Here is a 52,183-nt window from a genome sequence, read left to right as displayed (position 1 = left end):
TTTTGCTTGCTTGTTCAGTTTTCAAAGAGCAATAAATTCGTTTGCCGCCGAGAAGCGACTTTACTAATATATCACGGTGTCGATATTATGTCAACAACCTTTTAAAAAGTATTTTCTAAATGTGACTGTTTAACATGTTTTGTATGCGACACTGTTCATATATAATATCACCCTCGTTCCAGCGCGTCAACACAATTCAGGTGATTTTACAGATGGTATTTAAACCTAAATAAATAGCATTTAAACATAATAGCGCCTGACCGTTTCATAAAAACAGTCAGGCGCTAATTGCTTATATATAATAAGTAGAAACTAGTCTATTTCCGGATGGAAATAATGTTTTCTTCCTTTATATTTACACTTCCTGATTTGTTGATGGCAATTGATTCACCAGCAGAAAGGTTAGTAAAGACAATCGCTGTTATCGTCGCAGTAGCATTGTTTTTAATATAGTCGAGATCTACCTTCAAGAGTGGTTGCCCGATCTTAACACGGTCATTCTCAGCAACCAGTGCTTCAAAGCCTTGGCCTTTCAAATTAACCGTATCAATTCCGACATGAATTAATATCTCTCTGCCAGCATCGGAAAGGATTCCAATTGCATGTTTCGTCGGGAATAAGTTTACGATCTTCCCATCTACAGGTGAAACAATCGTTCCGTCTGCGGGAATGATCGCGAAACCATCGCCCATCATTTTTCCGGAAAAGACAGCATCCGGAACTTCGGTAATCGGCTTGATTTCCCCTTTAAGCGGAGAGACAAATACATCTTCTCCACCCTTTTCAGTTTGGAGCGCTTCTGGATTTACTTCTTCGATTTGTTGCTCAATACCTTTTTCAGGAGCTTTTTCGATAACCCGCGGCTTTTTACCGTTCATAATATCTTTCATTTGTCCTTTAATCGTTTCAGAACGAGGTCCAAAGATTGCTTGTATGTTATCGCCAACTTCAAGAACTCCAGCAGCACCCAGCTTTTTCAGGCGATCTTTATCAACATTCTTAATGTCATTGACAGAAACGCGCAGACGCGTAATACATGCATCAAGGTGGGCAATGTTTTCTTTACCACCCATTGCGTCCAGAATGTTAGAGGCCAAATCTCCCGCATGGGCAGTTGTCATTTCTTCTTCCTCAACCTCTTCGCGGCCAGGTGTCATTAAATTAAATTTGCGAATTGCAAAGCGGAATCCGAAATAGTAAATAACTGAAAACACAAGTCCGACAGGAATGACAAGCCACGCGTTCGTTTGCGGGTTGATTAGGCCGAAGAGGATATAGTCAATCAATCCGCCGGAGAATGTCATTCCGATTTTCACATCTAATAAATGCATCGTCATAAATGACAGACCTGCAAAAATCGTATGAATTGCAAATAATAACGGCGCAACAAAAAGGAATGAGAATTCAATCGGCTCGGTAATACCCGTTAAGAAAGCTGTTAACGCGGCAGAAGCCATTAATCCGCCAACTACCGTTTTTCTTTCAGGTCGTGCTTCCTTGTAGATCGCTAATGCTGCAGCAGGTAATCCAAACATCATGAACGGGTATTTACCTGTCATAAATGTACCAGCAGTAAGATCTTGTACTCTATCCTGGATCTGCTCCATGAAAATCCGCTGGTCACCGCGAACGATTTCGCCAGCAGCATTCGTATATTGGCCAAACTCATACCAGAAAGGCGAATAGAATATATGATGCAGTCCGAACGGAATTAACGCCCGTTCAATCACACCAAAAACAAAAGCTGATAAAGGTAAATATGCGTGTACCATGTTTTGCGAAAACGTATTAAGGCCATTCTGAATTGGAGGCCAAATTAGCATCATCAATAATCCCAATAAAACTGCGCTTGCTGCAGTCACAATTGGAACAAAGCGTTTACCGGCAAAGAAGCCAAGATAAGACGGCAGTTCAATTTCATAAAACCTGTTATACATATAAGCAGCGAGAATCCCGACGATAATACCTCCGAACACCCCCGATTGCAAGGTAGGAATCCCAAGCACTGCTGCGTATTCAAGGCTGCCTTCCAAGTCGGCGGCTTCAATCCCGAGCACCGTACCCATCGTTACATTCATTATTAAATAACCGATGATCGCTGCCAGTCCGGCAACACCTTCACCGCCAGCCAGGCCAATCGCAACCCCAACAGCAAAGAGTAATGGAAGATTGGCGAAAACAATATTTCCTGCTGCTTCCATAACCGATGCAACCATTTCGACCGCCCCATTTTCAAGAAAAGGAGCAAGTTCAAGTAAAACCGGATTTTGCAATGCATTACCAAAGGCAAGCAATAAACCGGCGGCTGGTAAAAGGGCAACCGGAAGCATAAGCGCTTTACCGACTTTTTGCAACACTCCAAAAGCCTTTTTAAACATAATAAAAACCTCCCGTTAAATTCTTTCAGCTCATAAAGCGTTTTCATCATCGCGCATCAAAAGCAAATAAAAAAGGCATGAGAAAAGAGTACGATTGAATAGGAGTTGCACTTAAGGGTAGAATACCCTGAATACTCCATTCCAATTATCTTCTTTACTCATGCCTGATCGTATCAGTAACACGTTAAGATAATACCTATTTATTTTTCTTCTGAAGCCTCTGCAAATGCATTGTCAAATAGACTGCTTCAGCGTCATATACTTGCTTCTTCATTACTTGCTGCATGACTTTAATGAGCTTCCAGGCTAGATTATAGCATAAAGGATATTCTTCCTTCAATAGTGAAGATATTTTTTCCGGCTCATCCACTTTTTCTCCTGTCATGACGCGCTCAATCGTAAACCGCAAATGACGGACAAGCCTCATATAATCGACTGATTCTTTATCAATTTTAATATCAAGCTGTTCCTCAATCATATCAAGCAGTTTTGTTACGAGCTGTGAATGCTGATTCACGTCTGATAAATTTTTATTGGTTAAAGCACTGTGGATATGCAGAGCAATGAAGCCGACTTCCCCTTCCGGCAAATGAATTCCTGTCTTTTTGCCGATTAGTGTGACCACTTCTTTAGCCAGTTTATATTCAAAAGGGTAAAGCGCTTTTGTTTCAATTAAAAACGGGTTGTTAATCTCCATTCCCTTTGAAAGCCGGCTTACCGCAAAAAGGAGGTGGTCAGTAAGGGCAACATGAATATGTTCATTTAACGGTGCCGATGTGTTTTCCTTTATATGGAGTGTCGCTGTAATAATAGCCTCAAGTAAATGGTCCTCCAGAAAAGGCAAGAGCTTTAAGTAATTTTCCTGTTCTTTCTCATTTTTAAGAACAAACAGCTTTTCAGCTGTATTTTCCTCAATTTGATCATCCTGTTTCCGATTAAAGCCGATCCCTTTACCGATTAAGACTACTTCGCCGTATTCGGGATGGACAGCGATTATAACATTATTGTTTAAAGCCTTACTCACCGATAAATTCGCCATTTGATTCCTCCGCCTTACCAAGCTTTTCTATCCATCTACATGGTAGCGGAGAGCATAAACTAAGTCAACGCATAAAGAAAGAGAACCGCACAGTGTACGATTCTCCATAATGTTCTATCTAAGAACAAAGATGAAATACAGTATAAAAATCATAGCCAAAGCATACATGATTGGATGTATCTCGCGGCCGCGGCCTTTCGTGATCATCGTAATCGGATAAAAAATAAATCCGATTGCAATTCCGGTTGCGATACTATAAGTCAACGGCATCGCGATGATCGTCAAAAACGATGGAACAGCAATTTCAAATCGTGTCCAATCTATTTGCCCTAAAGATGCGACCATTAACACGCCAACTATGATCAATGCAGGCGCCGTTACCGGTGCCGTAATTACTTCAAGCAACGGCGAGAAGAATAAAGCAAGTAGAAAAAATCCCGCTGTTACAATGGAAGCGAAGCCTGTTCTTGCACCCGCAGCGACACCCGCTGATGATTCGATATACGAAGTCGTTGTTGATGTTCCTAACACGGCTCCGATCACTGTTCCGCAAGAATCGGCAAATAGTGCTTTTCCCGCGCGCGGCAGCTTATTATCTTTGATTAATCCCGCCTGGTTTGCCACAGCAACTAAAGTTCCTGCTGTGTCAAAGAAATCTACAAACAAGAGCGTCAAGATGACGACTAACATTTGTACAGTAAACAGCTGGCTGTCGCCGGTAAACGCCTGGAAGGCCGCCCCAAAGGTAGGTTCAATACTAGGCACACCGCCGACTACTGCTGAAGGACTTTTAATCAGGTTAAAAATCATCCCGGCGATGGTGGTGATCACCATTCCGATAAAGATTCCGCCTTTAATCCCTCTTGTCATTAAAATAACGGTGATGAAAATCCCGAATACCGCCAGCAGCGTATTTCCATTCGTTAAATCACCAAGCCCGACCAATACCGCATCATCATTTGTTATAATGCCGGCGTTTTGAAACCCGATAAAGGTAATAAACAAACCGATCCCGGCCGCTACGGCATATTTTAACTCTGCCGGAATTGCATTAATAATTTTTTCACGCAATCCCGATAGTGTTAGCAACATCATAACCAGACCTGAAATAAGCACACCGGAGAGAGCCGTTTGCCATGGTATCCCCATTGTAAGTACGACCGTATAAGCAAAAAATGCATTCAAACCCATCCCTGGAGCAAGAGCAATCGGGTACCTTGCGACCAGTCCCATGACCAGAGACCCTAAAGCAGCTGCAAGCGCAGTTGCGACGAATACAGAACCGTAATCCATTCTCATCGAATCCGGTAAATCAGGCACGGTCTGCAATGACAATGTGATTGGATTAACAATAAGAATATAGGCCATTGATAAGAAAGTTGTTAAACCGCCAAGAAACTCACGGCGATAATTTGTTCCCAGTTCTTCAAACTGAAAATACTTTTTCATTCCCTTTTCCCCCTAGAATATTGTGCAGGCCGATTTATAACACAAAAATGAATTCATCATTTCGACATATACCCGAAAAATAAAAAAAAACGCACCGGTTCAGTTCTACCGGAGCGCTTGACGAAAGGCCTGTGCATCATAAAGGGAGATAAAAAAAATCCTTAAAAACAAAAGGCATTCCCCTAATAAAAACACATACCTCGTAGTCAAGCTATTTACGGCAGCTTGGTAGAAACTTCTGGGCCATATTCCCAACATTATACGACGTATTATGACAATATTCTTTTTGCTTTATACATTTTATCAAGGGGCGTATGTCCCGTCAACAAATAAACGAACATTATTCCTGTTTTTTGAATTTTCGTTCGTGTATTCTATCACTTCAAAGCTATAAAAATGTTTGACTGAAAAGGAAAGGACCGGGATCCGGTCCGAGGTACTTTCCTTATCATTGCTCGCTTCTGAATCCGCTCTTATTCCCACTCAATTGTTGCTGGCGGCTTGCTTGTGATATCGTAGACAACCCTGTTAATATGATCCACTTCATTAACGATCCGCGTTGAAATGATTTCAAGTACATCCCAGGGGATTCGTGCCCAGTCTGATGTCATTCCGTCAATTGAGGTAACAGCACGAATGCCAATTGTGTAATCATAAGTGCGGGCATCACCCATTACTCCGACGCTGCGGATATCAGGAAGGACCGTAAAGTATTGCCAAATATCACGATCCAGACCCGCCTTCTTAATTTCTTCGCGTAAAATGGCATCCGATTCGCGGACAATTTCAAGTTTTTCCTCGGAAATCTCACCAAGGACGCGAATTCCCAAGCCTGGTCCCGGGAACGGCTGGCGCCAGACAATCTCATCGGGAATACCAAGCTCGGTGCCAAGAGCCCGAACTTCATCTTTAAACAGCGTATTAAGAGGCTCGATCAGCTTGAATTGCATGTCTTCCGGCAATCCGCCAACATTGTGGTGCGATTTTATCGTCTGCGCTGTCGCCGTGCCGCTCTCAATAATATCTGTATAAAGGGTTCCTTGTGCTAAAAATTCGATGCCCTCAAGTTTTGTTGCCTCATCGTCAAACACATAAATAAATTCGTTTCCAATAATTTTACGTTTTTGCTCAGGATCGGAAATACCGTTTAATTTAGTTAAGAAACGGTCCTTCGCATCGACTTTAATCACGTTCATATTAAATCCATCGGCAAATGTTTTCATAACACTGTCGGCTTCATTTTTGCGAAGAAGGCCGTGATCGACAAAAATACATGTCAATTGGTCGCCGATCGCTTTATGAATCAGCACAGCTACCACCGATGAATCGACGCCGCCACTCAACGCACAAAGAACTTTTTTATCACCAACAGAATGACGGATTTTTTCCATCTCGATTTCAATAAAGTTTTCCATGGACCAGTCGCCCGTGCACTCGCAGGCATTGAATACAAAATTTCTGATCATATCGTTTCCATATACAGAATGCCTTACCTCAGGGTGAAATTGGACACCATATAAGCGGCGCTCTTCATTGCTGATTGCTGCAATCGGGCATGACGGATTGGTGCCATCTACTGTAAAACCTTCAGGCGCTTCAACGACAAGATCGCCGTGACTCATCCATACGACCTGTTCATCGGGCAGCCCGGCAAACATTCGATTTGACTGCTGCACCTTCATGACTGCTTTTCCATATTCGCGGTTTTTGGCGCGTTCTACTTTTCCGCCAAAATGCATCGTCATTAATTGCATTCCATAGCAAATCCCCAAAATAGGCAGGCCCAATTCAAAAATTTCCTCATCACAGCGAAAAGAGTTTTCTCCGTAAACGCTATTTGGCCCGCCGGAGAATATAATTCCTTTCGGATTCATTTTTTTGATCTCTTCTGCCGTAATGGTATGGGGATGCAACTCACTGTAAACCCCAAATTCACGAATTCTTCTGGTAATCAATTGATTGTATTGGCTGCCGAAATCGAGCACCACGATCATTTCCTGGTGTTGCAATTCTGTTTTCCCTGGCAAAATGGTCACCTCGTTCAAATTTGTTGAAAGCTGTCAGTTTAATTCTATTATTTACTGTTGGGTCAAAAATCTTCAATAAACAAATAAAACCAGAATTCTCCCTGAAAAAAAAACTAAAGGCAGAATTCCGGCTTTTATGCGTGCTGATAAAAGAATGATCTGCCTTCATAGTCAAATCATTTACGGTGATTTGGTAGAAACTTTCGAACCCTATTTTCGAGGATATATGAAGGTAAGTACAATATATAGTTCCAAAACATTGTATCAGGTGATCATTTTTTCGGTCAAGCACTCGTTTTTTTAATTAAATTTTCCCACAATTCCTTCATTTCAGCCCAGCTGCCTTCCTGAAGAGTTCCCCTGTACAAGAAGTGTTCATATTTATTAGTTAAGCTGGACATTTCTTGCGAAGAAAAGAAAGAATCAATATAATTGGCATACTCTCTTAACGTCTGGTCGTCTTTTCGCATTAACCCAAAGCGGTGAAATTGCTTTAACAAAACTAAATAAGCCTGTGCAAAATCTTCATTGTTGTTTTTGTGCCTGAATCGCCAAATAAAGTAATATGGCAGCCACTTTGTCCTTGTTTTATACAAAATAACCGCAATGATAGCTGCTCCGGCAACCGCCAAAAAGATACGGTCCCAATGCGCAGCAAAGAAGTCTTTTATGGCTTCCCATGCATGCTTGAAGGAAAACGTTGAATTACTGTCACCGTTTGTTTCTTTGGATTTGTCCTGCTCAGGTATGTGTGGTCTTTGTGCAGGAGTGGCTGTCTGTGCATTCGGCTGCTGCGCTGTAACAGAGTCGTAATTAAAGCGGGTACTATTTGAAAAGCCTTGCGTCGGTTCAAACTGAACCCAGCCAGCGTTCGGGAAAAATACTTCTACCCAGGAATGGGCATTATTGTTGGTTATCTCGAAGATCCGTTTGTTTGGGCCGATCATCTCGATAAATTCCCCTTCCGTATACCCTTTTACCCAGCGGGTCGGAATACCGAGTGTCCGCAGCATAATGGCCATTGAAGACGAATAATTATCGCAATAGCCCTTCTGGGTCTCAAACAAAAATTGATCGACATAATCATCGGTTGGTCCCGGAACCGCGACATCAGTCTGGTCATAAGTAAAGCCGCTTCTACCAAAATACTGTTCGATCTTCCTCGCTTTATTAAACCATGATGTCTCTCCTGCTGTAATCTCCTCAGCCAATTCCCTGACTCTCGCGGGAAGCTGCTCAGGAACCTGCGTATACTGTTCAATGAATGCACTTCCCAGCCCAACACGATTTGCATCGACCGTTTCGCGCAACGCAGTCACGCTGTATTCAGGCATTTCGTAGTTTACTGTGTACTGGTTAATCGGGGCCAACTCGCCTGACCGCAGCGTATTAATTTTTTCCGTTATCGGATTTGCCTCAAACGTATAGCCGACATCCCCGGAAATTTCCTTGAGTCCAACCGGATATGTGATATGTGAGTAATTCTGAGTGAAAAACAGCGACCCTTCCCGCTCAGACGTTTTTATCCCCTCCGGTGTAGCAGAAATTGGAACGGGTTCATTTTCGGCGAATGGAACCAATGGCTGATTTTCCCCGGAAGTGACCCAGCCTTTCCCCGTATAGACATCCTTTGTCTCCACCTTCCAGTAATGGCGTGACTCAACTTCCGCTCTGAACACGACTTGATTACTGCCGATGAATGGTCCGCCAAGCTGGGAATCATCTGTTCCATAACCAACTCTTCGTATGCCTCCCCCTTCTCCGCTGCCACTTTCCTGATTATAGGATGTGATAAAAGGGACAGGATCGGGCCAAATCGGTTCTGCCTTAGGTGCAACGTAACCGAAGATTGCACTGACCGCGACCATCCCGGCCAGCGGTATAATCCATCTTTTCGAAAAAACCGATCCTTTATTAATCGATTCCTTCTCCACCAAACGGAAAAAAGTGAGCAGTCCCATCAACGTAAATCCGCCAATAACTGTGCGGACGATGGCTCCATCAGCTTGATAAGGCGTGAACGTATCAAGGACAGTAATATAAATTAACGTCATAAAGAAGAAAACAAATATTTTCCGGCGGCTTATCAGCCAATATTGGATCAGGTAGGCCATTAGCCATAAAAGCACAAAGAATAACAGGCTCCGGAACATATCCGTCAGTTGCTGCCATTCTGCAGCCAGGATGAACACTGCATTACTTTGAATATCTGTGATGAATGACGGGATCCACTGCAAACTGAAGAAAGAACCTTCCAGATGAAAATAGTTTAAAGCATAAACAATATAAACAACTTTTACAGCTGCCCCAAAAACTTTGCGAGACCCTAGAATGGATAGTCCGAAAGCAAGGATTAGGAAAATCAAGAATATATGGATATTACCAGTTGCAGTCAGTTGTTCAAGCGGCTGAAGCCATTCCCATAAAAGCAAAAACCCGAAAATATAGAGCAAAAGATTTGGAAAACCTTTGCCGGATGTGCTGGAGGTCATCATCGGTTCACCTCCGAAAATGCCTCTTTAAACAAGCCATTATGAATCATCACTACACGGATTCCCCTTGCCGTTGCAGCTGCTTTTAATGTGAGTTCATTCTGGGAAGGGGATTCTTTTTCATTCTTTATTAAAAATAAAACGACAGAGCTCTTCCGCTGAGCAAAATAGCCGGCTCTTTCAATCAGCTGCTTTGTCAGCTGGGCAGTCACAAGCATGATGGTGACATTTTGCTGTGTCAAAAAGGTCTCCGTTTCCAAGATGCGGTCCAGCATGACCGGACTTGCATCCCTTACCTTAGCAAGATGATAGAAAAGCTGCTGTTGCTGGACCTCACCGCCACGAATCGGAAAAGCTGCCCGTTCATCACTGGAAGATATCAGGCCTACCTGAGCACCTTTCCGAAGAATCGCCCGAATAATCGACGCCGTAAAAGAGACAATGATTTCAAATCTGCCTTCCGGTGCGCAATCCATCATAATAAAAACATCATGCGACTGGCGCTGCTCAAATTGCTTGGTCATAATATCATTCCGCTTTGCCGTTGCTTTCCAATTAATCCACGAAAAGCGATCACCTGGCTGGTATTCGCGAATGCCGATTGCCATCGACGTGTCCCGCTGCACCCTTTCCTTGGATGCCGTCATTCCCTGGTCATAATGATTTTCCAAAGGCCGGTATATCAGCTCTTCAAAGGCCGGGTAAACAATTACTTTATCATCAGCAGCAATTCGCTGCTCTTTTTCAATCAAACCAAGCGGATCACCCGTTTTGACCCGAATTGCTTTTAATGCATGTTCACCTCTTGGCATCTCATCAATCGTATACTGAAACGATAATTCTCTTCGGAAGCCCGGTGTTAAAAAAGTCTTCGCCTGCTTCTGCTGGCGGGAAAAAGCCAGCGACTCCCCAAGACCATCCTCGATGACGATATAAAACAAAGGGAAGGCAATTCGTCTCGACAGGCGCACTTCCGCTTTCAATGTTTCACCAGCATTAAATTCTTTCTTTACAAGCACCCGTTCTACTTCGATATCAGTAAGTGAGTAGAAAGCCAGGGCAAGGCCATAAAAAGCAAAGGGAAGAAAACTATAAAACAGAAACCAGCTGACAAATCCACCTTGAAACATTGCGTAAGAAAAAGTGACGATGACTAAAAACAATAGAACAATCAGCTTCCAAATGCCTTGCAGGTGAGTCCAATGATTTTTCATTGTTATTTCACAAGCCTTTGTACAGGAACAGGCACCCTCGCCAGCACCCGGATAATGATTTCTTCAGGCGATATCCCTTCAAACTTTGCTTCCGATTTTAAAATAAGCCGGTGCGCAAATACGTTCGGAGCCAGGTATTGAATATCATCGGGAATAACATAATCCCTGCCATACATAAAAGCAAAAGCCTGTGCTGCTTTCATTAAGGCAATCGAACCGCGCGGACTTGCACCAAGATAAACACTTCCATGATTTCTAGTCCGGTTCGCGATATCGACAATATATCTTTTAATCGTATCATCTACAAAAACCTCTTTGATTTGCTGCTGTAAATACCCGAGTTCTTCAAGATCGACAACCGGTTCCAATTCTTCAATCGGCGGAACCTTTTGCGCCCGATTAAGCACTTCCACTTCCTCGTCGATGTCCGGATATCCCATCTTCATTTTTAACAGGAACCGGTCGAGTTGCGCCTCAGGAAGCGGATATGTCCCCTCATACTCTATCGGGTTTTGCGTTGCCATAACAAAAAACGGCCGGTCAAGCTTATGGGTCACTCCATCAATGGTGACACTGCCCTCCTCCATCCCCTCGAGCAAAGCAGATTGGGTTTTCGGAGAAGTACGATTGATTTCATCGGCCAGAATAATATTTCCCATTATCGGTCCAGGCCTGAACTGGAATTCAAGCTCCTTCGGATTATAGATAGAAACTCCCGTCACATCGGAAGGTAATAAATCAGGGGTAAATTGGATCCGTTTAAAGCTGGCACTTACCGATTTTGCGATCGCTCTGACCATCATCGTTTTTCCCACTCCGGGAACATCTTCAAGAAGCACATGGCCCCCAGCCAATAATGCGACTAAACTTAATTCGGCGACATTCCGCTTGCCGGTCATGACTCTTTCAATATTGCCGATAATCCTTTCAATCGTCGGGTTCATTTCATCTCTCGCCATTGTTTCCCTCCTGAATCTCTATATAAAATTATCTCCCCCTCATACGAAAAAGGAAGGTCGCTGCTCAAAAAAAACTGTTTATTTTTATATTCTCTAAATTCTGTAAAATTCCTGTAACAAAAAAATAGAAATCGGGAAAATTTCCGTTGATTAGACAAAAAACTCCATGATTATATAGACGTTCATCATAGGAAGAAAGTTTCGAACAATTCATTTTAAAATTCTTCCATTACGCTCAATGAAAATCAGAAATTGGAACAACCAAAATGCCCACCTGATACTAGCAGGTAGGCATTTTTCATTTTTTGGTAAATAGTTACGTTATTGAGTCAATTTCACAATGTAATAAGCTAAACCGAAAAACGAATGAATTTGTCTACATATTAAAGGAGTATGCCGTAGGAAACGAATAATATGCTTAACTTAAATTAACTGTTCGTTTTTCACTTAAAGAATTGCTTTATGAAATTCATTCTATTAAAAACCATTTTTGCTTTGTGCCATTTTCGGAATAAGCAAGCCCAGCATGACAATAACTCCTACCACAAGCAAGCAGATGTATAGAATAATAAGCTTGGAATTATCGTTTGTGATGCTTTCTGTATCTTCAGAAACATCAAATTTGTATTTATTCTCCACATCCGAAAAAAGTTTTAACCGTTCTGCTTTTGCTGTTATTGTATTATTTGCTTTGGCATCTCCGCTAAAAAGCTGATCTATTACACCTTCGAGTGGATTCGATTTCTGCCCTTCAAAGGTTAAACCCTTTTGTTCCTCTGGAATTGCTTTTTTATTGTCATAAAGAGAATCTTCATGCAAGAAATTAGTGTTTTCGTTAAATTCTTTTTTTTCATAAGTATTGGGCGTTAAATCATCAATATTGGGACTTGCCCCCACTGAAATTCCGTTTAAGAAAATTGCGGCGGGGAGCATATAAGCGATAATAAAGCCTTTAAGCTTCATGTGCCTCTTCCCCTGCCTTATGAGCGCGTGCATTCTTCAGTGCATTGAACGCGAACGGTATGATGGAAAGGAAAAGAATGGTCCCTGCTAACACGATAATAGCAGGTATGAACAGTGCACTTGAACCATACTGAATCGACATATAAACCTTTGACATTTGGTCTTCATATTGAAAGTTTGGTGCAGCAAGAGCAAGCAGCGGTGTGATGAAAAACGCAACAAGTGCCACACTTGCAACCCAACCAATTAAATTGCCTATTTTAAAGCTGACCAGCACGAGCGTCGAAGCAGTGGCCAAAAGAAGAATCGTAAATATCGACCATTCAATCGCGCGAGTTTCACCTAGTGGATAGATATTTAACCCGAATAAACTAATAATCAAACCGACGATTAAATTTAGTAACACAAACATCGAACCTTGCACCAGTATTGAAGCACCTTTGAAGTAGTGGCTGAAATAACCGATTAACAGGCTGCTCAACAATACAATCGCCAAAATGACAACTGGAGGAACTTTCTTTTCTTCTTCCTCTTTAGAAGATCCATCCCCACTGATTTGCAGCGGTTGAGATAAATATTCATACACCGGACCATTTTGCTGTCCGTCTACATACGCGTTGCCGAGAACACCAAAGATGTCATCGCGGAACAACTGAGTAGTAGCGACATTTGTGCCCCATTTTTCATTCAGCTTATCTGCATCCGCCTGGACATTTTGGACCTGGGACTGCAGTTCGTCCGTATAAGTGACAATATTCCCCTGGCTCTCACCGAGTGATGTCATTAACTCGTTAATGCTCAGCATTTCCTGGCTGATGCTTTTCTGGCTTGAAACTACAACCGTGCCATCAGAGCCTTTTTCAGGTGTTGGCACGTTTCGAGTTAACAGATGGGTAGGGTTTTGTATTTGCTTTAGGACTGAGCTGGCAGTTTCTTCGATTGATTTTAGGTCATCTTGGACTATTTTTTGTTCTTTATCTAGGTTTGCACCGTATTCTGTGATGAACGCTTGTAACGTACCTTCTAAAGCAGTCATTCCGGCTTCTGTGGAAGGCAGTTCGGTGTTTAGAGTTTCCCATGCCTTTTGCTCATCAGGATTCATTGCAACTATTTCATTAATGTCATTTAAGAATTGTAATTTATTTTCGCTATCATCATAAAGCATGCCTTTTAAGGTAGATTCATACTGTTCCAGAAGTGAATAATATTTTAGATTTTTTACCAGATCATTATTATTAATAGTAATCCCAAATATATTTGATAAATTATTATTCGCAGGTAAATTTTCTAACCCAAAAATCAGTTGCTCCTTATTCTGCACAATTGGTTTTAGAGGATTATTATCTCCTGTATTCTTAGTTTCTAAATTAGTCTTTAGTATATTTATTCGAGAAGCCCAATCGCCTAAATCCTCTATAATCTGGTTTTCTGGTTCAGGCTCTTGTTCAAGGGTTGTTTTTAAAGCAATCACTTCATCATGAATTTTTGTAAGTTCATCTATTTCAGCCTGTAAATCTAAGATTGACGAAGAATTACCATATCCAGAGCCAGTATTCAGTTCACTTTTTATTTGCAAAAGTTCATCTTCAAGTTGCTTTAATTTTATTGAATCTTGTGAATTAATATAGGCTACTAAGTGATTAGGTTGTTCTTTGACCTGTTCAGAACGAGATAAAGACAGATTTTTTATCATCTCATTGTTCTCTTTAATATCTTCATTAATCTCTCCCATATTGACGGAAAGTTGTTGGGTATTCTGCTCAAACAGCTGTTTTGACCTTCCACTCGAATCACTTTGAGCGGTACTAGCATTCTGAATACTAGTTATATTCTGATCCTGCGCCTTCTGCAAAGTCTGCTGCTGCAAATCCTGGTACTCCTGATAATCCTCCACATACTTCACAAAAGCGGCAAGATTTTGTTCGAATTGTTTTACGTTATTCTCCCGCTGCGGCGACGAATCTACTGTGGATCTCATCGTCATCTGAATGGCTTCAAGCATGTTACGCTGCTGCTCGATTTCACCTGCTAAATTCTGTGAGCTTGGTTTATAAAATGCGAGCATTGCATTCTGGAAGTCGATTTCTTTTTGGAGGATTTCATCAAATTTACTTCGGACATTTTCCAGGTCTTGAGAAATATAAGACCAGTATAAAGTAGAAACTTTCCCGTTTACACGGCTTGTTGCCTGCTCAATTTCACGAAGGACTTTTTCACGATTGAACACATTCAGTTGATCCTGGACCGTATATTCGAACTTCGCTTTAACAGGCTGTTGCTCTTCATACGACATAATATTCCTTGAAAAATCTGATGGAATAAAAACGACTGCATCGTACTTTGTATTTTCCAGTCCATTGACAGCAGCACTTCGGCTAAGGACTGTCCAGTCGAAATCCGAATCTTCTGCGAGAATATTGGAAATTTCTTTGCCGAATTCGAATGATCTGTCCTCTTTATCTGCACCGGTATCTTCGTTTACAACTGCGATTGTCCTAGTTGCATTGGCCCTTTCCTGCAATTCGTTGTCACCAACAGAACCAAAGAAAACGGCCGGTGTGGAAAAAATGAGAAAGACAATAAATATCATTTTCACAATGTATTTCGTTTTCCACGTCATGTATAGACCTTCCTTTCAGTGGCACATAGCGGAATTTGGATTTTGATTTCCTTCCCATTGACTACGTAATATCCATAGCCCGGGTGAATTTCTTCTTCTTTACGCTCATAAGGAAGCGTGAAAAGAGTTTGTTCTGATTTCTTCATCAAAATAACGGCCTGGCGAATCTGCTTAATTTCTGATGTTAAAGAATCATAGCCTTTAGACAGGTCATTATTGCTTCCGGCCACCAAAATATTAAACTCTAGATGGCTGAAATTTTTCATGAGGTTGGCGATTTTATCCTGTAATTGGCTGTCCAATGTTTGTGAGAATCGTGCATAACCATCGATCACGAGTAAAACTGGTGTAAAGCCCACAGCCACATTTCCATGTTGGATGGTTTTAACATACTCTCTTTCCCTTTGTGATAAAATCTGCTCAACGCTGCCCAGCCACTCTGCGATATGCTCCTTCGATTCCATATAATCGACGTTGTCCTCATCCATATACATGGATAACCCCCGATCAAATGAATCAAAAATCCCAATCGTTTCAGTTCCCTGAAGCAACGCTGTATTCAAAATCACCTTCAGGACGTTTGTTTTTCCTTTTTGCGCCTGTCCGACAATCAGCCCATGCTTGTTTTTTACAAAGTTGATGTAGACAGGCTTAACGAATTCTTCATCGAGGCCAATTGGGATCATTCCCGGTTGCTTCATGCCATCTGTATATTGGGCGAAGTTAATCATTGTCAATTCAGATGGAAGCATCGGAACCGCTTCAGGAACCTTAGACCCGTCATATTTTGCTTTTATTAACTGAATATCGTCTTTAATTGTGTCCAATAATTGATAGTCATCTGCTCCATCCGCCGGCAAGAATACCTGTGAAAAGAAAATTTCTTCTTGTTTAATAATGGCTCTTCCCGGTATCGGTTCTGGTACAAACGGCACTCTTCCCAAGATCGTGTAGGCTTCGGTATTGTCCATCAAGTAATGAACGATTTTTGTTTTTAAATTGTTCATCAACGACTGACGAATTGAGTTAATCCTTGTCGCAGTAAAAACCATATAAACTCCCAGCGACTGCCCATCTCTCGCAAATTGATTGATTTGCGTTTCGAGGTCCTGCATCTCTTCTTTGATGAGATCAAAATTATCAATCGTAATAAACAGGAGCGGAAGCGTATCGTCGCTGATTGAGTTATACATTTTAATGCTGCTGACTTCCTGCTGCTGAAACAACTGTTTTCTGCGCGCTATTTCATCTCTTAAGATCCTCATGAACTTCTCTATTTTCCGTTCATCGTCAATTAAGAAAAAGTCTGCTGTATGTGGCAGCTGCTTTAAAGGCAAGAGTGCTCCATTTCCAAAATCGAATATATAGTAATGAACATCTTCGGGACTGTAGCGCTCAGCGATACTGAGAAGAAGGGTTATGGCTGTATGCGATTTCCCGTAGCCGGAAGAACCAAAAATCCCAATGTTTCCATCGTCCATGATGTCATATCCATAAGGTGTCTGGCTTTGTTTCTCCGGCTCGTCGATTAAGGCAAAATAAATCTCGCGCTCGTTGTTAGAAGTATACAGTCTCCGGGACAAGCGATTCGCGAGCGGCGGCAGCCAAGGGCTTCTCAGCTTTTTAATGCCCATTTCCTGTTGCAATGCTTCGATTTGATCTACAATGGCTTCTATCTCCGTCTGACCTTCTTTTTTCTTTCTCTCATGTGTGGACACGTCCGAGAGCGGAATCAAGCCCAGATCGGTCACGATCGCAACCTCGTCTTCTGTCTCGGAAGTGTCTTCAAGATACTTGGCACCGCTCCATGCCGACTGGAAAAGCTCATAAATTTCGTTGTTTCCAACTTGGAGATATCCCCGGCCGGTCATAGTAATCGCAGCCGCATCGCCGTTCTTAAGTATTTCCCGGCTGTCCTCGACATTCTGAACCTTCAATGCGACTCGAAAGCGGGCATTGCTCCAAATCTGCTCATCAATGACACCGCCCGGTTTCTGTGTGGCCAAAATCAAATGTACTCCGAGGCTTCGGCCGATACGTGCGGCACTGACCAGCTCCCTGATGAATTCTGGCTCCTCACTTTTTAATTCGGCAAATTCATCCGAAATCAAGAATAGGTGCGGAAGTGGTTCCTCAGTAAGGTTTTGTTTATATAAATCTGTATAGTCATTAATGTGATTGACCTGGTATCTATCAAATAAGCGCTGGCGCCTTCTTAACTCGCTTTTAATCGAGGCGAGCGCTCTTGCGCTGAAGTTTTTACTGCCTTCAATATTGGTAATCGTCCCAAGCAGATGAGGCATGTTTTTAAAAGGCTGTGCCATGCCTCCCCCTTTATAATCAATCAACAGAAATGCGACTTCATGCGGATGAAAGTGAACCGCCAGTGACAGTATGTATGTTTGCAAAAATTCACTTTTCCCCGATCCGGTTGTCCCGGCGAGAAGTCCATGCGGGCCATGGGCTTTTTCATGAAGATTTAGTTCAACGAGGTCTTCTTTCCCTTTTAACCCAATTGGGACTGCCAATGATTTAGCTGATTCCATTGTTAACCAATTTTGTTTGATCGGCAGCTGTTCGACTTCCTTTATATTCAGCATTTCCAAGAACGAAACACTAGCCGGAATCGAATTTGTCATCCCAACTTGATGGTCCAGCGTTCTCAGCATCCGTGCAAAAGCTTCATTTCCTTTGCGTCGGTGGACATCGAGCCTGAACGGAATCGAGACTGCTTTCTTGTGCTGGATTAAAATATCCCCCTCCTTGTCATTGATATATCTGACAAGAGTTTGGATATGCTCGGTCAAGCTCTCTTTCGAATCGGCCGCAAAAATAACCGAAATTCCCAGATGTGCATGCTTTCCTTCCAAATATTCAAGAATGACGTGTTCCGCAATTAACTGCTGATTGGTGATAATAAAGACGATGTGCGGAGAAAATCTTGTCTTCTCCTTGTCTTCATCCATATCCCTGTCCCGAAGAATTTCATAAATTGGCGAAAGTAACTGGTCACGGGTTTGCTCATTGTAAATTAATCCTTTTGCATGGGCATGGAGTAGCTGGAAATGCGGCAGCCACTTAACCCATTCCCATTCGCTATACTCTTTTTCATTAAAAATAAACACAAATCTTAAATCGTGATAGCTGTGGAAAAAGGAAAGCTGGCCGATGATCTGGTGAATTTCATTCATCACTACAGCCTCTTTGCCGACCAGCCCGATCGCTCCCTGTGATAAATCGGCGACAACTGGAACATTTTTAATTTCGCGGTATGCTTTTTCCATCAGCTGCGATTGTTCAAGTAAATCGTCAATTTCCCGGTTTGCCAGATCCCCGGCGCTCACGTTCACCTGGTAGCTGGGTGGTATTGTACCGGTACCAAGCCGGAACTGAAGAAAGTCATGGCTTTCAAGCGAACGTTCCCAAAGTCGGTCGGAAATTTGTCCAGTCAAGTACTTCATTCTTTCGAATGATGGAAAATGAAATTTCAGCACCTGCTTCTGTTTTTCAGCTAACTCCTGCAGTTCACTGCGTTTGTTTTCAAGATACTGGGTATACACCCTGTATCTCCTCTCTTTGCGCTTTTTCTGGGTACTTTTATCCTTAAAGTACTGAACACTCGACGTGACCATCGTTGTCATGAACATAACCATTGAAATAATAATAAATATTCCTCTTGGCTGAATCAGTGCGACAACGCCCATTACAATCAGCATGATTAGAGGAGGCATGATGATGAGCCATAAGCCTCTGTTTGTGTCGTCCGACTCTTGCGCTGGAAAAGACAAAGTCACTTTTTCGTTTGGAAGCTCATAAATCATCCTCGGGGTCCTTCTGTAAATCGGATACTTTTTGCTCATTTCCGATTGGGGGCGACGAGCTAAAGAAAGACTCGTCTCGTAATCTTCCAAACTTTTGATTTCCAACAAGTCGTCTTCGAGCAGGCGGATCGTCATAAATGGAAGAAATAAAAAGTCGCCTGTTTCCACCTTTGTATTATTTGAAATTCTTTGTCCATTTAAGTAGAGAATACTGTTTCCATGCTCAACCATCCAACCCGTCCTCATTTTAACAAGCTGAAAAGAATCATCTTCAGCTTTACCAATAATGGACGTCTGCGTTTTGAAAACGACTGAACTCTTCTCAAGCGGAGAAAAAGTCAATTCTTTATGACTCCCTATAAAATAGGTTTCTGTTTTCTTATCTTCTCCCGTCAGGAAAATCGATAGTGATTCAGTCTGCTGTTTCAGTTGGAACGGTTCCTCGATTGTTGCCTTTCCAATCGACTTTCCATTTTGCTTAACTGTTAAAGCAGTAAATCCATCGGTCTCGATTTCAAGCGGACCATCTTGAAACGGGAATTCCCTTAAGGTTACCGTTTGTTGCACATCGCGACCAACGGTGAATGAATGGTTCTCGCCTTTTTTTACCGGGACCCGCTGGTAATATTGATTATAAAACAACCAAATGTTGCTCAAGCTATCACCTCCTGTAGAATCCCGTCAATTTGTATTGGTTGAAGACTCCTGGTTTGTATCGGCGGGCTTAGTCGTGGCCGGGTCTTGTGCTGGCTGTTCTTCATTAGGCTGATGTTGATTTTGTTGTTGCTGGCTCTGCTGTTGTGCAGCAGGCTCATCTTCCGCTTTCTGCTCAGTCTGTTCTTCTTTCATCCTGCGCTCTTCTTCTTCTTCCAGGGCTTTGCGTTCATCCTCGTACTCATCAAGCTCAGCTTTAATCTCGTCCAGAGTCTTCTGCTTTTCATCGCTGGTAAGATCTTCATCCGCTTTCACTTCGTCCTGATGCTTAAGCAGACCGAATACAATCAAATCCCGATCTTCCAGAGAACGGGCAATTTCCAGTGCTGCCACTGCGTTTCCTCTGCCAATATGAATCCAATATTGATAATATTGGGGATCTGCTTGAAGCGTTACCGTGTTTAGGACATTTTTTCGTTGGTCTTCACTAAGTGACTCACTAACGATGTAAGATCCCGCCAGTTGGTATTGGACGACCCTTGGCATATCTTCCACATCATAGTTGGCCAGAGATCCGACTACTTCGCTGTAATCGTTTTTTAAATAATGCTCCTGGCTGTCTATAAACGCTGCTTGTTTGGGCTGGGCAAAAATAAGCGAATACACACTAAAAATAAGAGCAGGCAATAACGCAATGACCAATCCCAAAGCTGTATACCGAGTAATGTTCCATTTTTTTTGTGTGACGCGGACGAAGTCTTTCTCCATTCGCTCAATGAGTGTGATGTTTTCCCGGATTATATCCAACAGTTTTTCTTCTGACTGGGCAGCCATCACTTTCGCAGCAGTGGGTGAAAGTTCAAGGGTTTCATGGAATCTTAAATATTTCTCGAATGAAAACTTTCCATCAACAGCTGCTGAAACGGTAGCTTTGATTTCCTGCCAGAGCCTCGCTTGATCTTTTTCATATGGCGGAAGGCTTTCCTTCACTCCGTAATGAAGAAAATACGGCGTTAAACTCTCATCGATTACAATGTTTTCCGGACAAACAATGATATGGAGCCGCGAAAGAGAGTGATTCATTATTTTCTTTAAAAGCTGCGAAGCAAAAATCCATTTGCTTTTTGCGTCTTTATTTTTTAATTTGGTAAAGGTTATGTAGTTTGATGGTGGCTGTAATTCGAGGCGGAGTTCATCCTCTTTTAAATGAATATTCTTATCGACCGACGGCTCGATGTCCTTCAGCATGTCCACTTCTACTGCATTGTCCAATTTGATTTTCTCTCTTTGAAAAATCAGCGAAACAGAATGATTTTCTTTTTTCATGACCGCTTCGAGTTGCTCTTCGAGATAAGTTCGATTCTGTTCTGACATGTTTATGTGCTCCTTTATAATATTTCGAGACGGTCTCCAGTAGTGATGCCACAATCTACCAGCTTATCGGTTCCAGACAGGACGATCTGCTTATTAGGAATGCGTACCCAATATCCTTCACGTGGCGGTTTAGAAATGGATTTGGCCTGCCAAACAATGTCAATCACTTTTTTAACAGAGTGATAGTTGGATAGGCGGAGATCAAAAGTATCTTTTTTATAGTTCTTTAAGTCTACTGTTAATTCGATATACATAGTTTCACCTCATTAAAGAAAAGCGGGAAGTGCCTTGTTCATCATCTTTGTATTAACAATTGATATAAAATTTTCACAATAAAGGAGCGCCCTTCATCTGGTTGGAATGGCGCTCCTCTTTACTTCATTGATATCAGATGAAGTTAACCGCGAATTTGGCTCGCAATTTGGCTGTCAGCATCTGCAAGAGCTTTACCAGTGTTTCTAAGCTGCACAGAAATGTCCTCAAGCAGTTGCTGCATTTGAATAATTGAAGGTCTTAATGCCTCATACTGGTCACTGAACGCTCTGCTCGCTTCACCTTCCCAAGCACCCTCCAATTCCTTAATCATGCCATTTAAACGGGTAATTTGTTCTCCTACCTGATTGCTTTCACTGCTATAGCGACCTGCCATGCTTTCAAGTTCTGCTGGGGTAACGCGAATAATTCCTGACATTTGAACAACTCCTTTTTCCTGAATTTACTTCAATTGTAAAAATATAGACCGAAGAGGTCAATGGTAAACTTGATAATAATAGAAAAAGAGTTAAATATACCCGTTTTATTCCCTTATAAAAAGAATCATAAACCTTTATACTAGTAATTTTTTCATATTTTTTTAAATTGCTATATCAACGACTAAGTCCAATAGCCTAAAACAACTTATCATCTTGGAACCTTAGTTTCTTTTTCCTCGTAATAAATCGTAATACTCTGTTTATTCATCTCATTAATATGGTCATGATAACGGTTTGCCAATGTATCCATGAGGGATATTTGATCATTGATAATTGATTTAAAGTCTTTATGGTTATTTTCCAGTAATTTCAGCGATTCTTCTATGATGGTGCCAGAGCTTGCTTTCAGTTCTTTTTCGATAAGGGTCAACATCTCATAACCAAGGCTGCCCATTTCCTCGAGGTGCTGTTTGAAAATAGATGATTTATCCTTTAATTCCTCATACGGCTGAAATCGATGAATTTTTGTGAGTTGCCCCATGATTTCCTCCTTATTAACGCAAATCAAATATAGTCGAAATATTCTTATCCTCCTGAAATAACTTTTCGATGGAAGATCGGATGCTTCTTAACTGTTCAATCCCCTTTGTTTGCTCCGCCTGGAAGTAATGAAAGGCATCCTCAAAGGTATCTGTAAAAATTGCATCCAGAGGGTTAATAGACTCATGGACAGATATCCCTCTCATTTCTACGTCCCCACCCGGCAATAGATACCGGTAAGAATGCGGATTGGCTTCCATATCATTAATGGCGCCGATCAAACGGCTTTTCCGAGTTTGAAAATCGTCCAAATACTGACGATGATAGCTTTCTTTCAGTTTGTTGAGCATGTCGGCTTTATCCTGATATTTATCGATGCCAATTTGATAGATTCTCACAGCCGAAGAGAGATTTACTTCGATTCTCTGGCCTTCCGACGTGACTTTAAAGCGATACATATCATTTCCTACATAACGCTTCCCGTCCTGCGCGGCAAGAGAACTGGCGACATGAGCCACTCCATGCGCTTCTGCAGCCTTCCCAAAACCGTCTATAAACTCTATTGAGCCGTCAAAAATCTTCTTGAATTTGTCTTTGATATTGGCGGTTTCTTGCATGATAGTGGCTGCTACGTCCAAAATACCGATCACATACTTCTCATAATCAGCAATACCCGGGTCAAAAAGATCTTTTATCAGTAAATCCCCTAAGCTGCCAATCGATTTCGTTATGTTATGAATATGACCCTCTATTTCGTTTAAATAAGATGCAATCTCATATCTAATGATTAAAGTAACTCCTGCAGCCATGTTAATGAGTGCCGGTAAATTTTCACTTAACTTTGCCAGCCTTTTGCCGATTTCCTCTACTCTCAGTCCCAATTGTCCAAGTGCATAAACAAGTTCTGTCGGGAATTCGGGAATCGGCAGTGGCACAGTTACATTTACAACGCGAGAAGGAAATCCTCCAGCAGGCACAGCGATATTGACATCAACACTGCTCCAGTCAGGCCCATCCATCAGCTTCCCCCACTCAGCTTCAATCGTATCAAGCAAAGTATAAAACTCCTGATCGACTCCGATTAAGCCTCTCATTAACCCATCCATTCCATTCTCCTGATAATAAGGCGCCATTGTCGCCAGGAACATTTGAAGCACCTGCAGGTCCTTATCAGAAAGGTTGGCAAAGGTTCCGCGAAGCCCAGCGAAGCCAGGATCGGTGTCAACGAATGTTCGGTCTCCCAGGTCCAGAAAGCCTCGTACGCCGGACACTCCGTATAACACGTCCTCTTGGGCTGTTAGATGGTGGATGTTGGCTCCTTTTTCTTTATAGTATTCTTCTGCGAATGATTTAAGTTCTGCGGGTGGGATGGTGTAGAGTTCATCAAAGTTTTCTGGATCCCTGTTAAATTTGTCTGCTAAACTAAACCGAAAGTAACTATCTACAAGTGCGAGTTGATATGCACTTGGAGGTGCATCATTTAATGCATACACATTATCAAACGAATTTGTCGTTAACTGTAGCATTTGGACTAAATTCCCACCGAGTGAGTGCCCAATACCTGACTTTTGCAATCTTAATTCTTGCGTTTCTTTTTCTACTTTTTCTGTGATTTTTTGAGTCACCATCATATCAAAACGCTTAGCATCTGCAAATTGCTCATTAATCTTTCCAGTGAAGATCCCTAATCCGTTGTAAATCCAATCATGGGGGTGACCTTTACCGCCATCCTCTAACGTCTCACTGCCCCTAGTTATTGTGTATGAGCGATTAATATTCTTCGCGGGATTATAAAAATGAATAATTGTTCCATCGAAACCTGAATCTTTTCCATTGCTTTTTAATTCTTCTATTCCTTGTGTATCAGAAGAGTGATATATGGTGATTTCTCCGGGTGGTTCCATTCCGGTTTCTTCAATATATATTTTCCTTATACCCTCAACACTTATTTTTTCTGACTTTCCATATTCTAATTCGGCTATCCGTGCCCTCAAAATATCAGTATTTAAAATTTCCTTTTCACTCATTAATTCCACCCACAATTTGAGCTATTCTAAAAAATCTACGGATTTCATTAGCATTAACAATTGTTCTTCTACTTCCATTGAATTTGCTCCACAACTCTTTTTTTCATCTGTACAAAAAGAACTGGAAGAAAATCTAACTGCCTTGGCACTCTTTTTGGATTTAATATAGCTAAAATAATTATGGTACTCTCTTTTATCTGTTACAAAGTTGTCTTTGGCATAGTAAAATATTGCATTCTCGTTCTCAAATGTTTCATACTCACCTGTATAATTTGCAAAAGAGGATAATAAATCTAAATTAGCATTGATATTTTCTGTTTCGGGCCCATTTTCATATATCACTTGGAAACTATAAGAAATATTCTTATCTTCATCTTTGCTTCCAAAAGTAATCAGCTCTTCATGTTCATCATGTTTCTCGAAGCTTTTTTCCGCTATTTGTCCACCTGATGGAAATAACATAGCATATCCATCAGTTTTAGACTTAAAAAGGTAATAACCATCCTGTACTTCCTCAGGTGCATCCATAAATTCTCTTGTAAACTTATCTTTGAATGCAGGTGTGTCAGGCAAGTTATTGGCAGCTGCCGTTGGATCCTTTTTGTCTGGCTCCTGATTCATTTCGCATCCCCCTATAATAAGCATCAAAATGATGATTCCAAGCTGCTTAAGTCTGTTCAAAATCAAAATCCCCTTTCGAGATTTTCGCCAAGTTTCTTATCCCATTACTACCACATATTCCCACATGGTTTCAACTGTATTTATGTTAAAAACTAAAAAACACAACTTTCCTACCAGATTATTCATTATTTTTCGGAAATTTTATATGGATTTTTACAACTTTAGCACCAGCAATTAATCGCGGCGGTGGATAAAGTAGAATTTGGCCGATACCGATGTGTGAGGAGAGGGAGATAGTGACTGACTAATAGCAAATGCATAAAATAACAGCTTCGATTACTCCGGATCATGAAGTCTCAACAGCAACTATCAACTTGTCATCGCTAAACTTTATTTTACCAAGATTCGTCTTATGGTTTCAGTGACAATTTCCATTAATTCTGTGGAAGTCTCAGGATTAAAAATGAGATAAATGGGTGTTTCTGGTATTGACGTGGGCAAATCCAGTTGTACTAGATTACCGCTCTTTAACTCATCTTCGACAATCATTTTTTGGAGAATGGTCAATCCAACCCCCTTTCTGACCATCATCTTTATCCAACCTACATTGTTAATTTCAAGAGATTTGTTCGTTTTGATCCCTAGATCCTGAAGGTAATTTTCAATAGAGCGGGTTACAAAAAAATTTCGACTGTATATAATAATTCTCTCTTCTTTTAGTTCTTCGATGGTCACCACCCCTTTGTTTGCCAAATGGTGAGCTGGACTGCAAACAAGCACATTCTCTTCATCCGTAACTTTTACAAATATAAGATTTTGAGAGTCTAATTCTTTTTCCGAATAAATGTAGCCAAGGCCAAACTTTATTTCTCCATTCTTGATCAACTCTATTGTATCCTTTGTTTCTTCAATTTTTATTTTAAAATCCACATTCGGATAGGATTTATACAGCACCTTCAGTAATTCTGGCATTATATTTACCCCCATATGGTTGGGGGAAGATATTGTGATATTATTATCAATTTTAGAACCACTTTTTAACTTTTGTTCAGCTTTTTTTATCAAGGTAAAAGCATCTTGAAAATAACCATAAACCTCTTGTCCCATATCGGTTAAGGTGATTTTTTTTCCATTAGTTCGTTTAAACAGGATTGTGTTAAATTCACTTTCCAACTGTTTGATTCGAACACTAATCGTTGGTTGGGTTATATTCAATTCCTCTGCCGCCTCTGAAAAACTGCCTTTCTCGACAATCATTAAAAAGGCTTCAATATTTTTAAGTTCCATCATAAACCCCCAATATATACTTTGGCGTTATCTTTATAAAAGTATAACAGCCCCTAAAGCTGGTTTGTGATTAAAGAGCAAGGATGATGTAATTTATTAAGGTTATCATTATTGAAGTGGTTATCATCATTATGATGGCAAATTGCCAATTCCACTTTAATAAATCTTGGTACCTTACATTCAGAAGATTTGTGCCAATGATATTTAATGCAGACACCGGAGATAGCAGGGTTCCCATTGCCCATCCAATTGTTAAGGTGATCGCGAACATAATGGAGCTTAAATCGAGACTATTTGGATCAATGGAATTAGCCATAATGGAGACGGTTACAATTTGATGTACTCCTAATAGTGAAAAAAGCACGATTGAAGAGAGAATCATTAAAATGACAAAAACTTGGGAATGGTTTGTAAAAAAAACAAAGATTGATAATATGTATTGCGGAAAAGGTGATAGTTGAAACATGTGAGAGAAAAAAGAAGCTGTAATGATCATCAATGATTCATTATGGACATTTGGCAGAATATTTTTCCGGTAATTTTTCAACTCAGATTTCATCTCATCCTTTTTCCTTATTAAAGATGACCATAATAACGAAGACACAATCGCAATGAGGCTGACGATGATGATTAGATTGAAGTCGAAAATTCTATCTAAAATAATGATTGAACCAAATAAACCTAAGAATCCGATTGTTAGCTCCAAAAGCTTTTTCCTGGTTTCTGGTTCGTCGCTGATTGTTTTGGCGTCTGCGTTCCAAGTCGGCAGCGACCTTACTTCTATTCTAAAGAGAAATAGTGAAATAAAAAAACCCAAAATAACAAAAATAAGGGCATAAAATAAAAAAGGAATAAGTGTTAAGTCGAGTATAAATAGGATTATAGCAACACCGGCGATATAGGGTGAAAATATAATGGATAAACAAAAACCCTGCATAATTGCCTTTGTATAGGTCCCTCTACTGGACTCCAAAAGTTGCCTGAACAGATCGGTTGAAACTCGCAATGCACCAATATTCATAAATGAAGTTAGCAAAGCCGAACTGCCAAGAACTATTATTGGTACAAAAAATGGTTTGTCTGACCATTTATTAATGATAGTTACAATCGTACCATCATATCCGCCTAAGCGCATCGGAATGGAAAGCAGTGGAACAGACAAAAATAAGGGTACGAAGGCTAAGTTTAGCAAGATCGCTTCCTTCCAGTAACTAACGGCACCACCATAGTAAAAATAAAAGACATGACCGATTATAACCAGGACAAACGTAATCCTCCTTGGAGCTTTATTCATGAAAAAAAAGCAATAAAGAAAGGTGATGACAGCTGCGCTGACTATTAAGGTGTCATTTCCTGCTCCTAAAACCGAATAAACTAAGTAAATCGCGCCCAATAAAAATAATAAAGCTCCTCTAATTGAGCTTGCATACTGTAAACGTTCCGATAATAATTGTCGTTTCATTTCAATCTTCTCCAAACATACACTCCTCCTAGCTACTAAAAATAGATCTGCATTAAAATCGAAAGTGAGGACGTTACAATGAAAACTATCAGTGCAAAAAATAGATTGTGTTTAACAACTTGCATTGGACTCTCATTAATGGTCATGGCTACAATGTTTGCGTTCATTGTAAATGGGCTTGAAGCAGATCCAGTCAACGCTCCCCCCAGAATGGCTAACGCCAGCCATTCAGCCGATACATTCATAAATTGTAAACTTAATGTTTGCGTGGCTAAAACCACCACTAATTGAGGGATTATACCGATCCATGTCATTAAGAAAACGACAAATCCGATCACCAATAAAATAAACGGTCCAATCGTAATGCTTATGGAATATACGGTACCGTTAATCCAGTCGTTAATATGTGAATGAGCAATCACATTGATGAACACAGACATAGCGACAAACAATGCAACCTGAGGATATATATTTGGGACCGTCTCAATCAGACGCTTTTGCATATTTTTGCAGTAAGATTTCCCCTTTTGTAAGAACAAGGCCCAAATAAACGAATATGGAATAATCATCAATACAACAGCGTCCAGCATTGAAAATGTTAGCCAATGGCTTAAGCTCAAAATTATGACAATAAAAATAACAATATGCAGCAGAAAATAAATAAGACTCATTTTGGCCTTTGCAGACAAAATTTCATGGTCATTTTCTTCAACTAATAAATGTTCATTCACTTCTCCTTTTAAACGTCTAAAGCTTGACTGGATATCTAATAACAGAAATAAGATGGCTATAGTAAAAGTAAGCGGTAAAATAATCGATGCCTTTGCCCCGGTGCCGGTGATGGCAATGGTCGGCGCAGCAGCTACCGGTGTCCAAAAAAGAGTCATTATAAAAGGTCTTACATATGTGATGGATTGAAATTTATTAATAAATGAGGCTGGCAGCTTTTTCAGAAACTCTGATAAAGATGCCTGGATAGTTGGAATGGCAGGAGCTGTCATCACAGAACATAAAATAAACGTCACGATTGAAAAGGTTGCATACAAGCTTTTAAAGGAAGTGATTCTGCTTCTAAAGAAGCGATATATTTTTTGTGGATATTCGCCCAGTAAAACGGGAATGGACAATAAAGAAGCATAAGCTAACAGAACCAGAATATTGGTCATTCCTGAAAAGTAGGTTAATGCGTTCCATGTAAACAGATCGTTCAAATACATCACAATGAACGAAAACGATAGGGAAATTACGACAATGATTTGATAAAAAACTTGGATACCCTGAAGAGAAAGGATTAACGCGAAAAAACTGCAAATGCTTAAAATATAGTCCGAGTATTTGATAGGTAACACCAATTGAATAATATAGAAGATAAAAAGACAGTTAAAAACAATCGATCTAGCAAGATTTAAGATCACACCCATATCCAATTTCGAAACACTTTCTTTTGCCATCCTAACCTGGAGCATTCGTGCCATCACCTCTGTAATAGTGAAATCTCTTAACTTGTTTCAGCCATAAATAAAATGATTTATGAGGGTATCATAAATCATTTTAAAACTTTACCGTATTCCAAAGTACGATCTAACAACTTACTTGTCATAGCCCACAGCTATTTTTCCAGGCGATGGACGTTGTAACACAACTCAATAGACATTATGGGCAGGTCCTTTACCAGCGTTTTATATTCGGATGTTCTTCAATAGCAAAGAACGACCGAGTTTGGTCGTTTTCTTTGCTAATATTATCTTCTGTATTACAAAACACCGAAGACACCAAGAAGATGGATTCGCACACACTGGCAAAAATCTTTATCATCTTAATTAACTACAGCGAGACCATATTAGGCAACCACAATATAAGTTGTGGAAAGTATGTGATCAATGCCAATACAACCAATGATACAGCTAAAAATGGCCAGATTGCTTTTACCAGCGTTTCTATCTTCACTTCTGCAATGGATGATGCAACAAACAATCCCGCCCCAACTGGCGGAGTTAAACTACCAATTACGATGTTAAGACACATAACCACGCCTAGATGGATCGGATCAATATTAAACGCCATGGCAACAGGAATCAAAATCGGTGAAAGTAATATTAACGATGCAATGCCATCAAGAAACATCCCAACCAGCAATAAGAATAGGTTAACGATCAATAAAAATACAAGCGGGCTATCCGTTAACGTAACCATCCACTCTGTTATTAACTGCGGAATCCTTTCAAAGGTAAGCACTAATCCAAATAATTTGGCTGTGACGATTAACAATGTCACAGTAGCCGTTGTCGTCGCTGTATTTATCAGGATCTTGGGAAGTTCCTTCAACTTGAGCTCTCGGTAGAATAAAGCACCAGCAAGAATGGCAATTAAGCATGCAATTGCTGCAGATTCAGTAGCTGTAAAGATGCCGCTTAGAATGCCAACGATGATAATGACAGGGACAGACAATGCTGGGATCACTTGATAGAAAGAAGCCCTGATTTGCTTAAGGCTTTGCTTATCTGACTTAGGTAAATTATGCCGGTGGCCATAATAGATGATAAATAATATAAACGAAAGTGCCAAGAGGATGCCTGGCATGATGCCGGCTATGAACATTCTTCCTATAGAGGTTTCAGCATGAATACTGTAAATGATGAAAATCATGCTTGGCGGAATGATTGGTCCCAACATCGCCGCAGCAGCAGTAGTAGCTGTGCTAAATTCCCTTTGGTATCCTTCCTTTTCCATCGCCGGTACCATTACACGGCTCATCATCGCCGTTTGTGCTAAGGAAGAACCCAAAATGGAAGCTAAAAAAGTGTTTGCTACTACATTTACATAGGCTAATCCACCTTTATAATGGCCAACAATGGCCTTGGCAAAATTAATAAGTCTCGAGGTTATCCCTCCATAGTTCATTAATTCTCCAGCCAGCATAAATAACGGAATGGCCAGTAGGCTAAAGTTATCCACTCCTGAAAACAGCCTTTGGGGCACACTATCAAATAACCCATTATTCCCTGTTGAAAAGATATAAATGATACTTGTGGCGCCAAGGACGATGAAAATAGGAACTCTAAGGAATAACAAGCTGAAAAAGGAGAAGAAAACGGTCACTTACCCCACCACCTTCTTTGTCATATTTTTCCTTCTACCTCTAATCACTTCGTTCTGGCCCGATGACCTCACATTTTTCACACCATCCACAACGTCATGCAACAAAATCTCTAATGAATGAATAGTCATAAATGAAAAACCAACAGGAACACTCAAATAGGCGACAATCATGGGCATTTGTATGGCAATTGATTTTTCAAACAGTATGAAAGGAGACGCAACCCACCTTATTGAAATGAACACCATGCAGGCACAAAATAAAAACACAGTCAGGTTACAGATCAAAACGAGTGCGTTATAGGCATGTCCTGTGAATTTTTCCACGATAATACTTACAGCAGCAGATTGCTTCCCTTTCAATGTCATACTGCCGCCAACAAATGTTACCCAAGCTAATGCAAAAACGGACGTCTCTTCCGTCCAATGGAGTGGATTGTTGAAAAAATAACGAAAAAACACCCCGCTTGTTAGTGAAATAAGAACGGTTGAGAGTAAGACAATAACGAGAATTTTTTCTATTTCATAAATAAGGTTATTTATTTCAGAAAATATCTTCATGGTTTACCTCCTCAGCTGGATTTGGCTTCTTCTATAAACTCTTTTGTTAACGGGCTTTTATCTGAGTATTTTTTATAAATTTGTTCCGTTACATCCTGAAATGCTTTTAGACTGGATGGTTTGTGAATGTTAAGCCCCTCTTTTTTTAATAATTCCAGGTTCTCCACTGTTTCCTGGATCGCTAATTCATTTCCATAATCAATTGCGACTTTCATCGCTTCTTCAACAATGTTTTGATCGTCTTTAGATAAACTATCAAACTTAGCTTTACTCATAAGTACAGCCGCATTAAACGCAAATTGGTTTAGCAGAGTAAAATCTTCGCCTACCTCATAAAACTTTTGAGAATACGCCGAATCTGCACTTGCATTAACTCCATCCACTACCCCGGTTTGAAGTCCCTGGTATACTTCGGGCAGTGGCATTGGAACTGGACTAGCACCCAATGCATTATAAAAATCGTTAATGACCTCAGACCCTGGCGCCCTAATCTTTTTCCCTTTGAATTTCTCAGGTGAGTCCATAACGCCCGAATTCATTAAAATACTGTGACTCCCGGTAAATAGCCAATCCATGCCGACCAGGCCCTGCTCACTAAATAAATCTAACAACTGGTTTGCTGCTTCCGTATCTCTCATTTTGTTTGCATCACCAATATCTTCGAAGAGAAACGGCATTAACCAAGCATTCAGCTCTTTATTTCTGGAAGCTAGATATGCGGTGGTTATGTAGCCAAAATCAACTGATCCAGAAATCATTTGTTGGATCATATCGGCCTCAGGCCCAAGCTGGCTGGCAGGGAAAATTTCTAGTTTCATTCGTCCATCCGACCGTGTTTCAAGTTCCTCTTTGAACTTTTCAGCTGTTTTCGTCCATGAGTGCGTTGGTGCAACTATTGTTGTAAGTTTAAAATGATGTTCACCTTGGCCGGCAGATTGTACTTTAGTGTCTTGACTACTGCCTGCGCCACATGCAGTTGTAATGATGCTCGTCAGTAATAAGAATGAAAGGAAGATATTCACTTTAATTTTTTTCATGTGTTCCTCCATTTAATCATTTTTTAAAGTGGTTATAACCATAAGGAAACGCTTACAATTTCGTGCTTGCATAACTCTTTTACAACCATTTTTTGCTCTATACACGATGGTATGTCTGTTAAGAGGAACATCCTTCTACCATCAGAAGAATGCTCATTGCTCTCCAGTTTTTCAAAGCCAAGGGGAAACAGTAACAAGCAAAGGCTTCGGTTCGCCAACTCCTCCAGCAGTCTTTAAAGCCTGATCTGTTTGATCCAATGGATAGTTATGAGAGTTTAACAGGCAAAGAGGGAACTTATTTGACGCTATGCAATCTCTTGCCATGCTTACAGATTTATAACTATGGCCTCTAACCCCCTTTATAGTAAGGGTTTTATGGATCACCTCATCAATCTCCAAACCTGAAAGCACTTGATATTTATAGGCCCCTAAAATAATTTTCGCATTCTTATTTGCTACTGAAATAGCTTGTCTAATAGGCTCTGTTCCACCTGATGTTACATCAAGAACAATATCAACCATTTTCCCCCCGGTGATCGCATCTACAGTTTGATACATATCTTCCGTTTGAATATTAATTGTATGGTCAATCCCCAATTCTTTTGCCAACTCTAACCGATGGGCACTTGTTCTCCTCCCTGTAACAATGACTTCAGCTCCAACATATTTAGCGGCTAAAGCACATGCAAGCCCTTGCTGGCCAGGTCCCTGGATGAGCACCACTTTGCCGGGTCCTGCCCCTCCTTCAATACACATCCACTCAAATCCATTTGCCAGCGGTAATGTTATTGCTGCTTCCTCTGCTGGGACATGCTCAGGCATTTTATGAAAAACAGCATTGGGATGCAGATACATATACTGTGAAAATCCTCCATACAGAGATGGATTTTCTGAAAGAGGCGTCGCTCCATATCGTATACCTCTATACTTGGGATCTGTTGCGAGACAGGCTCGGTATTCTCCTGTTCTACAATGCTCACACTGGCCACAGGGAATGTATTCTTCCATGACAACCCTGTCTCCCTTTTTTACACCCCAATTTTTTGAAGCGAGTTCCCCTATTTCTTCGATATATCCCACAACATGATGCCCGAGAATTTTCGGCTCCAACTCGTGGTTATAGTAAGAAACATCCGTGCCGCAAACTCCAACAATTTCAACTCTCAGTATCCCATCGTTATCGGAAAGGGTTGGAATTTGGATTTCCATAAGTGCCGTTTTGTTTTTATCAACAGCTACTGCTGCCAGAGATTTTTCAATCATAATAACTCCTAGTCTATTTAAAGTTTTCTAAACAATTTCGACTTCCTGTGTGGTTAATTTCATTTGTTCTTTAGCACCTTCCTGGAATGGCAACCCCTTGGGAAGCAATACAGACGCTGAGCGAATATGATGCTGTTTTGGATCCAGTGCCTCTACTATTTCATTCTCATTTAATTGTTTTACAGCATTCAGCAATCTTCTTCGTGCTTTTATGATTGCAGTATCGCTGGTTCCCAGTTTTTCCAATGAACGATCTGTAATAGACCCAGCACTTTCTTGTATTGCTTGATCTTCCATTCCGACCCCTTTGATTCCGATAAACGATTTTCCATTTTTTTGTAACTCTCTATCTAGTAAGTATCCATTATCTTTGTTTGCCACCGGACGGAAAGTACCAGGAATAAGTTCAGCATGTATACCTTCTCCCGCTTTCATCTGCTCAATTTCTTCTTGCTCCAAAGGACGATCAGTTGTCCAGCTCCAGCTCCACGTCATACAATTTTCATCATCAATTGGAACCCAGGCATGGCCTCCTCGAGGTGCTCCTGCAAAAGGTGGAATCATTGTATACCATGGCATAAGAAACTGAGTAATTCTCCAATAATAGTGTTCGTCATCAGCATTTCTTCTGGCGCCTATAAGCATACCGTATTCAGTGTCCACCACTTCAAATTTAGGTGAAGTGTCTTTGGCCAGTAAATGTGGACTATTACTTTTTTTTGAAACACCTAATCCACCCACTGAGCCAGAGTGAAGGATGGATACATGACTTGAATCTATTCCACCTTCTAATGCTTGAAAATAGTTACACTCCTGAATTTTTTTGGATACAAACCGATGACTATCAGGCACCAGCATCCATTCTTGTTCCGGTAATGCTGGTTTATGTTCTGGTGGTCCCATGTATGTCCAAATGACCCCGGCAATTTCCTCGCAAGGATAGGATTTAATTTTAATCCTGTCCTTAAAAATACTATCCTTTGGTTCTGATGGCATATCCACACAATTCCCATTGGTATCGAACTGCCAACCATGATAAACACACCGCAAGCCACATTGCTCATTCCGGCCATAAAACAGGGATACTCTGCGATGTGGACAATATTCATCGATCAAGCCAATATTTCCATCTGAGTCCCGGAATGCAATCAATTCTTCACTTAACAATTTTACTCGGACAGGCGGACAATCATTTTCTGGTAGTTCTTCTGAGAGAAGAGCTGGAATCCAATGTCTTCTAAAATATTTTCCCATGTCAGTATCAGTGCCAGTACGCGTTAACAAATAGTTATCAGCTTTAGATAGCATTTTGAAGTAACCCCCTACCTTTTTGTGAGTCAAGATTATTATCAGTATATTTTGCAAATTCTTTATTTTCAAATTGATTTTTTTAATAAACACTATTTAAAACTTCTATACCGTAAAAAACTATTTTCATCTCCCGCGGAAAAATCTGAAAGATACTGAATTATCTTCTCGTTGCGTTTTTTAATGAATATTAAGATTTTCAATAGCGATATAGAATTTTTTCATTTGAATATTCAGAAATATAGAATTAAACTGAGTTTATAAATACTATTTAGAGGAGGACAGTAAGTTATGATTCAAAAATATAATGACGAAATGATCATATCCTATTACAAAAATAAAACCGTGGCTATACTGGGATACCGATCTAACGGTGGTCAACAGAGAGCCAAATTATTAAGAGATAATGGTATAAAAGTGTTGATAGGACTGCGAGTAGGAGATGAATATTGGGGACAGGCAGTAAATGATGGCTTCAATGTATACCCTGTTTGGGAGGCAGCGGAACAGGCTGAGGTTGCTCAAGTTTGGTGACAGATGAAGGCTTCCTGCTACGTTCCTGCTGAGTTATAAGAACAATTTAGAGAAAGAATTACACCAAAGATTAGAAATAGAAAGAGGGTTTATAAGCAGTGAAATCGGAAGGAAAATCTGATTATCAGCTTTCTTCGGTTAATAACGCCCTTCGTCTTTTAAAAAGTTTTTCCAAAGACGAACCAGAGAAAAAAGTAACGGATTTAGCCGCTTCCCTGGGCTTATCTAAAAGTACGGTAAGCCGGCTCCTGTCGACTCTCGCAAGACAGGGCTTTGTGCTAAAAGATGCAGATACTAGAAAATATCGGTTGGGTCTATCGATTCTTCAATTAAACTCCATTATGACCTCGAATCTTGAAATCTACCAAGAATCAATGCAAACCCGGCAAAAACTTGTCACTGAGGTTGATGAAATCCTCAATTTGTAGCTCGGGAAGGATCACATTGTTCAGATTTAACAGGTACATGACGATACCCAGTACATATTCTATCCCGTGTTGTAACTGCAAACCTGCTGCATTGTACATGCCTGGCAAAGTGATCCTTACATTTCAGGGTGAGGACTTTACGCAAGACAATATTGACAAGATTTACGTTTAAAAACAAGAACCGAAATCGTTACTATTGATATTTCAATCAGTCTATAATTTTAAGTTATTCTAAAAAAATCCACGGATATTATTAGCATTCAATTGCGCCTCGACTTCCATTGAACCTCTCTTTTTCATCTGTACAAAAAGCACTGGATGAAAATCTAACAGCCTCGTCACTCTTTTTAGATTTAAAATAATTTTCCACATCCCACGATAATAAGCATGATAATAATCATTCCAAACTGCTTACATCTTTTCAAAGTCAATATCCCGTTTCGAGATTTTCGAAAATTACTCATTCCCTTACTACCTGATATGTCCCATATGGTTTCATCTATATTCAGGTTGGAATTAAAAACAGAACTTTTTTACCAGATTATTCTTTAATTTTCTTTTGATTTAGTAAATTTCTATAAGTTTAGAATCAGCAATTCATTTGCGGAAGCAGATAAAGTATAATTTTACAATACCGATCATTTGAAAATAAGGGGATGTAGACACGGATATGACTATTGAATTGCCATATAAAGACGCGACTGTTTCTTATCAAGTTTTAACACAGTCAGATGATCGTCTGTTTAAGGAGGCGGCTGCGTGTCTTGCTGACACCTTTACTGGCGTAAAACTAGGCGCTAGCATCATCAGGGAGCCGATGTGTTATACAAGGCATATTTTAAAAGATGACTTTGAAAATTTCGTTCTCGACTATCTTAACCATGTTGTCGAGCAGGGATATTGTTTTATTGCAACCGATGATAAAACCGGTATGGTAATCGGTGTTTATGCTTGCGAAATTTTTGATCCTGCAGAAACTGAAGCGCCTGTTTTTGAAGGAAGCTTTGAGCCTTTTAACCGGATTATCGAATTGCTTGGCGATTTAGATTCGAGGTTTATTGAAACCCTTGTACAGAGATTGGGAAGAATGCCGAAAAAAGATGAGTATTTGCATGCATTTATGCTCGGTGTCCGTACAGAAGATAATAGAAAACAGATTGCCAACCAGCTAATCCAAATGTCGTTGGACAAGGCGGAAATGAACGGGTTTAAAGGCTGCTTTCTGGAGGCGACCAGTTTTAAGTCACAAGTTTTGCTCACAAAGTATTTCGACTTTTATGTGCCTGTAGATACTGTCAATATGCCGATCCAGACAATATATGCTGAGACCTCCGTGTTTAAAACTATACCAGCGGAGGTTGGGAACAGCTGTCAAATTCTTTACAAGCCTTTAAATGGTACCGATAAAATCTAAGAATCTCTTGAACTACCCACCACTTATTTTTCTAACGAAAATTTGAAGTGGGGGATTCCTGCGAACACCAGTGTATCCACCAGTTTTTTAGAGGCTCTACCCGTCGTCCCGACGGTGATTGCTTAATATCTTGTACGTTGGCTTGCCACACGTTCTACTTTAGCATGGTTTTCGCAACTTCGGTACGTGTGGATACGAATTAGAACGTTGAAGATTTTACCTAGCAGACGTTTTTCCTGCTAGAACTCCCTATCTTCAGTTTTCAAAGAACAGCTTACGAGTATATATAGTACATTTGTTCGTTTTTTCAACAACTTTGGCTATCGCCAACCGACATTCATCTCCCACCTATTCATTGGGCTTCGCCCTTCCCATTCCTTGAGGTGGGAGTCTTCTGTCGGGAAATGATAAAAATCACGTTGGAAGTTTTCAGATGGATCTCGCAGGAAGCTGGTTCCCGTTAGTCGCATTTATCCCATTCATTCTGTATCTGGGAATATTTATTTTCGGCATTTGGTTTGCAATAACGTTAATCCGTACGTTAAAGGAAAAAAACCAAATTCTTAAAGAAATCGCCATGAATATCGAACAAAGAAACAAAGAATAGCCATAAATCATTTTTACACATACGAAAGAGGCTTCCCGCATGAACTCAAAGGAAGCCTCCTTTTTTATTAAGTATGAAACGACCTGGTAAACTCTATTCCACAAGGGTGTTTAGATTTCAGTCCGCCCATTATGTATGGGAATTACATACTCATCTTTTGTTTTCGCATAAAAAACATCTATATAAGAATTATTGATTTGCGGGCTTTGATAGTTTAGAAATAGATAGCTTTTCTCGCCAATTATTAATCTTTTCCTATATCGGATTCATAAGGACATTTCTGTAGTATTCCCTATTAGTTGTGGCCTTCATGAATCCTATGAAGAACACTTTGCCTATTTTCCGAATGAGTTTTGGACTTCATGAGCCCTATGAAGACCTCTTTGCCTATGTTTCGAATGAGTTTTGTCCTTCGTAGCCATAAAAGCACCCGCTCTCTTAGCCCATCTCAAGATAGCTGAAAAATGTTAAATTCAAGTTGTATAGATCACTAACTGAATTCCTGTTTTGATGTTGTTTTTTCTGATTTTGCCTGTTTTTCGTCATTTTCAGCCCACGACCATGAAACATCTGGCCGAGGATGTATAGGTCCTCGCATAAGTTCGTCAGTATTCTGATCATTGTCACCCTTTAGCATTTTTTTCCTGTTATCTGGCAATAAACTCACCTCCCATGGATTAGCTATATTGTTTTGGCAAGTTTTATACGGCAGACAGAACAGCGCGCCGATTTCGTATTAGATTGAAGGACTTGCTTCTATTTCAGCTTACTGTTTTACGATGTGACATGCAGGCATATCCGTCTTTACCGCTTTTTGCTTGGCCATGAGTTTGTTAGTATAACCTCGGATTGGCATGCTATGCTTGTATGGATGTTTCATTGAATCACTGCTCCCATTGTTTTGTGTTATAACTGGAGCAGGTGGACCAAACAAATAAAAACTCGCTAAATATTCACAAGCTTTCATTCAGTGCCCTCACGGATGTTCCGCAGGATGCGGCGTTGTAATAGTATGGTTCCATAAGCCAAGTTGGCCCTTGGCTGGAATGTACTTATCTAATTTTTTTATATGTTGGATTTCCCATGCAAGCCGCCCCTCACTAAAATTCCCAAAGTAGTATTCAATGCCAGTGACTAATCGTCCATCATCTAGCCTAGCTGATGCTCCTGTATCTAAAATTACTTTAATGCAATCAGATAAATGACTGGTTGCTAATATTACCCCGATTGGCAAATTCTTTGCTGTGTATCCATGCTTTGCAAGCAAAGAGCAAATAGGTTCTTGCCTACATGCGAATTTGTCTATTTTTTTGCTTGAGTGTATAGCTAGCTGGCCGCGGTGTTTAGTGCTCCAAGATCTTGTTTCAAATTGTTTTACACCCAGCACAATTAACATCGCCCAAGGTTGCATAATAGATAGGACTTTCACTTTCCACTCCTTTCAGTGATAACACACTGCACGACCCTTTGCATGGAATGTTTAAATTCCCTACAAAAATATTTGCTATTTATTTATTGTTGACCAAGTTATCGATATCTGAAAATGCAGAGGGTTATTCAATAAACAACTCAAATAAAAGCACCGGCTGAGAACTGGGAAAAGGATTGCCAACACGATGTTATTATGGTTACCCATCTTATCAACAAATATCATTTCAGTTTATGCCGTATAAACCAAGCCGATCGTGGCGTTTGACTTCAATAAATAGAATGACAAAGCCACATGACCTTTTATCAGATATGCGGCTTGTTTAATCGATATTCGATTATTGTAAAACGGAGTATCAATGAACTCGCGTTTACGATACAGTGGGAGTCAGGTAATCTTCCAGTGCCTGTTGCAGTGTAGCTTTTGTTTCTGCTTTATTTTCAAACGTTAACCCGAGTTTGGTGATTGTCCTTACGATTTCAGGACGCAGCCCTGTGATTACACACTCACACCCCATCATATTCGCTCCGTCGATAGTCCTCATCATGTGGTGGATAACTTCAGTCTCCATTTGCGCGATTCCTGAGAGATCCATCACCAAGGTCTGAATCCGCAGCCTTGCAATTTCCATTAATGCTTTCTCTTCTATCGTATTCGATCTAAACAAGTCAATTTTCCCTATTAAAGGCAGAACACATACTTTTGGGCTAATAGGAATAATTGGAACAGAAAGATCTTCCACCATCGCCTGCTGCGATTTAATCAAATCGTCTTTAAACTTAGAGTAACTCAGAAAAAAACCGTTCAAGAACTGGTCGATTCGGTCATTGACTTGTCGTTCGAGCTCAAAAAAATTTTCATGAGACGGTTTATTCTCACTGTCCACATCAAATCGTTCCAGGAAGTACCATACCGTCCTGCGGATGGCTTGAACCCATTCAAGCTTAAAGGCTAACGTCAAATTATGTTTGGCCCACGAAACGCCTTCCATTCTGGCGAACTCATTCAATGATTCATTTTGCTCACCGATTGAATACATTACTAACTTATGTGCGTTATTCAAGAGGTCGATGTTTCCGACTAACAAAATTTCTTCAATCTTTTCACGCACATTACCTGCTTCGCTCAACAGTTTCTCTTGAAAATCGTTACTATTATTACTGAAATATTCTGCATATTGTTTTTCCATGGTTAGCCCCATTTGGTACACTCCTATTCCGCATTATCAACTTGGTAATAGTTTTCTTCTATTGTATCAACTATTTGATAGACGGACCATTATTAAGTGTTACGTCTCGAGTTTGACTTCTTCTAAAAGTTGAACTAGTAGACTATTACACACTATCTCCGAAACCGAAAAAGAGCAGCTCAGCCTGCGTTCACGTTGAATATAAATAAAGCCTTCTCGACGAGAGAAGGCTTTATCTACGCGCATATTTATTTAACTTCGACTGTTGTTTCTTTATGATCATGTATTTCTTCGCCTTTTTCAACATGAATTTTCAAGTGATAAACACCAGGAGATGAAAAAGATGTATTCACAAAATAATCACCATTACTTGCTTCGCTTGCATCTATGAACTCATGCTTCTCCTCATTTTCCTTCCATAGTTCAAACCGAACATTCGCTTGTGTTAAAGGCTGATTTTCGCTTTGAATATTGGCAGATAAATCAACATCTTCATTAACAGAGACGATAGTTGGAACACTAATGCTGATGGAAGCACTGCTATGATGGTGATCTTCCGCAGCATGTTCATCATCATGCTCTCGAGCTTGCTCTTCATGATGATGCTCCTCTGCAGATTCTTGATGTTGGTGGTCTTTTGCGCTTTCCTTCTGTTCAGCTTCATTTTGTTTGCTAGGTTGATTTGCTTCATTTGAACAACCTGCCAGTATTATAAATAAAGAAAATAATGAGAACAGTAACGTCTTCATGATAGTCATCCTTGCCTAGCTTAGTAGCATTACATTTTTAACATACACATGTTAATTATAACAAAAATCACTTTTAAAAACTGTGTGTTCTGTGAACAAGGGCAATAAACCTTATAATGAAAACAATCCTGTCCCTGAGTGCGGGGATTGTTATGTTTTAGAACGACAATGCAGAACATAAAAAAGAATGCCACCGAAAAGATTAACAATCATTTCGGGAGCATTCTCAGTATGACAAACTCGCAATAAATGTGATAAAAATGTGATTTATTTCGGATTTAGGAGTTTAAAAACACCCCTCAACCCTTGATGTATCAACGTTTCACAGAACGTTATTACATCATGCCGCCCATTCCACCCATGCCGCCCATGTCAGGCATTCCGCCGCCTGCACCAGCTGGCTCCGGCTTGTCAGCAACAACAGCTTCTGTTGTTAAGAACATAGCCGCTACAGATCCAGCATTTTGAAGAGCTGAACGTGTAACTTTGGTTGGGTCAACGATACCAGCTTCGATCATATTTACCCATTGGCCAGTAGCAGCGTTAAAGCCTGTTCCGATTTCTTCACGCTTTAAGCGCTCAACGATAACTGATCCTTCAAGGCCGGCATTGTGAGCGATCTGGCGTACAGGCTCTTCGATTGCGCGCAATACGATGCTGACACCTGTTGCTTCGTCACCTTCAGCATTAATAGCTGCAACTTGGTTGTACACGTTTAGAAGCGCTACTCCACCACCGGATACAATACCTTCTTCAACAGCAGCACGAGTAGAGTTCAAAGCATCTTCAATGCGAAGCTTGCGCTCTTTAAGCTCAGTTTCAGTAGCTGCACCAACTTTAACAACCGCTACTCCGCCAGCTAACTTAGCAAGGCGCTCTTGTAATTTTTCACGGTCGAATTCAGAAGTTGTTTCTTCCATTTGAACGCGGATTTGATTGACGCGAGCCGCGATTTGAGCAGATTCCCCTGCACCTTCAACGATTGTTGTGTTTTCTTTTGAAACAACGACTTTAGAAGCGCGTCCTAAAGATTCAATTGTTGCAGATTTAAGGTCACGGCCAAGCTCTTCAGTGATCACTTCACCGCCAGTCAGGATCGCGATATCTTCAAGCATTGCTTTACGGCGGTCACCGAAGCCAGGAGCTTTAACAGCAACTGCATTGAATGTTCCGCGAAGCTTGTTTACTACTAATGTAGCAAGAGCTTCCCCTTCGACATCTTCAGCAACAAGCAATAAAGGCTTACCTTGTTGAACCACTTGCTCAAGAACAGGGAGGATTTCCTGGATGCTTGCGATCTTCTTGTCAGTGATCAAGATGTATGGATTATCAAGAACAGCTTCCATTTTATCTGAATCAGTAACCATGTAAGGAGAAGCATATCCACGGTCGAACTGCATACCTTCCACGACGTCCAATTCAGTTGTGAAGCCTTTTGATTCTTCAATTGTGATAACACCGTCATTGCCAACGCGTTCCATTGCTTCTGCGATTAATTGGCCGACTTCGTTGTCATCAGCAGAAATAGCAGCAACCTGAGCAATTGAAGCTTTTCCTTCGATTGGCTTGGAAATAGCTTTTAATTCTTCGATTGCAGTGTTAACCGCCTTCTCAATCCCTTTACGGATACCCATTGGGTTAGCGCCTGCAGTTACGTTTTTAAGACCTTCGCGAATCATCGCTTGAGCAAGTACTGTAGCTGTAGTTGTCCCGTCACCGGCAACATCATTCGTTTTGCTGGCAACTTCAGCAACCAGCTTAGCACCCATGTTTTCAAAAGCATCTTCTAATTCAATTTCTTTTGCGATTGTTACGCCGTCATTTGTGATAAGCGGAGAACCGAACTTTTTCTCAAGAACCACGTTGCGTCCCTTTGGCCCAAGAGTTACTTTTACTGCGTTTGCAAGAGCGTCGACTCCGCGAAGCATTGCGCGGCGAGCGTCTTCACTAAATTTAATGTCTTTTGCCATTTGTAAAAACCTCCTCAAATATTGATGAATGATATAATCTTCAAATTATCCTGGATGGAGCTTACTTGCCGACTACAGCAAGAACATCATTTTCGCGAAGAATTAAATATTCATTACCTTCGTATTTTACTTCTGTACCAGCATATTTTGAGAAGATAATGCGGTCGCCCACAGACACTTCCAGGGCAGCGCGTTCGCCGTTAGGAAGATCGCGGCCAGTACCTACAGCAATAACTTTTCCTTCTGAAGGCTTCTCTTTCGCTGAATCCGGTAATACGATACCGCTTGCAGTTTTTTCTTCACTTTCAACAAGCTCAATAACAATACGGTCACCTAATGGCTTTAACAAGTGAAACAACCTCCTCTAAATAAATATGTAATATTGTTTTTATTAGCACTCTTACCAACCGAGTGCTAACACAATTATTATAATAATTAATTCATTTCTTTTTTGCAAGCAGGAACCTTGAAAATTTTAAAAGAAAATGCGATATCCATTTATGATGTCATTAAGCATTGAATTAAGGGCATTCTAAATAGGCAAAATCATAATGGCGAAAACCTTAACAGTATATAACAGTTTACCGTATTTATGCTCGTTACAAAAATCGCGATTCCAACCCTTACTGTTTGAAACATTAGACCGATTATTAGTAAAATAGAACGGAGTATATTTTCGTACCATAAAGGAGTTATTTTGATTGAAGAAGGAATACTGGATAATTTTAATTGCATATATTACGATGCAGGTTTCCAGCCTGGCAGGCGTTCCCCTTGTCGTTTATATAGGTTTACTTCTTGGAAATAGTCGCGCGGAAATGCAGCAATTAGCGATTCCTTACTGGATTGTGATCAGTTTTTCGCTAACGCTGTTGATTGTTCTCTTTTTATTGAGAAATGACAGGAAATTAGAGCTCAATGATGAACGGCACTTAGCCTCGCCTATTGTCTCAATTGCATGGGCAGTGGGTGGAATCTTTATAGCACTTTTTGCCCAATCATTTGCCGCTACAATTGAAAGCATCTTTGGGATCGAAGTGGGCTCTGAAAACACTCAGCAAATTCTCGGATTAATTGAAACCTTTCCAATTGTGATTATCGTGAGTTCGATCATCGGACCGATACTTGAAGAAATTGTTTTCAGGAAAATTTTATTCGGTTCGCTCTATAAAAGGATGAACTTCTTTTTTGCCGCTCTAATCAGCTCAGTCATTTTTGCTGTCGCCCACTTTGAGCTTGAGCATATTCTTCTGTACTCCGCCATGGGTTTCACGTTCGCTTTTCTCTATGTGAAAACGAAAAGAATACTCGTACCGATATTTGCCCATGTCGCCATGAATACTCTTGTTGTCGTGATTCAGCTTAATCAGGGCAAACTGGAAAAATGGCTTCAGGATGCAGAACAAATTCAAAGCTTTATTGGAGGATTTTAAATGAGGCAGTCTCCCTTAGGTTCAGGGATTATCTACATTGTACTAGGATTGTTGTTCACCTATTTTGCGGTCCAAAGAGTCCATGAACATGGCTGGGGATTTGTCAGCTATTTACTTGTTCTATTAGCGACTTTTGACTTTGGGTCAGGACTGAGAATGGTTGTCCTGCACTTCAAAATACAAAAAGTTAAAAAACAACAGTAACGTCGTTCTGCGTTAACCAGGATAAGCCTCCTTCGATGTGAAAGAGGCTTTTCTTATGCTTATTTTCTAGCCATTGTATTTTTTCTAATAGCTTGTTCTTCGATAACCCTATTCTTCTGTTTCTGTCGGGTAATGCTTTAAAAAGTAGACGAGCGACTGCAATTCAACCGCCAAATCTATATGATGAACGCGGATCGCAGCCGGGACATTTAATCTGGCTGGAGTAAAGTTTAATATCCCTTTTACATTGGCCTGGACAAGCCTGTCCGTAATCGGTTGAGCAACAGGGGCCGGGACAGTTAAAATGGCAACCTGGATATCGGCTGCAACGATTTGTTTATCCATGTCATCCATGTGAAAGATGGGAACCTCTCCAATAGTTTTACCCACTTTACCCTCATCGACATCAAAAGCAACCTCGATTTTCGTGTTATTATTTTTAAGGAAGTTGTAATGCAAAAAGGCAGTTCCCAAATTCCCAACTCCAATTAAGGCCACCTTTGTTAACTCATCCTGGTCAAGTGTCTTCCGGAAAAAAGATAATAAATAGTTAACATTATATCCGTAACCTTTTTTGCCTAATGCACCAAAGTAGGAAAAATCCCTGCGGATTGTTGCCGAATCAACCTTCACAGCCTCACTCAATTCGGCAGAGGAAACTCTCTGTTTTCCCGATGAATGCAAATTTTTTAAAAACCGGTAGTATAAAGGCAGCCGTTTAGCGGTTGCCTGTGGAATTTTCACCGTTTCATTCGCCAATGTGATCCCCACCCTCTTATGTTTAAGCTATATTTTATCTTTTCTAAAAAAATCACCGTTTTTTCCACCCGTTTTTTCAACTAAGTATGTTTTGCCGATAACCATGCCTTTATCGACTGCTTTGCACATGTCATAAACGGTTAATGCGCAAGCAGCAGCAGCTGTTAGCGCTTCCATTTCAACTCCTGTACTTCCTTTTGTTTTTACGGTAACATGAATAGATAGACTATAATTCTCTTGTTCGTTTTCCCACGCAAAAGCGATATCAATCCCTGTTAGTGGAATGGGATGGCACATTGGGATGATCTCCGCGGTTTTTTTCGCTGCCATGATTCCAGCGACCTGGGCTACTGCCAGGACATCACCCTTTTTCACTTCATTGCGGGTAATTTGTTCATATATAACCTGGTTTACGGTTATGTTTGAACGGGCGATTGCCGTTCGGACCGTTTCCGGCTTGCTGCTTACATCGACCATCTTCGCTCTTCCTTCTTCATTAAAATGAGTAAAATCCGACATTTTCTCTACACCTCACAACAAAATCATACACTATTTTGACATTTTTGTGTAAACTTTGTACTATTTTTCACAAAATCACTGTTATTGCTCACCCTCTGTGAATGCGATACACTATTTCTAAGGCAATTGAGGTGAAAACAAATGATATTACTACAGGTTAACCAACTATCAAAATATTTTGGCGCCGATCTTATTTTATCGAATATAAAGCTTGAATTACAAACGCGTGATCGAATTGCTCTTGTTGGCAGAAACGGAGCCGGAAAGTCCACGCTATTAAAAATTATCGCCGGCCGGATGTCGTATGATCAAGGCGAGATCATCAAGCCGAAAGGAGTTTCGATTGGATACCTGGCACAAGACAGCGGTTTAGAATCCGCGATGTCGATTTGGGATGAAATGTTAACTGTATTTGATCCGCTCAGGAAAATGGAAACAGAGCTGCGCAGCCTCGAGGCGAAGATGTCTGACCCTTCCACGCTAGAAGATTCGCGGCTTTATAACAAAATCCTTAATGAATATGACCAACTGCAGCTGCAATTTAAAGAAGATGGCGGCTATCAATACGAAGCTGATATTCGATCTGTTTTGCACGGACTAAACTTTCAATCCTTTGATTATACAACTAAAATTTCAAGCTTAAGTGGGGGGCAAAAAACGCGTCTGGCACTTGGAAAGCTGTTATTAAAAAAACCTGATATCTTAATTTTGGACGAGCCAACGAACCATCTAGATATTGATACCCTGTCATGGCTCGAGCAATATCTTCAAGGTTATGAGGGAGCCATTCTGATCGTTTCACATGACCGCTACTTTTTAGATAAAGTGGTCAATCAGGTCCATGAGTTATCCCGTATGCACATCCAGAAGTATTTAGGAAACTACAGCGTTTACCTGGAGAAAAATGCAGAGATGTACGAGCAACAAATGAAACAATTCGAAAAACAGCAAGATGAAATTGCAAAGCTGCAGGAATTTGTACAGCGCAACCTTGCGAGGGCCTCAACGACAAAAAGGGCGCAAAGCCGCCGAAAAAAGTTGGAGAAGATGGACGTTATGGACAGGCCCCTCGGGGACGAAAAGTCTGCTTCTTTTTCGTTTGATATTGAGCGCCAAAGCGGCAACGACGTATTAAAAGCAGAGAATGTTGCAATTGGGTATGGGAATGAAAAAGTCTCTGAGGCCATCTCGTTCAGGCTAACCAGAGGTGAAAGCATTGCTTTGGTTGGGCCAAATGGAGTCGGAAAGTCAACTCTTCTAAAAACGATCGTTAAGAAGCTCCCAGCGCTGGCCGGCGACATCCATTACGGTTCAAATGTTTCAATCGGTTATTATGATCAGGAACAAGCAGAATTAACCTCGAATAAACGAGTCCTTAATGAATTGTGGGATGAATACCCATCTATGAATGAAAAAGAAATCAGGACAATCCTCGGCAATTTCTTATTTACAGGTGACGATGTGTTAAAAACCGTGTCAACCTTGAGCGGCGGCCAAAAAGCAAGGCTCGCCCTCGCCAAATTAATGATCGAAAATGCCAACTTTTTAATTCTCGATGAGCCGACAAACCATCTTGACCTGGACAGCAAAGAGATTCTGGAGAACGCCCTTGTCGATTACCCGGGAACGATTCTATTTGTTTCCCATGATCGTTATTTTATCAACCGTATTGCAACGAAAGTGATTGAACTGGATAAACATGGTGCTAGCGAATTTCTTGGAGATTACGATTACTTTATCGAGAAAAAACAGGAGATAAAAGAGCTGCGCGCCCTTGAGGAGAAAGAAAAAGGCTTTGCCGATGCCACACCTGCGAAGCAGGATAAAAATGCTTTTCGCCAGGATAAAGAAGCCAAAAAACTTGAGCGCCAGCGGATGAGAAGAATCGAAGAGATTGAAGAGACGATTGAAAAGCTGGAAGAGAAAATTAGCGAAAATGAACAGCTCTTATGCGAGCCAAATATTTATCAGGATCACGAGAAGGTTTTAGAAATCAACGGAGAAAATAATTTAGCCAAAATTCAGCTTGAAGCGTTAATGGAAGAATGGGCTGAATTAGCAGAAAATTAATATAAGGGTGTCCCAAAAACATAATTTGGGATGCCCTTTTCTCGTTATCTATATTGTGATTTTTAAATTTTAATTTATACACAACTTTATCCACAAGTCTTCTCTTTGTTTCATGAGCATTAGTGAGTTTTTCCACATTATCCACAAAACTCAGCCGATTTATCCACATTTTTCACAGGTCAACAAACAATAAGGGCTACTTATCCACAATAAAACTCCCATTACAGGGAGTTTCCGTTTATTCATTGTGGATAGCTAGATCTAAACTTGGATTGGCATTCAAAGCTAAATTAGCCCTGATCCCTTTTTCATTTAAAATACTTCCAGCTGCTGCAATCATCGCTGCATTATCGGTACATAAAGACAATGGTGGAATCACTAATTCCACTTCCGGTATTTCATTAAATGCTCCACTGAGCCTGTTTCGTAGTCCCTTATTGGCCGCCACACCCCCAGCCAGTAAGACCTGCTTTACATGAAACTCTTTAACTGCGGCGAGGGTCTTTGTGACGAGCACGTCAATGACGCTCTCCTGAAAACTCGCAGCGAGATCTTCAGGGGCAATGTTCTCACCCCGCTGTTCAGCGTTATGAACGGCATTAATAACAGCAGACTTCAAGCCGCTAAAACTAAAATCGTATGAGCCTTCTTCAAGCCATGCCCTTGGAAGATTGATTGTCGGCCTGCCTTGGTGTGCCAGCCGGTCAATGTGGGGCCCACCCGGATAGGGCAGCTTCAATGTTCTTGCTACTTTATCATAGGCTTCACCTGCAGCATCATCTCTCGTTTCACCAATCACTTCAAAATGGCCATGCTCTTTCATATATACGAGTTCGGTATGGCCTCCGGAAACAACCAGGGAAACAAGAGGAAATTTCATTTCTGCAACAAGGCGATTAGCATAAATATGCCCGGCAATATGGTGCACACCTATCAAAGGTATCCCATGGGCAAACGCAAGTGCTTTTGCAGTATTTACTCCAACAAGCAGTGCGCCGACTAGCCCGGGCCCTTCGGTTACAGCGATCGCATCAAGATCTTCAAACCCGAGGCCTGCCTGGTCCATGGCTTCTTCTAACACAAGCGTTATTTGTTCCACATGGTGGCGCGAGGCAATTTCAGGTACTACCCCACCGAATCTTTTATGGCTTTCAATTTGCGAGGCCACGACATTCGCTACGATTTCGGTGCCATTCTTTACGATCGCTACTGCTGTTTCATCACAGCTCGTTTCAATGCCCATTATCCACTTGTCTTTTTTCATGTTAAATTCACCCACATTACTAATGCATCCTCTTGGTTATCCGTATAGTAATTTTTTCTGATTGCGCCATCCTGAAAACCAAGCTTCCGGTAAAGAGATTGAGCAACATCATTAGAAACCCGAACCTCAAGCGTCATGGTGCGGGCTCCAAGCTCCTTCGCTACACTGAACATCTTTAACATGAGAGCTTCGCCGAGCTTTTTTCCACGATAACCCGGAAGCAGCGCTACGTTTGTGATATGTGCTTCATCGACAACAATCCAGGCTCCACAGTAGCCGACTATCTGGTTGCCATCTTCTAAAACAATGTAAACAGCAAACTGGTTGGTCGCTATCTCATTAATAAAGGCTTCACGGCTCCACGGAGTGGAAAACGATTCATGTTCAATTATTAATACCTGGTCAATGTCCTCTTCTTTCATAAAACGAAACGATAAAGACTCATCCATGTTTTCATAACCTTCTATCCCTTAATTTTGCTTATTTCTCTCCAACCAATTTGCTTCTGCCTCCGCCAACCGAATGTAATTGGGGACGAACGAATGAACCTCTTCACCTTGCCGAAGACTCCCCAACAATGCAAGCTCAGAAGGCCGTGGATTAAGCTCGGTGATTTCCGCAAAAACAGCCTGTCTGCCTAAAATCTCTTGAATAATTGATTGATGGAGCGGGAGATCATTCCCTGTGAAGAGAATTTGATCATTTAAGTTCTTGAGCTGATTAGCCCAATCAACACTTAAAACAAGTTGATCTTTTTGCAGCGTGATCGGTTTTCCGTTTTTAAAATGATACAATCCAGTATAAATCTGTCCCCTGCGCGCATCAAACAGCGGTGACACAGCACCGTTAAAATATCGTCCCGCAGAAGCAGCCAATACCTCGAGGCTCGATACCCCGACCATTGGAATCTTTAACGTCCATGCCAGAGTCTTTGCTATCGATACCCCAATCCTGACACCCGTGTAGGAACCAGGTCCTTTCGCGACAACAATCTTCGTTAAATCCGATGGCCGTAAATCACACTCGTTCATCAGCTCTTCGATTGCTGGCATAACCCGGACAGAATGATTTTTCTTAAGGTTGGTAATATATTCACCAATTACTTTACATTCATCAAGAAGCGCCACTCCCAATATATAATTAGAAGTATCAATTGCTAATACCTTCATTTGAAAATCTCCTTGCATATTTCCTCATAATGCTGTCCCTTCGGCTCCAATACGATTCTTCTTTCATTGTTCCCAACATGGTATAAAAAAATGGTCAACATCTCTTCAGGTAACTGATCGCGAATGAGGTGCGCCCATTCGACAACGGTTACACCATCACCTTCAAAATATTCATCAAAGCCCAAGTCTTCAAATTCATTTTCTACCCGGTAAACGTCCATATGATACAAAGGAATTCTCCCTTGATATTCTTTAATAATGGTAAAAGTCGGACTATTAACGGTTCTTGTAATTCCCAAGCCGGATGCCAGCCCTTTAGTGAAGGTCGTTTTCCCGGCTCCCAGGTCCCCTTCAAGTGCAATAACATCACCTGGTTGAAGCAGCCCGCCTAATTGCTTGGAAAACTCCGCAGTATCTTCAGGTTTTACTGATAAAAACTCATACCGGTCCATCGTCTGATCACCTATTTCATCCCCTGATTTTCTAGTTATACAAAAAAACCTTAGGACTTTTCCTAAGGAAATTGATTCTATATGTAGTTTACATGATTTTATGCCAATGAGCAAAACCGGGTTATCAATACAGGTGCTTGTTGTTTAAAAATAGCGAACAGAGATCCAGTTACATGTCGAATAGGGAGAAGAGTCAGGTATTTTAAGCGAAATATCAGGAAATTAGATCTAATAACCTGACTATAATGATTAATCCCTCCCATATATTTCCATATATTTCATAATATTTGAATTTGAATAATTAATTAAGCGGAAAGTCGAGTGAATTAAGCGAAAACCCGGTCGATTTAAGCGAAATAATGAAGAATTAAGCGAAAATCAACTTTATTTAAGCGAAACACGGGAACAGCTTTAATCTGACGACATAAAAAAAGACGAAACATTGTTTCGTACAGATTCACTCTTATGAATAAAATGGCGGTCCCGACCGGGATCGAACCGGCGATCTCCTGCGTGACAGGCAGGCATGTTAACCGCTACACCACGGGACCAGTTACCCACTTATTTAGAAATGGATTATTGCGGGGGCAGGATTTGAACCTGCGACCTTCGGGTTATGAGCCCGACGAGCTACCGGACTGCTCCACCCCGCGTCGATAATATATAATAATGTATTGGCGATGCTCCTTAATTGTGCAAGGACCGCCCGATTTCAGGAAGTTTATTCCTAGTTGCGGCTCAATCGGTGCGCTGTGGCTGATTCGATGATGATTATTCGATCGTGCTCCACCCCGCGTCGATAATATATAATAATGTATTGGCGATGCTCCTTAATTGTGCAAGGACCGCCCCGATTTCAGGAAGTTTATTCCTAGTTGCGGCTCAATCGGTGCGCTGTGGCTGATTCGATGATGATTATTCGTTCGTGCTCCACCCCGCGTCGATAATATAAAATCCTAATTTATTCAGTTGTTGAAGAAAGAATAAACAGCTTGGCGGCGTCCTACTCTCACAGGGGGAAACCCCCAACTACCATCGGCGCTGAAAAGCTTAACTTCCGTGTTCGGGATGGGAACGGGTGTGACCTTCTCGCTATCGCCACCAAACTA

The 52,183-nt window shown here is 40.8% G+C and carries 42 protein-coding genes, 2 tRNA genes, 1 rRNA gene and 2 riboswitches; of the genes, 7 read left to right on the top strand and 38 right to left on the bottom strand.

Annotated elements, in window-relative coordinates; genetic code table 11:
• Positions 1–317 precede the first annotated feature (317 nt).
• The 24 genes from ptsG to CVD23_RS17260 form a co-directional block, all read right to left on the bottom strand.
• On the bottom strand, positions 318–2,378 hold the full coding sequence (gene ptsG, locus CVD23_RS17375) for a glucose-specific PTS transporter subunit IIBC (RefSeq protein WP_101666697.1): 2,061 nt from the start codon (positions 2,376–2,378) through the stop codon (positions 318–320).
• A gap of 196 nt (positions 2,379–2,574) precedes the next feature.
• Entirely contained in the window at positions 2,575–3,417 is an 843-nt protein-coding gene (gene glcT / locus CVD23_RS17370) for a glucose PTS transporter transcription antiterminator GlcT (protein ID WP_101666696.1), read from the bottom strand.
• A 114-nt stretch (positions 3,418–3,531) separates the two neighbouring features.
• Positions 3,532–4,866, bottom strand: a complete 1,335-nt coding sequence (locus CVD23_RS17365) for an NCS2 family permease (protein WP_101666695.1) — start codon at positions 4,864–4,866, stop codon at positions 3,532–3,534.
• Between the two features lie 183 nt (positions 4,867–5,049).
• A riboswitch (purine riboswitch) is annotated at positions 5,050–5,151 on the bottom strand.
• 188 nt (positions 5,152–5,339) lie between these two features.
• Complete coding sequence (gene guaA / locus CVD23_RS17360) at positions 5,340–6,860, bottom strand: glutamine-hydrolyzing GMP synthase (protein ID WP_180955705.1); 1,521 nt, start codon at positions 6,858–6,860, stop codon at positions 5,340–5,342.
• A gap of 181 nt (positions 6,861–7,041) precedes the next feature.
• Positions 7,042–7,143: riboswitch (purine riboswitch) on the bottom strand.
• Positions 7,144–7,177: 34 nt separating this feature from the next.
• Positions 7,178–9,388 carry a DUF4129 domain-containing transglutaminase family protein gene (locus CVD23_RS17355; RefSeq protein ID WP_308314945.1) on the bottom strand — a complete coding sequence of 737 codons (2,211 nt, stop codon included), beginning with the start codon at positions 9,386–9,388 and terminating at the stop codon, positions 7,178–7,180.
• Complete coding sequence (locus CVD23_RS17350) at positions 9,385–10,599, bottom strand: DUF58 domain-containing protein (protein ID WP_101666693.1); 1,215 nt, start codon at positions 10,597–10,599, stop codon at positions 9,385–9,387. The genes CVD23_RS17355 and CVD23_RS17350 overlap by 4 nt, the downstream gene beginning before the upstream one ends.
• Before the next feature lie 2 nt (positions 10,600–10,601).
• Positions 10,602–11,558, bottom strand: a complete 957-nt coding sequence (locus CVD23_RS17345; RefSeq protein WP_101666692.1) for an AAA family ATPase — start codon at positions 11,556–11,558, stop codon at positions 10,602–10,604.
• A gap of 477 nt (positions 11,559–12,035) precedes the next feature.
• Positions 12,036–12,521, bottom strand: coding sequence for a type VII secretion protein EssA (gene essA, locus CVD23_RS17340; protein WP_101666691.1), 486 nt, complete (start codon positions 12,519–12,521; stop codon positions 12,036–12,038).
• A complete protein-coding gene (gene esaA, locus CVD23_RS17335; protein ID WP_101666690.1) occupies positions 12,511–15,141 on the bottom strand; it encodes a type VII secretion protein EsaA in 2,631 nt (876 codons plus the stop codon). The genes essA and esaA overlap by 11 nt, the downstream gene beginning before the upstream one ends.
• Positions 15,138–19,619 (bottom strand): type VII secretion protein EssC, encoded by a 4,482-nt coding sequence (gene essC, locus CVD23_RS17330; RefSeq protein ID WP_101666689.1) that lies wholly within the window; start codon positions 19,617–19,619, stop codon positions 15,138–15,140. Before essC ends, esaA begins: the two co-directional genes overlap by 4 nt.
• A gap of 24 nt (positions 19,620–19,643) precedes the next feature.
• The gene (gene essB / locus CVD23_RS17325; RefSeq protein ID WP_101666688.1) at positions 19,644–20,990 is read right to left on the bottom strand and encodes a type VII secretion protein EssB; all 1,347 of its coding nucleotides are present in this window, start codon (positions 20,988–20,990) and stop codon (positions 19,644–19,646) included.
• A 14-nt stretch (positions 20,991–21,004) separates the two neighbouring features.
• A complete protein-coding gene (locus CVD23_RS17320) occupies positions 21,005–21,244 on the bottom strand; it encodes an EsaB/YukD family protein (RefSeq protein WP_101666687.1) in 240 nt (79 codons plus the stop codon).
• Between the two features lie 143 nt (positions 21,245–21,387).
• Entirely contained in the window at positions 21,388–21,681 is a 294-nt protein-coding gene (locus CVD23_RS17315; protein WP_101577062.1) for a WXG100 family type VII secretion target, read from the bottom strand.
• Between the two features lie 209 nt (positions 21,682–21,890).
• Entirely contained in the window at positions 21,891–22,223 is a 333-nt protein-coding gene (locus CVD23_RS17310) for a hypothetical protein (protein WP_101577063.1), read from the bottom strand.
• 13 nt (positions 22,224–22,236) lie between these two features.
• Positions 22,237–24,249 (bottom strand): DUF6792 domain-containing protein, encoded by a 2,013-nt coding sequence (locus tag CVD23_RS17305; protein ID WP_101666686.1) that lies wholly within the window; start codon positions 24,247–24,249, stop codon positions 22,237–22,239.
• A gap of 21 nt (positions 24,250–24,270) precedes the next feature.
• Positions 24,271–24,870, bottom strand: coding sequence for a hypothetical protein (locus tag CVD23_RS17300; protein ID WP_142382911.1), 600 nt, complete (start codon positions 24,868–24,870; stop codon positions 24,271–24,273).
• Positions 24,871–25,260: 390 nt separating this feature from the next.
• Positions 25,261–26,157, bottom strand: a complete 897-nt coding sequence (locus CVD23_RS17295) for a LysR family transcriptional regulator (protein WP_180955704.1) — start codon at positions 26,155–26,157, stop codon at positions 25,261–25,263.
• A gap of 70 nt (positions 26,158–26,227) precedes the next feature.
• The gene (locus CVD23_RS17290; protein ID WP_101666683.1) at positions 26,228–27,634 is read right to left on the bottom strand and encodes a hypothetical protein; all 1,407 of its coding nucleotides are present in this window, start codon (positions 27,632–27,634) and stop codon (positions 26,228–26,230) included.
• A 20-nt stretch (positions 27,635–27,654) separates the two neighbouring features.
• Positions 27,655–29,085, bottom strand: coding sequence for a hypothetical protein (locus CVD23_RS17285; RefSeq protein ID WP_101666682.1), 1,431 nt, complete (start codon positions 29,083–29,085; stop codon positions 27,655–27,657).
• 358 nt (positions 29,086–29,443) lie between these two features.
• Positions 29,444–30,718 (bottom strand): TRAP transporter large permease, encoded by a 1,275-nt coding sequence (locus tag CVD23_RS17280; RefSeq protein ID WP_101666681.1) that lies wholly within the window; start codon positions 30,716–30,718, stop codon positions 29,444–29,446.
• Positions 30,719–31,276, bottom strand: coding sequence for a TRAP transporter small permease (locus tag CVD23_RS17275; protein ID WP_101666680.1), 558 nt, complete (start codon positions 31,274–31,276; stop codon positions 30,719–30,721). It abuts the gene before it with no gap.
• 11 nt (positions 31,277–31,287) lie between these two features.
• On the bottom strand, positions 31,288–32,313 hold the full coding sequence (locus CVD23_RS17270; protein WP_180955703.1) for a TRAP transporter substrate-binding protein: 1,026 nt from the start codon (positions 32,311–32,313) through the stop codon (positions 31,288–31,290).
• A gap of 171 nt (positions 32,314–32,484) precedes the next feature.
• A complete protein-coding gene (locus tag CVD23_RS17265) occupies positions 32,485–33,576 on the bottom strand; it encodes a zinc-dependent alcohol dehydrogenase (protein WP_101577072.1) in 1,092 nt (363 codons plus the stop codon).
• 27 nt (positions 33,577–33,603) lie between these two features.
• Complete coding sequence (locus CVD23_RS17260) at positions 33,604–34,884, bottom strand: Rieske 2Fe-2S domain-containing protein (RefSeq protein ID WP_101666679.1); 1,281 nt, start codon at positions 34,882–34,884, stop codon at positions 33,604–33,606.
• A gap of 291 nt (positions 34,885–35,175) precedes the next feature.
• On the opposite strand from CVD23_RS17260, the gene CVD23_RS17255 reads away from it, so the two are divergent.
• From CVD23_RS17255 to CVD23_RS22050, 4 genes are all read left to right on the top strand, one after another.
• A complete protein-coding gene (locus CVD23_RS17255; protein WP_101577074.1) occupies positions 35,176–35,418 on the top strand; it encodes a hypothetical protein in 243 nt (80 codons plus the stop codon).
• Positions 35,419–35,516: 98 nt separating this feature from the next.
• On the top strand, positions 35,517–35,846 hold the full coding sequence (locus tag CVD23_RS17250; protein ID WP_101577075.1) for a helix-turn-helix domain-containing protein: 330 nt from the start codon (positions 35,517–35,519) through the stop codon (positions 35,844–35,846).
• Between the two features lie 670 nt (positions 35,847–36,516).
• The gene (locus tag CVD23_RS17245) at positions 36,517–37,260 is read left to right on the top strand and encodes a hypothetical protein (protein WP_101666678.1); all 744 of its coding nucleotides are present in this window, start codon (positions 36,517–36,519) and stop codon (positions 37,258–37,260) included.
• A 433-nt stretch (positions 37,261–37,693) separates the two neighbouring features.
• Positions 37,694–37,867, top strand: coding sequence for a hypothetical protein (locus tag CVD23_RS22050; protein ID WP_180955702.1), 174 nt, complete (start codon positions 37,694–37,696; stop codon positions 37,865–37,867).
• Positions 37,868–38,843: 976 nt separating this feature from the next.
• Here CVD23_RS22050 and CVD23_RS17230 read toward each other — a convergent pair.
• The 5 genes from CVD23_RS17230 to groES form a co-directional block, all read right to left on the bottom strand.
• Positions 38,844–39,296, bottom strand: a complete 453-nt coding sequence (locus CVD23_RS17230; RefSeq protein ID WP_101666676.1) for an ASCH domain-containing protein — start codon at positions 39,294–39,296, stop codon at positions 38,844–38,846.
• A 370-nt stretch (positions 39,297–39,666) separates the two neighbouring features.
• Entirely contained in the window at positions 39,667–40,497 is an 831-nt protein-coding gene (locus tag CVD23_RS17225; protein ID WP_101666675.1) for an STAS domain-containing protein, read from the bottom strand.
• A gap of 236 nt (positions 40,498–40,733) precedes the next feature.
• Positions 40,734–41,234 (bottom strand): FixH family protein, encoded by a 501-nt coding sequence (locus CVD23_RS17220; RefSeq protein ID WP_180955701.1) that lies wholly within the window; start codon positions 41,232–41,234, stop codon positions 40,734–40,736.
• Positions 41,235–41,569: 335 nt separating this feature from the next.
• Positions 41,570–43,204, bottom strand: coding sequence for a chaperonin GroEL (gene groL / locus CVD23_RS17215; RefSeq protein WP_101577992.1), 1,635 nt, complete (start codon positions 43,202–43,204; stop codon positions 41,570–41,572).
• Between the two features lie 61 nt (positions 43,205–43,265).
• Positions 43,266–43,553 (bottom strand): co-chaperone GroES, encoded by a 288-nt coding sequence (gene groES, locus CVD23_RS17210; RefSeq protein ID WP_101577993.1) that lies wholly within the window; start codon positions 43,551–43,553, stop codon positions 43,266–43,268.
• Between the two features lie 352 nt (positions 43,554–43,905).
• Here groES and CVD23_RS17205 point away from each other — a divergent pair, with 352 nt between their 5' ends.
• Complete coding sequence (locus CVD23_RS17205; protein ID WP_101666673.1) at positions 43,906–44,637, top strand: CPBP family intramembrane glutamic endopeptidase; 732 nt, start codon at positions 43,906–43,908, stop codon at positions 44,635–44,637.
• Complete coding sequence (locus CVD23_RS17200) at positions 44,638–44,841, top strand: YdiK family protein (protein ID WP_101577995.1); 204 nt, start codon at positions 44,638–44,640, stop codon at positions 44,839–44,841. It begins immediately after the preceding gene.
• A 108-nt stretch (positions 44,842–44,949) separates the two neighbouring features.
• Here the strand turns inward: CVD23_RS17200 and CVD23_RS17195 are convergent, their stop codons facing one another.
• Both CVD23_RS17195 and moaC read right to left on the bottom strand, forming a co-directional pair.
• Positions 44,950–45,600, bottom strand: a complete 651-nt coding sequence (locus CVD23_RS17195; protein ID WP_101577996.1) for a redox-sensing transcriptional repressor Rex — start codon at positions 45,598–45,600, stop codon at positions 44,950–44,952.
• Between the two features lie 27 nt (positions 45,601–45,627).
• Positions 45,628–46,119 carry a cyclic pyranopterin monophosphate synthase MoaC gene (gene moaC, locus CVD23_RS17190; protein WP_101577997.1) on the bottom strand — a complete coding sequence of 164 codons (492 nt, stop codon included), beginning with the start codon at positions 46,117–46,119 and terminating at the stop codon, positions 45,628–45,630.
• 141 nt (positions 46,120–46,260) lie between these two features.
• Between moaC and CVD23_RS17185 the strand changes: the two genes are divergently transcribed.
• On the top strand, positions 46,261–48,189 hold the full coding sequence (locus tag CVD23_RS17185; RefSeq protein ID WP_101577998.1) for an ABC-F family ATP-binding cassette domain-containing protein: 1,929 nt from the start codon (positions 46,261–46,263) through the stop codon (positions 48,187–48,189).
• A 238-nt stretch (positions 48,190–48,427) separates the two neighbouring features.
• Here CVD23_RS17185 and tsaD read toward each other — a convergent pair whose 3' ends face one another.
• The 7 genes from tsaD to rrf all read right to left on the bottom strand — a co-directional run bounded on the left by tsaD (position 48,428) and on the right by rrf (position 52,180).
• Positions 48,428–49,453, bottom strand: coding sequence for a tRNA (adenosine(37)-N6)-threonylcarbamoyltransferase complex transferase subunit TsaD (tsaD, locus tag CVD23_RS17180; protein ID WP_101577999.1), 1,026 nt, complete (start codon positions 49,451–49,453; stop codon positions 48,428–48,430).
• Positions 49,450–49,902, bottom strand: a complete 453-nt coding sequence (gene rimI, locus CVD23_RS17175) for a ribosomal protein S18-alanine N-acetyltransferase (protein WP_101578000.1) — start codon at positions 49,900–49,902, stop codon at positions 49,450–49,452. The genes tsaD and rimI overlap by 4 nt, the downstream gene beginning before the upstream one ends.
• 21 nt (positions 49,903–49,923) lie before the next feature.
• Positions 49,924–50,622: a tRNA (adenosine(37)-N6)-threonylcarbamoyltransferase complex dimerization subunit type 1 TsaB gene (gene tsaB, locus CVD23_RS17170; RefSeq protein ID WP_101666672.1), complete on the bottom strand. Its 699-nt coding sequence runs from the start codon at positions 50,620–50,622 to the stop codon at positions 49,924–49,926.
• Positions 50,619–51,074, bottom strand: coding sequence for a tRNA (adenosine(37)-N6)-threonylcarbamoyltransferase complex ATPase subunit type 1 TsaE (gene tsaE / locus CVD23_RS17165; RefSeq protein ID WP_101666671.1), 456 nt, complete (start codon positions 51,072–51,074; stop codon positions 50,619–50,621). Before tsaE ends, tsaB begins: the two co-directional genes overlap by 4 nt.
• A 475-nt stretch (positions 51,075–51,549) precedes the next feature.
• Positions 51,550–51,625: transfer RNA gene (locus tag CVD23_RS17160), tRNA-Asp, on the bottom strand.
• A gap of 28 nt (positions 51,626–51,653) precedes the next feature.
• A tRNA-Met gene (locus CVD23_RS17155) sits at positions 51,654–51,727 on the bottom strand.
• Between the two features lie 337 nt (positions 51,728–52,064).
• Positions 52,065–52,180 (bottom strand): 5S ribosomal RNA (gene rrf / locus CVD23_RS17150).
• Between the last annotated feature and the right edge of the window lie 3 nt (positions 52,181–52,183).

Origin of the sequence: Bacillus sp. V33-4, assembly GCF_002860225.1 — a bacterium.
In the GTDB taxonomy this organism is placed as follows: domain Bacteria; phylum Bacillota; class Bacilli; order Bacillales; family Cytobacillaceae; genus Bacillus_BJ; species Bacillus_BJ canaveralius.
The sequence above is the reverse complement of the archived record's forward strand: the minus strand, read 5'-3'. Positions and strand labels throughout refer to the sequence as shown.

Coding starts and splice junctions, on each gene's coding strand:
- ptsG (WP_101666697.1), bottom strand. CDS start 2,378: ATGTTTAAAAAGGCTTTTGGAGTGTTGCAAAAAGTCGGTAAAGCGCTT.
- CVD23_RS17315 (WP_101577062.1), bottom strand. CDS start 21,681: ATGTCAGGAATTATTCGCGTTACCCCAGCAGAACTTGAAAGCATGGCA.
- CVD23_RS17300 (WP_142382911.1), bottom strand. CDS start 24,870: ATGAATCAGGAGCCAGACAAAAAGGATCCAACGGCAGCTGCCAATAAC.
- CVD23_RS17220 (WP_180955701.1), bottom strand. CDS start 41,234: ATGAAGACGTTACTGTTCTCATTATTTTCTTTATTTATAATACTGGCA.
- CVD23_RS22050 (WP_180955702.1), top strand. CDS start 37,694: ATGGATCTCGCAGGAAGCTGGTTCCCGTTAGTCGCATTTATCCCATTC.
- CVD23_RS17265 (WP_101577072.1), bottom strand. CDS start 33,576: ATGATTGAAAAATCTCTGGCAGCAGTAGCTGTTGATAAAAACAAAACG.
- glcT (WP_101666696.1), bottom strand. CDS start 3,417: ATGGCGAATTTATCGGTGAGTAAGGCTTTAAACAATAATGTTATAATC.
- groL (WP_101577992.1), bottom strand. CDS start 43,204: ATGGCAAAAGACATTAAATTTAGTGAAGACGCTCGCCGCGCAATGCTT.
- CVD23_RS17255 (WP_101577074.1), top strand. CDS start 35,176: ATGATTCAAAAATATAATGACGAAATGATCATATCCTATTACAAAAAT.
- CVD23_RS17260 (WP_101666679.1), bottom strand. CDS start 34,884: ATGCTATCTAAAGCTGATAACTATTTGTTAACGCGTACTGGCACTGAT.
- essB (WP_101666688.1), bottom strand. CDS start 20,990: ATGTCAGAACAGAATCGAACTTATCTCGAAGAGCAACTCGAAGCGGTC.
- guaA (WP_180955705.1), bottom strand. CDS start 6,860: ATGATCGTGGTGCTCGATTTCGGCAGCCAATACAATCAATTGATTACC.
- tsaB (WP_101666672.1), bottom strand. CDS start 50,622: ATGAAGGTATTAGCAATTGATACTTCTAATTATATATTGGGAGTGGCG.
- CVD23_RS17295 (WP_180955704.1), bottom strand. CDS start 26,157: ATGGAACTTAAAAATATTGAAGCCTTTTTAATGATTGTCGAGAAAGGC.
- esaA (WP_101666690.1), bottom strand. CDS start 15,141: ATGACGTGGAAAACGAAATACATTGTGAAAATGATATTTATTGTCTTT.
- CVD23_RS17185 (WP_101577998.1), top strand. CDS start 46,261: ATGATATTACTACAGGTTAACCAACTATCAAAATATTTTGGCGCCGAT.
- CVD23_RS17345 (WP_101666692.1), bottom strand. CDS start 11,558: ATGGCGAGAGATGAAATGAACCCGACGATTGAAAGGATTATCGGCAAT.
- tsaD (WP_101577999.1), bottom strand. CDS start 49,453: ATGAAAAAAGACAAGTGGATAATGGGCATTGAAACGAGCTGTGATGAA.
- CVD23_RS17270 (WP_180955703.1), bottom strand. CDS start 32,313: ATGAAAAAAATTAAAGTGAATATCTTCCTTTCATTCTTATTACTGACG.
- moaC (WP_101577997.1), bottom strand. CDS start 46,119: ATGTCGGATTTTACTCATTTTAATGAAGAAGGAAGAGCGAAGATGGTC.
- CVD23_RS17310 (WP_101577063.1), bottom strand. CDS start 22,223: ATGGGGCAACTCACAAAAATTCATCGATTTCAGCCGTATGAGGAATTA.
- CVD23_RS17245 (WP_101666678.1), top strand. CDS start 36,517: ATGACTATTGAATTGCCATATAAAGACGCGACTGTTTCTTATCAAGTT.
- CVD23_RS17365 (WP_101666695.1), bottom strand. CDS start 4,866: ATGAAAAAGTATTTTCAGTTTGAAGAACTGGGAACAAATTATCGCCGT.
- CVD23_RS17305 (WP_101666686.1), bottom strand. CDS start 24,249: ATGAGTGAAAAGGAAATTTTAAATACTGATATTTTGAGGGCACGGATA.
- essA (WP_101666691.1), bottom strand. CDS start 12,521: ATGAAGCTTAAAGGCTTTATTATCGCTTATATGCTCCCCGCCGCAATT.
- CVD23_RS17320 (WP_101666687.1), bottom strand. CDS start 21,244: ATGTATATCGAATTAACAGTAGACTTAAAGAACTATAAAAAAGATACT.
- CVD23_RS17285 (WP_101666682.1), bottom strand. CDS start 29,085: ATGCTCCAGGTTAGGATGGCAAAAGAAAGTGTTTCGAAATTGGATATG.
- rimI (WP_101578000.1), bottom strand. CDS start 49,902: ATGGATGAGTCTTTATCGTTTCGTTTTATGAAAGAAGAGGACATTGAC.
- CVD23_RS17200 (WP_101577995.1), top strand. CDS start 44,638: ATGAGGCAGTCTCCCTTAGGTTCAGGGATTATCTACATTGTACTAGGA.
- tsaE (WP_101666671.1), bottom strand. CDS start 51,074: ATGGACCGGTATGAGTTTTTATCAGTAAAACCTGAAGATACTGCGGAG.
- CVD23_RS17225 (WP_101666675.1), bottom strand. CDS start 40,497: ATGGGGCTAACCATGGAAAAACAATATGCAGAATATTTCAGTAATAAT.
- CVD23_RS17350 (WP_101666693.1), bottom strand. CDS start 10,599: ATGAAAAATCATTGGACTCACCTGCAAGGCATTTGGAAGCTGATTGTT.
- CVD23_RS17355 (WP_308314945.1), bottom strand. CDS start 9,388: ATGATGACCTCCAGCACATCCGGCAAAGGTTTTCCAAATCTTTTGCTC.
- CVD23_RS17275 (WP_101666680.1), bottom strand. CDS start 31,276: ATGAAGATATTTTCTGAAATAAATAACCTTATTTATGAAATAGAAAAA.